Source organism: Pseudomonas sp. TE3910 (assembly GCF_056279025.1).
In genome coordinates this window covers 515,752-570,065 of sequence record NZ_JBWBQN010000001.1, presented here as the reverse complement: position 1 = coordinate 570,065, position 54,314 = coordinate 515,752, and the positions used below count along the sequence as shown (strand labels likewise).

Annotated in this window: 63 protein-coding genes, 1 tRNA gene and 1 pseudogene (2 of these 65 only partly in view); 17 read left to right on the top strand and 48 right to left on the bottom strand. The window is 60.3% G+C overall.

Translation table 11 applies throughout. The annotated features are described in order from the left end of the window. The 34 genes from ACZ9H3_RS02605 to ACZ9H3_RS02440 all read right to left on the bottom strand — a co-directional run. Positions 1–700, bottom strand: partial view of a DNA adenine methylase gene (locus ACZ9H3_RS02605; protein ID WP_476219440.1) — the 5' portion only. It extends 95 nt beyond the left edge of the window; 700 of the gene's 795 nt are visible here — the first part of the coding sequence; it begins with the start codon at positions 698–700; its stop codon lies off the left edge, out of view. 154 nt (positions 701–854) lie between these two features. Next, on the bottom strand, positions 855–1,388 hold the full coding sequence (locus ACZ9H3_RS02600; RefSeq protein ID WP_476219438.1) for a lysis system spanin subunit: 534 nt from the start codon (positions 1,386–1,388) through the stop codon (positions 855–857). Then, positions 1,385–1,936, bottom strand: a complete 552-nt coding sequence (locus ACZ9H3_RS02595; protein WP_476219436.1) for a glycoside hydrolase family 19 protein — start codon at positions 1,934–1,936, stop codon at positions 1,385–1,387. Before ACZ9H3_RS02595 ends, ACZ9H3_RS02600 begins: the two co-directional genes overlap by 4 nt. 41 nt (positions 1,937–1,977) lie before the next feature. Continuing rightward, positions 1,978–3,024, bottom strand: coding sequence for a phage late control D family protein (locus tag ACZ9H3_RS02590; RefSeq protein ID WP_476219434.1), 1,047 nt, complete (start codon positions 3,022–3,024; stop codon positions 1,978–1,980). Positions 3,025–3,089: 65 nt separating this feature from the next. Next, complete coding sequence (locus tag ACZ9H3_RS02585) at positions 3,090–3,296, bottom strand: tail protein X (protein WP_476219433.1); 207 nt, start codon at positions 3,294–3,296, stop codon at positions 3,090–3,092. Beyond that, complete coding sequence (locus ACZ9H3_RS02580) at positions 3,271–4,116, bottom strand: phage tail protein (RefSeq protein WP_476219431.1); 846 nt, start codon at positions 4,114–4,116, stop codon at positions 3,271–3,273. Before ACZ9H3_RS02580 ends, ACZ9H3_RS02585 begins: the two co-directional genes overlap by 26 nt. A 9-nt stretch (positions 4,117–4,125) precedes the next feature. Beyond that, positions 4,126–6,762 (bottom strand): phage tail tape measure protein, encoded by a 2,637-nt coding sequence (locus ACZ9H3_RS02575; RefSeq protein ID WP_476219429.1) that lies wholly within the window; start codon positions 6,760–6,762, stop codon positions 4,126–4,128. A gap of 141 nt (positions 6,763–6,903) precedes the next feature. After that, positions 6,904–7,206 carry a phage tail assembly protein gene (locus ACZ9H3_RS02570; protein WP_476219427.1) on the bottom strand — a complete coding sequence of 101 codons (303 nt, stop codon included), beginning with the start codon at positions 7,204–7,206 and terminating at the stop codon, positions 6,904–6,906. Positions 7,207–7,217: 11 nt separating this feature from the next. Next, positions 7,218–7,727 carry a phage major tail tube protein gene (locus ACZ9H3_RS02565; protein ID WP_476219425.1) on the bottom strand — a complete coding sequence of 170 codons (510 nt, stop codon included), beginning with the start codon at positions 7,725–7,727 and terminating at the stop codon, positions 7,218–7,220. Positions 7,728–7,739: 12 nt separating this feature from the next. After that, a complete protein-coding gene (locus tag ACZ9H3_RS02560; RefSeq protein WP_476219423.1) occupies positions 7,740–8,906 on the bottom strand; it encodes a phage tail sheath subtilisin-like domain-containing protein in 1,167 nt (388 codons plus the stop codon). 87 nt (positions 8,907–8,993) lie between these two features. After that, positions 8,994–9,431: a tail fiber assembly protein gene (locus ACZ9H3_RS02555; RefSeq protein WP_476219421.1), complete on the bottom strand. Its 438-nt coding sequence runs from the start codon at positions 9,429–9,431 to the stop codon at positions 8,994–8,996. Further along, the gene (locus ACZ9H3_RS02550; protein ID WP_476219419.1) at positions 9,428–11,509 is read right to left on the bottom strand and encodes a phage tail protein; all 2,082 of its coding nucleotides are present in this window, start codon (positions 11,507–11,509) and stop codon (positions 9,428–9,430) included. The genes ACZ9H3_RS02555 and ACZ9H3_RS02550 overlap by 4 nt, the downstream gene beginning before the upstream one ends. After that, positions 11,509–12,111, bottom strand: a complete 603-nt coding sequence (locus tag ACZ9H3_RS02545; protein WP_476219417.1) for a phage tail protein I — start codon at positions 12,109–12,111, stop codon at positions 11,509–11,511. The genes ACZ9H3_RS02550 and ACZ9H3_RS02545 overlap by 1 nt, the downstream gene beginning before the upstream one ends. A gap of 1 nt (position 12,112) precedes the next feature. After that, positions 12,113–12,994, bottom strand: coding sequence for a baseplate assembly protein (locus ACZ9H3_RS02540; RefSeq protein ID WP_476219415.1), 882 nt, complete (start codon positions 12,992–12,994; stop codon positions 12,113–12,115). After that, positions 12,991–13,317 carry a GPW/gp25 family protein gene (locus ACZ9H3_RS02535; RefSeq protein ID WP_476219413.1) on the bottom strand — a complete coding sequence of 109 codons (327 nt, stop codon included), beginning with the start codon at positions 13,315–13,317 and terminating at the stop codon, positions 12,991–12,993. Before ACZ9H3_RS02535 ends, ACZ9H3_RS02540 begins: the two co-directional genes overlap by 4 nt. 4 nt (positions 13,318–13,321) lie before the next feature. Next, on the bottom strand, positions 13,322–13,528 hold the full coding sequence (locus ACZ9H3_RS02530) for a hypothetical protein (protein ID WP_476219411.1): 207 nt from the start codon (positions 13,526–13,528) through the stop codon (positions 13,322–13,324). Positions 13,529–13,578: 50 nt separating this feature from the next. Next, positions 13,579–14,139, bottom strand: a complete 561-nt coding sequence (locus ACZ9H3_RS02525; RefSeq protein WP_476219409.1) for a phage baseplate assembly protein V — start codon at positions 14,137–14,139, stop codon at positions 13,579–13,581. Beyond that, positions 14,136–14,666, bottom strand: a complete 531-nt coding sequence (locus tag ACZ9H3_RS02520; RefSeq protein ID WP_476219407.1) for a hypothetical protein — start codon at positions 14,664–14,666, stop codon at positions 14,136–14,138. The genes ACZ9H3_RS02525 and ACZ9H3_RS02520 overlap by 4 nt, the downstream gene beginning before the upstream one ends. Further along, a complete protein-coding gene (locus tag ACZ9H3_RS02515; RefSeq protein ID WP_476219405.1) occupies positions 14,659–15,321 on the bottom strand; it encodes a hypothetical protein in 663 nt (220 codons plus the stop codon). Before ACZ9H3_RS02515 ends, ACZ9H3_RS02520 begins: the two co-directional genes overlap by 8 nt. Then, positions 15,318–15,638: a head-tail joining protein gene (locus ACZ9H3_RS02510; protein ID WP_476219403.1), complete on the bottom strand. Its 321-nt coding sequence runs from the start codon at positions 15,636–15,638 to the stop codon at positions 15,318–15,320. The genes ACZ9H3_RS02515 and ACZ9H3_RS02510 overlap by 4 nt, the downstream gene beginning before the upstream one ends. Before the next feature lie 2 nt (positions 15,639–15,640). Next, positions 15,641–15,823, bottom strand: a complete 183-nt coding sequence (locus tag ACZ9H3_RS02505) for a hypothetical protein (protein WP_476219401.1) — start codon at positions 15,821–15,823, stop codon at positions 15,641–15,643. 1 nt (position 15,824) lies between these two features. Then, a complete protein-coding gene (locus tag ACZ9H3_RS02500; RefSeq protein WP_476219399.1) occupies positions 15,825–16,856 on the bottom strand; it encodes a major capsid protein in 1,032 nt (343 codons plus the stop codon). A gap of 11 nt (positions 16,857–16,867) precedes the next feature. Then, positions 16,868–17,218 carry a head decoration protein gene (locus ACZ9H3_RS02495; protein WP_476219397.1) on the bottom strand — a complete coding sequence of 117 codons (351 nt, stop codon included), beginning with the start codon at positions 17,216–17,218 and terminating at the stop codon, positions 16,868–16,870. Positions 17,219–17,230: 12 nt separating this feature from the next. Continuing rightward, entirely contained in the window at positions 17,231–18,448 is a 1,218-nt protein-coding gene (locus tag ACZ9H3_RS02490) for a S49 family peptidase (RefSeq protein ID WP_476219395.1), read from the bottom strand. Between the two features lie 2 nt (positions 18,449–18,450). Further along, positions 18,451–20,055, bottom strand: coding sequence for a phage portal protein (locus tag ACZ9H3_RS02485; RefSeq protein ID WP_476219393.1), 1,605 nt, complete (start codon positions 20,053–20,055; stop codon positions 18,451–18,453). A gap of 2 nt (positions 20,056–20,057) precedes the next feature. Beyond that, positions 20,058–20,273, bottom strand: a complete 216-nt coding sequence (locus tag ACZ9H3_RS02480; RefSeq protein WP_036994575.1) for a hypothetical protein — start codon at positions 20,271–20,273, stop codon at positions 20,058–20,060. 12 nt (positions 20,274–20,285) lie between these two features. Further along, positions 20,286–22,172 (bottom strand): phage terminase large subunit family protein, encoded by a 1,887-nt coding sequence (locus ACZ9H3_RS02475; RefSeq protein WP_476219390.1) that lies wholly within the window; start codon positions 22,170–22,172, stop codon positions 20,286–20,288. A gap of 43 nt (positions 22,173–22,215) precedes the next feature. Further along, positions 22,216–22,740: a terminase small subunit gene (locus ACZ9H3_RS02470; protein WP_476219388.1), complete on the bottom strand. Its 525-nt coding sequence runs from the start codon at positions 22,738–22,740 to the stop codon at positions 22,216–22,218. 159 nt (positions 22,741–22,899) lie between these two features. Further along, positions 22,900–23,247 (bottom strand): phage holin family protein, encoded by a 348-nt coding sequence (locus ACZ9H3_RS02465; RefSeq protein WP_476219386.1) that lies wholly within the window; start codon positions 23,245–23,247, stop codon positions 22,900–22,902. A gap of 514 nt (positions 23,248–23,761) precedes the next feature. Continuing rightward, a complete protein-coding gene (locus ACZ9H3_RS02460) occupies positions 23,762–24,121 on the bottom strand; it encodes a PA0613 family protein (RefSeq protein ID WP_476219384.1) in 360 nt (119 codons plus the stop codon). Further along, positions 24,114–26,330: a virulence-associated E family protein gene (locus ACZ9H3_RS02455; RefSeq protein ID WP_476219382.1), complete on the bottom strand. Its 2,217-nt coding sequence runs from the start codon at positions 26,328–26,330 to the stop codon at positions 24,114–24,116. Before ACZ9H3_RS02455 ends, ACZ9H3_RS02460 begins: the two co-directional genes overlap by 8 nt. Next, on the bottom strand, positions 26,320–26,547 hold the full coding sequence (locus tag ACZ9H3_RS02450) for a TraR/DksA family transcriptional regulator (RefSeq protein ID WP_476219380.1): 228 nt from the start codon (positions 26,545–26,547) through the stop codon (positions 26,320–26,322). Before ACZ9H3_RS02450 ends, ACZ9H3_RS02455 begins: the two co-directional genes overlap by 11 nt. Next, complete coding sequence (locus tag ACZ9H3_RS02445; protein ID WP_476219378.1) at positions 26,540–27,058, bottom strand: phage regulatory CII family protein; 519 nt, start codon at positions 27,056–27,058, stop codon at positions 26,540–26,542. The genes ACZ9H3_RS02450 and ACZ9H3_RS02445 overlap by 8 nt, the downstream gene beginning before the upstream one ends. A 323-nt stretch (positions 27,059–27,381) precedes the next feature. Then, complete coding sequence (locus tag ACZ9H3_RS02440; protein WP_476219376.1) at positions 27,382–27,621, bottom strand: YdaS family helix-turn-helix protein; 240 nt, start codon at positions 27,619–27,621, stop codon at positions 27,382–27,384. A gap of 100 nt (positions 27,622–27,721) precedes the next feature. Here ACZ9H3_RS02440 and ACZ9H3_RS02435 point away from each other — a divergent pair, with 100 nt between their 5' ends. From ACZ9H3_RS02435 to ACZ9H3_RS02395, 9 genes are all read left to right on the top strand, one after another. Beyond that, complete coding sequence (locus ACZ9H3_RS02435; protein WP_476219374.1) at positions 27,722–28,483, top strand: XRE family transcriptional regulator; 762 nt, start codon at positions 27,722–27,724, stop codon at positions 28,481–28,483. 246 nt (positions 28,484–28,729) lie between these two features. After that, positions 28,730–29,041 carry a hypothetical protein gene (locus ACZ9H3_RS02430; protein WP_476219373.1) on the top strand — a complete coding sequence of 104 codons (312 nt, stop codon included), beginning with the start codon at positions 28,730–28,732 and terminating at the stop codon, positions 29,039–29,041. A 10-nt stretch (positions 29,042–29,051) separates the two neighbouring features. Beyond that, positions 29,052–29,336, top strand: coding sequence for a phage antirepressor KilAC domain-containing protein (locus tag ACZ9H3_RS02425; RefSeq protein WP_476219371.1), 285 nt, complete (start codon positions 29,052–29,054; stop codon positions 29,334–29,336). Positions 29,337–29,494: 158 nt separating this feature from the next. Continuing rightward, a complete protein-coding gene (locus tag ACZ9H3_RS02420; protein WP_476219369.1) occupies positions 29,495–29,818 on the top strand; it encodes a pyocin activator PrtN family protein in 324 nt (107 codons plus the stop codon). Positions 29,819–29,869: 51 nt separating this feature from the next. Next, positions 29,870–30,277, top strand: a complete 408-nt coding sequence (locus tag ACZ9H3_RS02415) for a hypothetical protein (protein WP_476219367.1) — start codon at positions 29,870–29,872, stop codon at positions 30,275–30,277. Further along, entirely contained in the window at positions 30,274–30,825 is a 552-nt protein-coding gene (locus ACZ9H3_RS02410) for a 3'-5' exonuclease (RefSeq protein ID WP_476219365.1), read from the top strand. The genes ACZ9H3_RS02415 and ACZ9H3_RS02410 overlap by 4 nt, the downstream gene beginning before the upstream one ends. After that, entirely contained in the window at positions 30,822–31,400 is a 579-nt protein-coding gene (locus ACZ9H3_RS02405; protein ID WP_476219363.1) for a hypothetical protein, read from the top strand. Before ACZ9H3_RS02410 ends, ACZ9H3_RS02405 begins: the two co-directional genes overlap by 4 nt. After that, complete coding sequence (locus tag ACZ9H3_RS02400) at positions 31,393–31,620, top strand: DUF4224 domain-containing protein (protein ID WP_476219361.1); 228 nt, start codon at positions 31,393–31,395, stop codon at positions 31,618–31,620. The genes ACZ9H3_RS02405 and ACZ9H3_RS02400 overlap by 8 nt, the downstream gene beginning before the upstream one ends. 3 nt (positions 31,621–31,623) lie before the next feature. Beyond that, positions 31,624–32,688: a tyrosine-type recombinase/integrase gene (locus ACZ9H3_RS02395; RefSeq protein ID WP_476219359.1), complete on the top strand. Its 1,065-nt coding sequence runs from the start codon at positions 31,624–31,626 to the stop codon at positions 32,686–32,688. Positions 32,689–32,788: 100 nt separating this feature from the next. Here the strand turns inward: ACZ9H3_RS02395 and ACZ9H3_RS02390 are convergent. The 5 genes and pseudogenes from ACZ9H3_RS02390 to ACZ9H3_RS02370 form a co-directional block, all read right to left on the bottom strand. Further along, positions 32,789–32,862 (bottom strand) — tRNA-Cys (locus ACZ9H3_RS02390). A gap of 152 nt (positions 32,863–33,014) precedes the next feature. Then, entirely contained in the window at positions 33,015–34,214 is a 1,200-nt protein-coding gene (locus ACZ9H3_RS02385; RefSeq protein WP_476219357.1) for a GGDEF domain-containing protein, read from the bottom strand. A 165-nt stretch (positions 34,215–34,379) separates the two neighbouring features. Continuing rightward, positions 34,380–35,723 carry a dihydroorotase gene (locus ACZ9H3_RS02380; RefSeq protein WP_476219355.1) on the bottom strand — a complete coding sequence of 448 codons (1,344 nt, stop codon included), beginning with the start codon at positions 35,721–35,723 and terminating at the stop codon, positions 34,380–34,382. After that, positions 35,720–36,133 carry a phosphoribosyl-AMP cyclohydrolase gene (gene hisI / locus ACZ9H3_RS02375; RefSeq protein ID WP_065757747.1) on the bottom strand — a complete coding sequence of 138 codons (414 nt, stop codon included), beginning with the start codon at positions 36,131–36,133 and terminating at the stop codon, positions 35,720–35,722. The genes ACZ9H3_RS02380 and hisI overlap by 4 nt, the downstream gene beginning before the upstream one ends. A 128-nt stretch (positions 36,134–36,261) precedes the next feature. Next, positions 36,262–37,050 (bottom strand): annotated as a pseudogene (locus ACZ9H3_RS02370) (methyl-accepting chemotaxis protein); the annotation flags it as partial. Between the two features lie 464 nt (positions 37,051–37,514). On the opposite strand from ACZ9H3_RS02370, the gene ACZ9H3_RS02365 reads away from it, so the two are divergent. Continuing rightward, entirely contained in the window at positions 37,515–38,882 is a 1,368-nt protein-coding gene (locus tag ACZ9H3_RS02365) for an NAD(P)-binding domain-containing protein (RefSeq protein ID WP_102052075.1), read from the top strand. A 34-nt stretch (positions 38,883–38,916) separates the two neighbouring features. Beyond that, complete coding sequence (locus ACZ9H3_RS02360) at positions 38,917–41,259, top strand: DUF1989 domain-containing protein (RefSeq protein ID WP_476219352.1); 2,343 nt, start codon at positions 38,917–38,919, stop codon at positions 41,257–41,259. A 53-nt stretch (positions 41,260–41,312) separates the two neighbouring features. Here ACZ9H3_RS02360 and ACZ9H3_RS02355 read toward each other — a convergent pair whose 3' ends face one another. From ACZ9H3_RS02355 to ACZ9H3_RS02345, 3 genes are read right to left on the bottom strand one after another with little or no spacing between them, the layout of a single operon-like run. Then, positions 41,313–42,053 (bottom strand): PAS domain-containing protein, encoded by a 741-nt coding sequence (locus ACZ9H3_RS02355; RefSeq protein WP_476219350.1) that lies wholly within the window; start codon positions 42,051–42,053, stop codon positions 41,313–41,315. Then, a complete protein-coding gene (locus ACZ9H3_RS02350; RefSeq protein WP_476219348.1) occupies positions 42,040–42,726 on the bottom strand; it encodes a response regulator in 687 nt (228 codons plus the stop codon). Before ACZ9H3_RS02350 ends, ACZ9H3_RS02355 begins: the two co-directional genes overlap by 14 nt. Continuing rightward, positions 42,723–43,703, bottom strand: coding sequence for an ATP-binding protein (locus ACZ9H3_RS02345; protein WP_476219346.1), 981 nt, complete (start codon positions 43,701–43,703; stop codon positions 42,723–42,725). Before ACZ9H3_RS02345 ends, ACZ9H3_RS02350 begins: the two co-directional genes overlap by 4 nt. Positions 43,704–44,065: 362 nt before the next feature. On the opposite strand from ACZ9H3_RS02345, the gene ACZ9H3_RS02340 reads away from it, so the two are divergent. The 5 genes from ACZ9H3_RS02340 to purU all read left to right on the top strand — a co-directional run bounded on the left by ACZ9H3_RS02340 (position 44,066) and on the right by purU (position 48,675). Then, a complete protein-coding gene (locus ACZ9H3_RS02340; RefSeq protein WP_476219344.1) occupies positions 44,066–44,614 on the top strand; it encodes a dimethylamine monooxygenase subunit DmmA family protein in 549 nt (182 codons plus the stop codon). Then, positions 44,611–45,549 carry a PDR/VanB family oxidoreductase gene (locus ACZ9H3_RS02335; RefSeq protein ID WP_454241324.1) on the top strand — a complete coding sequence of 313 codons (939 nt, stop codon included), beginning with the start codon at positions 44,611–44,613 and terminating at the stop codon, positions 45,547–45,549. The genes ACZ9H3_RS02340 and ACZ9H3_RS02335 overlap by 4 nt, the downstream gene beginning before the upstream one ends. Before the next feature lie 20 nt (positions 45,550–45,569). Then, positions 45,570–46,586: a heme-dependent oxidative N-demethylase family protein gene (locus ACZ9H3_RS02330; protein WP_099774305.1), complete on the top strand. Its 1,017-nt coding sequence runs from the start codon at positions 45,570–45,572 to the stop codon at positions 46,584–46,586. Positions 46,587–46,619: 33 nt separating this feature from the next. Continuing rightward, entirely contained in the window at positions 46,620–47,750 is a 1,131-nt protein-coding gene (locus ACZ9H3_RS02325; protein ID WP_065757738.1) for an aminomethyl transferase family protein, read from the top strand. A 70-nt stretch (positions 47,751–47,820) separates the two neighbouring features. Next, a complete protein-coding gene (gene purU, locus ACZ9H3_RS02320; RefSeq protein ID WP_065757737.1) occupies positions 47,821–48,675 on the top strand; it encodes a formyltetrahydrofolate deformylase in 855 nt (284 codons plus the stop codon). A 102-nt stretch (positions 48,676–48,777) separates the two neighbouring features. On the opposite strand, the gene ACZ9H3_RS02315 is transcribed toward purU, so the two are convergent. The 5 genes from ACZ9H3_RS02315 to ACZ9H3_RS02295 all read right to left on the bottom strand — a co-directional run bounded on the left by ACZ9H3_RS02315 (position 48,778) and on the right by ACZ9H3_RS02295 (position 52,956). Then, the gene (locus tag ACZ9H3_RS02315) at positions 48,778–49,071 is read right to left on the bottom strand and encodes a 2-amino-4-hydroxy-6-hydroxymethyldihydropteridine diphosphokinase (RefSeq protein ID WP_476219340.1); all 294 of its coding nucleotides are present in this window, start codon (positions 49,069–49,071) and stop codon (positions 48,778–48,780) included. Beyond that, positions 48,995–49,315: a 2-amino-4-hydroxy-6-hydroxymethyldihydropteridine diphosphokinase gene (locus tag ACZ9H3_RS02310; RefSeq protein WP_476219338.1), complete on the bottom strand. Its 321-nt coding sequence runs from the start codon at positions 49,313–49,315 to the stop codon at positions 48,995–48,997. Before ACZ9H3_RS02310 ends, ACZ9H3_RS02315 begins: the two co-directional genes overlap by 77 nt. A gap of 89 nt (positions 49,316–49,404) precedes the next feature. Next, positions 49,405–49,743, bottom strand: coding sequence for a P-II family nitrogen regulator (locus tag ACZ9H3_RS02305; protein ID WP_065757735.1), 339 nt, complete (start codon positions 49,741–49,743; stop codon positions 49,405–49,407). Positions 49,744–49,754: 11 nt separating this feature from the next. Further along, complete coding sequence (locus tag ACZ9H3_RS02300) at positions 49,755–51,074, bottom strand: ammonium transporter (RefSeq protein ID WP_102052069.1); 1,320 nt, start codon at positions 51,072–51,074, stop codon at positions 49,755–49,757. A gap of 310 nt (positions 51,075–51,384) precedes the next feature. After that, positions 51,385–52,956 (bottom strand): L,D-transpeptidase family protein, encoded by a 1,572-nt coding sequence (locus ACZ9H3_RS02295; RefSeq protein ID WP_476219335.1) that lies wholly within the window; start codon positions 52,954–52,956, stop codon positions 51,385–51,387. A 146-nt stretch (positions 52,957–53,102) separates the two neighbouring features. Here ACZ9H3_RS02295 and ACZ9H3_RS02290 point away from each other — a divergent pair, with 146 nt between their 5' ends. Then, positions 53,103–53,816 (top strand): murein L,D-transpeptidase catalytic domain family protein, encoded by a 714-nt coding sequence (locus ACZ9H3_RS02290; RefSeq protein WP_099774303.1) that lies wholly within the window; start codon positions 53,103–53,105, stop codon positions 53,814–53,816. 14 nt (positions 53,817–53,830) lie between these two features. Here ACZ9H3_RS02290 and ACZ9H3_RS02285 read toward each other — a convergent pair whose 3' ends face one another. After that, positions 53,831–54,314, bottom strand: partial view of a DUF2262 domain-containing protein gene (locus ACZ9H3_RS02285; protein WP_476219333.1) — the 3' portion only. The gene runs 278 nt beyond the window's last position; the window shows 484 of its 762 coding nt (coding positions 279–762); the start codon falls outside the window, past its right edge — the gene reads right to left on this strand; its stop codon occupies positions 53,831–53,833.

Here is a 54,314-nt window from a genome sequence, read left to right as displayed (position 1 = left end):
AGCGGATATCCAAAGTCTCGAAATGGAAGCCGTCGAAAACACGCCGGATGTCCGGGTGGTCGTTGATGCTGACCATCACCTTGCCCTTACAGCACCGCATGAACGCGGCCATACGCTCGTAGTTTTCAAAGGGAAAGTCGAGGCCATACCCTGCAGTCTGCCAGTACGGCGGATCCATGTAATGAAACGTGTGTGCCCGGTCGTAGCGCTCGGCGCATTCCAACCAGGGCAGGTTTTCGACGTAGGTACCGGCGAGGCGCTGCCAGGCAGTTGAAAGGTTTTCCTCGATACGCAGTAGGTTGATGGCCGGGCCGGTGGTCGCGGTACCGAACGTCTGTCCAGTGACCTTGCCGCCGAAAGCGTGCTGCTGCAGGTAAAAGAACCGGGCGGCACGCTGGATGTCCGTCAGCGTCTCGGGCCGGGCCATCTTCTGCCATTCAAAAATCTGCCGTGAGCTCAGCGCCCATTTGAACTGGCGGACGAATTCCTCCAGGTGGTTCTGCACCACCCGATAGAGCGTAACCAGGTCACCATTGAGATCGTTGAGCACCTCCACCGGCGCGGGCTGCGGACGCATGAAGAACAGCGCAGCACCACCGGCGAAGACCTCGACGTAGCATTCATGAGGGGGAAAGAGAGGGATCAAGCGGTCGGCCAGGCGGCGTTTACCACCCATCCAGGGAATGATTGGAGTCGTCATTTGAGAGCAAGTCTTTACTGTATGGATAAACAGGTGTTAGGCTCGCCGCGCTTTGTGCACGGAGCAGGAGCCTCGGCTGGACTTGCAGGAAGGGTCTGCGGGTTCGGCGGGCCGGCTGGATGTTGACGCATCCACTCGGCTCGCTCCTTTCATTTCAATGTACGAGCTCGCGCACGTAGGCCTGACAGGCCTGCAGGGCGATCAATCCTTGGTCGCCGTCTCCGGTGATGGCGACAATTCGTTGAGCATGCGCTGGGTCAAGTTCGGCTCGCGTGCTTCCATGAACCACGCCGCTGGGGCCGGAGGCTTCTCGCACCCCACTGCCACTACTCGGGGCGGTGGCGGGAGCGGCGAGTAAGACTGACAGCCGCAAATCAGCAGTAGCGAGGCGGTCACGCAAGCGATCCTGAAGTTTTTGCGCATCGAGCAGTTCCTTGTAGTGGGTTTCATCATTTGCCTGTAGACGGTCTTCAAGCGCTCGGCGCTTTACCTGTTCGTCCCGCTGCCAGTCGAGCATGGCCACAGAGGCTTCGTTGCGCTCTCGTTGGAAGTCTTCGCCCTGCTTAGCCAATTGCTTGTCGTAGCTATTGGCCTGCCATTTCCACGCGGCTAAACCACCCAGCGCAAGCCCCAGTAACAAGGCCAGCAGAGTGATGGACAGCACGACACTCAGCCCCAGCGACTTCATGGCAGCACCTTTAGCGCAGTGGCATACAAGGCTTCGCGGTCAGCCAGGCCGTTGGTACCGCCATTGATACGTTTGGTGATCAGCAGAAAGTCGCCCTTATCAGCCAAGGTGTTCAGGCCTGCCCGATGCCAGAACCAGCCAGCCGACAAAGCCGCGTAAACCGGGTGTTCCAGCATCTCCGGCGTATTGAGCAAACGGCTATCGCCAAACAACGCCTCGCTGCAGGCCTCATAGTTGTCATGCCCTGTGATCTGAATCAGCCCCCTGCCCCGGTACTTTTGACCATCACCATCGGGCGCAGGTGTGTTGCCCAAGGCCTTGGCCAGCTTGCCGGTGTCGTACTTGGCCAGGTAGCTGTCGCCACCCAGTTCGCGCACATAGCGCAGTTGCCCAGATTCGTGACCGATCTGCGCCACGAAGGCCGCGATCCGTAGCCGGGTGACGATGCCGTACTTGCCCATGGCGGCGTTGAGGGCAGGAACAAAAACGCCGGCTTTTGCGCCGGCGTTGGGGAGGATCTGCAGCAGTTGCTGCGCAGTGATAGGCATACGGTGTTCTCCAATGATGGCCGCGCTGCGGCCGATAGGGGTTAGAGCTGCACAACCTTGAGCGGCTTGGTCTCTTTCTTTTTCTTCCCGCCCTTCGCCTTGGCCTTGCCCTGTTTGCCGCCGTTGCATTCGACGGTGGTGGACCAGCCGGACTGGGTAAACACCTGCTCGACCGAATCGACCAGGTACTCACCATCAAGCCCGGGCTTGAACTCCTGGGCGTTGATCATCCGTTCAGCGAACAGATCGAGGCGCCCCGCCATCTCCAGGCGCACACCTGCAGTGCTGCGGTTGAACGCGGCCAGGCGCGCCTTGGCGGCCTGTTCGGCGGCGGACTTGTTCGGGTAGATATGCCGGTCGGTATGCACGGGTGGCAGGCCGTCGGGCGATTCATCGTTGCCGAGGTCGACCACCTGCAGCTTTCCGCTTTTCTTGTCCTGATGCTTGGTCTGCACGGCCTTGTGCGTGGTCTTGTCACCGAGGCGGAACTGCCAGCGGCTGACGTCGCTACGCTTGATGACAACAACACCCAGCGTCTTGCCGCTTGCGCTCTGGCCACCCTGTCGAGGCATCACCATCAACTTGCCATCAGCGACCTTGGCCGTGCAGTCGTATTGCCTGGCCAGCCGGGTGATGAAGTTAAAGTCCGACTCATTGAGCTGGTCGACGCGGGGGACTTTGGTTTGCACCGAGCACACCGGCTGCCAGCCATTGCGCGCTGCAATGTCCCGCACGATCTGCTGCAGCGGCACGCCTTCCCAACTTCCGCTACGGGTGGTCTTGCCGCTGCCGCGCATGTCACCGGCTTTGCCGCGAATGACGATGCTGTCAGGTGGGCCTGAAAGCTCGATCTCATCGACGGTGTAACGCCCCAGGCGCGCAAGTGACTGACCGGCATACCCCATGTAAACCTCAATGCTCGCGCCGCGTTTGGGCAGCGCCACCGCGCCGTCGCGGTCATCAATGCGCAGCTCAAACTCGTCCGACTCCATACCGGGCTTGTCCGAGGTGCGCAGCAGCAACAGCCGGTCGTTGATCAGCGAGGTGATGTCCTTGCTGTCAGCAACGATGCGGAAAACAGGTTGCATTGTTCAGGCTCCAGAAATGAAAAACCCCACACTGGGGCGGGGCTCCGTTACGCGTAACGCCGTGGCTAATCCCACAGCTGAATGGCTTCCTCGGTCACCGCCTGCAGCTCAGGCAGGCGGATCAGCACCCCAGCCCGAAACGGTTGGGGTTCATCCGCCAGACCCTGGTTGGCATCAAGCACCGCCTCGACAGAGCCGTTGAGGTGCCCGTAATAGTTCTGGCACAGGGTGTCGAGCAGATCCCCGTCAGACGTTCTGCATATCGTCGCCATAGGCTACAAACTCCAGGGAGAACCCTTGTTTACGCGGGATGCCACCCGCGAGCAGTGCGCTCTGGTCTTCGGCGACACTGAGCAGGCACCAGTTACCCAGCACCTCGCCGTAACCCGTGGTCAGGGTCAGCGGCTGCAGTTGCCGGCCAATGCTGCGCAGCGTGTCCAATTGCCTGATCCCACCCTTGAACAGCGGATAAATAGCACCCTTGAGGCTCAGCTTGTCCTCGCCCTGTCCCACCGCCTGCTGGGCGATACTGCGCGTCAGGCGCTCCTGACCCGCCCAGCGGAACGCGGTCTGCCGGCGCAGCTCATCAAAGGCCGCCGTGTCCAGGTTGAAGTAGTACGGCTGCGCCTCGGGCTTGAGCGACTGAATGATCAGCAGGTGCGGGAACGGCTTCACCGCCTCAGCGGCCGGGGTCAACTCGGTGGCAAAACTGCCGGTCGGCAGGATGTTGGCCAGGGACGGGCTGACCTTGCCGGCTATGCGGTTGATCGCCGCGCCAGCTCGGGCTGCCTGCTCCTTCATCGCCCCCATGCGCTCCTGAATCTGCGACATGGCGGTGGTGGCCCGCGAGTAGGTGGCCACCACCTGCCCGACCTTGGCTTGCGCGGCGTTGATACCGCGCATGGTCCGCTGCAATTTCTCGCCCAGCGCTGGCCCCACAAACGGCACGTTCTCCAGCTCCGAGGCCGCGCCGGTCATGTCGCTGATGGCACCGTTCATGGGGCCCAGCATGTCGTCCATATTGCGGCGCCCTGCTTCACCCGCTGCCACCAGCGACTTGAGCGCCGACTGCATCTGCTCGGCATAGGCCATAACACCTCCTTAGCCCACATGCGGGGCATCAAACATTTGACGGGCTGCAGCCTGACGACTGAAGTCATCGAACAGGCGTTGCAGGTGCGGCGACAGATCCCGAGCCAATTGCGCCGGGTCTTTCACATCGCCCTGAACCGTCACAGACAGCGACGGGGAGAACGTGAACTGCTGGTCGATCTTGGGCGGCTCCGGCTTCGGCTCGGGCTTGCTCGCCTCCGGCGCCTTGAGGATCGCCGGTACCGCCTCGGCAGCAGGCTTGGCCACCGCCATCGAGCGCACCACATCCCCCATGTTTGGCGGCGGTGGCAGCGCATCGGGCCGCACCGGCGCGGCGCCCGGAAACCTGACCTTGTTGGTCAGCGCGGGCAGCACGAACGGGTCTTTTGAGCCAGGGTCGCGCGGGTCATAGGACACCGGCGTTGAGGCCACGACGGGCTGCGACACGGGCCCTACCGCATGAGCTGCAATCGGCCCGGCCTTCGGGGCAAAGGCTTGCGCTGTCGCGCCAAGGCTTGGCACCGCAGGCCCAACCTGAACCGGCTTGAGCAGCGAGATCGGTGCAGCAGCAGGTGTTTCAGCAGGTGCCTCAGCAACCGGATCATCCTCACCCCCGAACAGCTTTTTACCCAACCAGCCGCCGAGGTCCGTCCCGCCCATCGAGCCAAGGATGCCGCCAACCACACCGCCCACGGCGGTACCGATAACCGGCACCAAGGAACCGACCGCAGCACCGGCAGCAGCACCCGCCAGAGTGCCTGCCAGGCCGCCTGCCGCCTCGCCGTAACCCTCGGCTTTCTCGTCTCGGGTTTCGGCGTTCTGGTAGGTGTCGACGGCCTTCATGCCTGCGTCAACGACCGCGATGGCGGCTGCACCTTTGACCACACTGCCGACGCTCAGACCGCCACCGGAGCGCCCCTTGCCGCCCTTGCTGCGCTTGTCACGCTTGCCATCCGCATCGCCAAGGTCACCCGCGCCGCCGCTGCCCCCGCCAGATGCCGGGGCGTTGGTGACGAACACGCGCTGCACGACCTTTGGGTCGCCCATCATCGAGCCACGGGCGACGTTGAGCATGCCCTTGCCGATCTTGAGCACGGCCATCGCGTTTTTCAGGGCGATGAATCCGGCACCGAGTGCAGTAACCCCCAGTACCAGTGGCGAGGCCGTTTCAGTAACGCGGGTCAGCGAACGGGCCACCCACGTCAGGCCTTGCGCAGCCATGTCCGTTGCCGGGCGGATGGCATCACCGATGGCACGCATGCTGTCGTCCACCGCATGCCCCATCTCCGCCCACATCTGCGCCGAGGTTTCCCGGCGCTCGGCCAGGTTCTTGTCGAGAATGCCGGTGGCGTCTTTGGCGTCGTTTTTCAGCTTCTCGTACAAGCCTCGGTTGGCTGAGTAGGCAGTCAGCGCCGCCTTGACCTGCATGTCAGCGAAGATATCGCCAGTACGCAGGGCTTTGCCCAGCGCGTCGAGCATGGCCTGGGCCTTGGCCGGATCAGTCTCCTTGCTGATCTTGGCCGTCTCCTCGGCCATTTTCTTGGCCTGCTCGGGATTGGTCGCCTCGACGTAGCGTTGCGCCAGGGCAAAGCTCGACTCCAGCGTCGACATACCGTTCTGTATGCCGGTGTTCAGCGACCCGTTGTAGTCAATGCCAGCATCCTTGTAGGCCTTGACCACATCGCCCGAACCGATTTTCTCCATCCAGTTCTTCAGGTTGTTGGCCGCCTCATCCGAACTGCCGGCCGTCTTCATCTGCACCTGCAGCATCGAACCCAGTTGAGCAACCGAGTCCGGGCCACTGATGCCCAGCTTCTCCATGCCGGCGAGCAGTTGCGGAAACCACTTGGCCATGTCGGCCGCTTCAAAGCTACCGGCCTGCCCCTGCAGCGCAATGCCCTCCAGGGCTTTCTCCATGACCTTGGGGTCGCTGATCTTGGCGTTCTGCTGCAGCGCCTGAATCATGTTGGCCGTGTCGACGCCGCTTGCCCCCTGGCCTACGGCGAACTTCGCCGCCACCGGCGCATAGGCCAGCGCCTTGTCCAGCTCCATACCGGCGCCGACCAGTTGGTTCACCAGGTCGGCAACGTCATTGCGCCCCATCCCCGTATCCTGCGAGGTCTGGATAATGGCGCGGGTCATTTCCTGTTCTTGTGGCTTGTTGGCCACGTCGGCCTTGATCGCAATGTCACGGATGATCGCCTGATAGCCCGCGCTGATCGTGGTCGGTACCGCTGCCGCACCGACACCAGCAACGGCCTGGCCGATCCCCGACTTGAGGCTGGCCTTGCCCTGCTCGATCTGCTGATGGCCTTTCATCTGCAGATCAACGCCCTTGGCTACCCGGCCGAGGGCTTGGTACTCCTTGGCCAGTCGCCCGACTTCCACGCCCTGCTTGCGCAGGCTATCCAGATTGGACTCCAGCTTGCGCAGCAGGCCACTGGCCGAGGCCGAGCCGCTGTCATGCGCTTTCTTCCACTCGTCGCGCAAGCGCATGGTTTCGCCGATGGTGTTCTTCAACACCTTGGCGTTGTTGCCCTGCTGCTCCAGTTTTTTGATACGGCCTTCGACCGTGCTGAAGGCGGCGCCCACCGTCGCACTGACTGCGCCGCCGATCACCAGCCCTAACGCCAGCTTGTTCGCCATCGGAAACCCCTATGCGTGCGAAAGCAGGCTCAATCCGTGAGCCACCAGACCATGTCGGAAAACGACATGGTCATGAGTTCAGCGGCGGAAAAGTTCAGCTCCTTGGCGAGCCGCTTTGCCACAATCTTTTGCACGGTCGGATCAAAGTTCGTCGTCTTGCACCAGGCGAAAGTAGGCGGTCTGCAGGCGGCTGTAGTCCTTCAGCGCCACCCCCTCCAGATCCTTTGGACTGACTTCGGCCAGGGACGCGAACAGGTTCAGTTCGCGCTGCTCTTCGTCACTGCCTGCAGTCAACTGCGCGTTACGAATGTCACGCACTGTCGGCGCTCGCAGGGACAAGCTATCAACCTGCACGCCGTTGGCCTCAACGGGGCGGGAGAGCTTTACCACCACGCGGTCAGCACTCAGGGTCAGCCAGCTAGGGGTTTTCTTTGCTTGAGTCATCGGGTTTTTCCTTACAGGCCAAGGGCCGAACGTTGGGCGGCGAGCTGATCGACACCATTGATGACGCGCTTCATGCCAAGCGGGTCGATTTCGTACATCACGCGGCCTTCGATCTCCAGCTTGTAGTAGGTGACCGCCACGTTGTGCTTGATCTCGGCCTTGTCGCCGGCCTTCCAGTCGCCCATATCGACTTCTTTGAGCATGCCGCGCAGGGTGACCACGACCTCGGTGATCTTGCCCTTTTGGCCTTTGAAGGCCCCCCGGAACGTACCGTTGAACGCCGTGCCATCCGCCAGGCCGAAGAACTTCAGCGACTCACGCCGCACGCCGGTGGTAACAAACCCGGCCTCCATCTTCTCCATGCCCTGGTCAAGCTCGATCCCCATATCCATGCCTCCGGCACGGTGCTCCTCGGTCTTGAGGGTCAGTTTGGGCAGGGTGAGGCTGGGCACATCGCCTTGGAAGCTGATGCCGTCGGCGAACAGGTTCATGTTCGCCAGGGTTTGAGGAATCATTGCCATGGGGTGCGCTCCTTAAGCGGCGGCATCGAGGACTTCGGTCAGCCATTGATTGGTGACCTCGACCCGGAAGGTTGGGTTTTCTGCAGGCGGCACGTCGGTGAAACGAATGTTCCAGTACACCTTGCCCTGCTCCAGCTGACTGGCGGTGTTCAACTCGGTGTCCGCGAAGACCTCGAAATTGATGATCGCGCCTAGGTTCTTCAGGTCGCGCATGAAGTTCTGCAGGCCTTCGGTCACATCCTTGACGTAGGTCGCGGTGATCGAGCGGTCGACCGCCCACTTGTGGCCGTAGAGGATCGCGTCCATGACGATGTCCATCGTCCGCACGCGGGTGACGAACGCCCATTTCGGATCACTGGACAGGGTGCGGTTGCCCCACAGGCGGTAGCCGTCATCCCGAATGATGGTGGTGATATTCGCGTTGTTGAGCAGGTTGGCCCGGCAGGTTTGGTCGCCGTCCAGAAACTCGACCGGGCGCGTGGTGCCGGTGATACCGACGAACTCCTTGTTCGATGGCGAAGCCCAGAAGCCGTACTCGGTATCGGTCCAGGCGAACAGGCCCGCCACCCAGGCCGAACCCGGTGCATCGACCGTTGCGTTTTTCGTGGTATCCCAATACTGCACACCGGGGTCGACCAGATAGGCACGCTTCGCGCCGAAGTTCTCGGCGTATTCCATCGCCGCTTCATCGGTAGTGTTCGGGCCGTCGAGGATGGCCAGGCCGCGCAGCTTGTCAGCCAGCGCCACCAGCGCGGTACCAACCGCCAGGGTCGAACTGTGTTTCGGGGTGACCAGCAACCGCGGCTGTGCGTTGAAACGGCTTTTACCATCGAGCAACGCCTGCAGGCCGGTACGCTTGCCATCGGCCAAAACGCCGCCAATGATCGCCGAGGTTTGCTCGGCAGCGTCCTCAAGCTTGGCCACGCCGCACGCGACAATGACCGCCTTGGCGCGGGTGTAGATCGCCTGGCACGCCTTGGTGATCGCCGAGCCTTCACCAAACGCCGCGATGGCTTCGCGCTCGCTGGTGATCAGCACCAGGTCATTGACCTTAGCGCTGAAGGCAGGAGCCTCGGTGAAGGTGTCGACCAGGCCGATGATCGAGGACGACGGCAGCGCGATGGTGCGCGCCCCGGTGTCCACGGTCGTTACGGTAACGCCGTGAAAGAATCCACTCATGGATGTACTCCAGATACGAAAAAGCCCTGCAATGCAGGGCTGTAAGGGGTGAAGCCAGGAATAAAAACGCCCCGACAGTGCGGGGCGTTATTGGGTTTGCTCGGTGATCCAGGGCGGTGCTACAGGACGCCCGGCCGGACTGGGGAACTGGAGCGCTAGCGGCCAGTCGCGTAACTCCTGCCGATAGGTCAACAGTTGGGCGAGCTGCTCAGTTGTCAGCGTGGTCGGCCGCTGCATGTCCAACTCGTCGCGGTGGCGCGTTACCAGCCACTCGGTGGTGCTGACCTGGCCATCACGCCACAGGCGCTCAGCGGCAGCCAATTCATCAACCGTCAGAACATGAACCGGGGGATCGATGAGAATGGGCAAGCCCTCAGCATCATGACCACGAACCTTGCCTGGAGCCGGCTCGGCAATCACCGCCAGAAAACGCTCATCACTGATTGGTACCGCGTCCGGTGGGGGTGCCAGCGGTCCATCGACCAGATAGCAGTTCCCTGTTGTTTGGCTGTAGAGACGTGTCATTTACCCACTCCAATTACCTGAACGTTTCCGTTCATGCGAGAACCAGATGCGTTGTAAGTGTCAGCATTTCCACCGTTAGGCGTAACGCCATTCAGGTTGCCAATGGTCGGTGCAGATGAATGAGCAATGCCCACCGAACGCACAAACGACGAGAACGCCAGTGGCCAGGTAAATGCCGCCGTTGCTGTTGTGGTTGTGCTGACCGATACCCACTGAATCAGGAAGCTGCCCAGCCAGGTGGGGAATAGAATGTAGCCGTTTTGGGTGAAGGAAGCCGCCCAGCCCCAGCGCATTTTCTTAGGGGTAACGATTGTCGCGTCGTCAACACCTTCGTCAACCTGTACCTGAGTTGCAATCTGGTCAAAGGTCATCAGACGCGACCAGAAAACCGTCCCGATATTATCGTTCCATTGACCTACCCAATAACGCCGGGACGCCACCGTTGGACCGTTCTCAAACGCGAAGTAGTACGTGGCGTCGTTACGGACGTTAACAGCAACAATACCCAGCAGGTTTTTAGCGCTTTCAGGTGGGCATCCAGGCGTTGCGTTAGGCGCCGTCGCACCGTAACCCACATAGAACCCCGTCTTGGTGTTTCCGTTGAACGTTGTTAAGGCAGGCGGATTATCGGTGCCAATCCCCCAGCTATTGAGCATCTTCAATGCGAGCTGAGCGACCCTTAGCGGGGGCATGATCTTCGTATTTTCGGTGCCTGTTTCAGCGTCTTGCTGAGTCGCCAGCTTCGCCCAGCCAAGCTTAGTTTCTGTCGCCTGAGTGACCACCTTGGCAATGGCCTGGAAAACCCGTAACGGCGTCATCCACTTGGTATCATTCGTACCGGTTTCAGCATCCTGCTGCGTGGCCTTGTCGCTGAGAGCAACCTTGCCGGCCAACGAATTGGTTACCGTAGTAGCGAAATTCTCATCACCACCCAGTGCGCCGGCCAATTCGCTCAATGTATCAAGCGCTGCAGGCGCAGAGCCAACCAGTGCAGCAACCTCTGTACGCACGAACTCAGCATTCGCCACCTGCTTTGAACTGCTGCCTGGAGCAGGTGTTGGGGTGGTTGGAGTGCCGGTAAGTGCAGGGCTCAGTAAATTGGCCTTGAGCAACAGTGCTTGATCGATCTGCGTCTTGGTGTAGACGTCGGTCAGGCCATATCCCGCCACTGTAGTCGGATTGGTCGCCCCCACCACACGGCCGTACTTGTCGACTGTAACGCTGCGATAGGTGCCCTCCGCTACCCCTGTTCGCCCGAACGCCATTTCAAAGGCCAACGCCGATACGCCCAAGGAAATTGGACCGTCGGTGACCAGTTGCCAAGCGCTGTCGCCGTTGAGCGTGCCCTTTTCTACCAGCACCAATAACCCCGGCGTCACCTTGGCGCTAGTGTTCGCATCGGTACAACGTGTCCAGGCGCCAGGCGCAACGACATACAGTCCATTGTCCTTGGCGGCAGCCTGATGTTTCACCAACACACGCACCCCTGCCGTCAGGGCAATGCCGTCAATGGTCTGCTGGCCACTGAGCATGATGGGCCCGGTGGTTGCAACCAACACTGAGTGCTTGAAGTCCTGCTTCGCCAGCTCTTCAGCGACAAACTCGCGGGTTGCCAGCACGACACTCGGGTCAATCTTGAGCTGGATGTTGCTGGAACTGCTCACCACCAGGTTCATGCGCACAACCTGAGTGCGGCCAGAGCCCTGACTGAGCATAGGCTTGTAAGTCGGAGGACAGTTGGCCACCGCAACCAAGTCACCATCTGCGTCGTACAGGGAAATTTCTCGAATCCAGCGACCGCCGACCTCGGCCGGGATCACCTGCTCAGCGATGATAATGGCACTGTCTTTGTCGTCGACCTTGAGCTGGTTCAGCGGCGCCCGACGCCACTCATTGAGCAGGCTGGTCCAACTGCCGTCAGGCATGGGTAGCGCCGGGCTCTCCAGCCCCGTTGGGTTTGCATCACCAATGCCCATGTGGGTGAGTACCCAGGGGATGCCCAAGGCATCGGCATTGGCCTGTTTCGCGGCGCCCACATTCGTGAGGATCGCGTAGAACTGAGAGTTCTGGTCAATCATTAGTAGATATCCAGATAGTCAATAGTGTGCTCTCGCCCACCGCGCCCGATGATGCCAGTGACATCGATGTCGCTCGCTGCAGGCGGGTAGATATCAAGCTCGTCGCCGTCGTAGACCGAAGCACCCAGAAAAATTGAACCGACGGTTTCCAGACTGATGGCCAGCCCGGTCATGTGCCGGCTGACCGGCCTCGCGTCATCAATCAGCCAGGTCAGTTCCTGATAGGTTTCTTCGCTGATCCCCTCGTCAGACACACCGATCTTGAGCGCGAAGGTGCCGGGCACACCCTCGGGCACCGTGTTGAACCACTCGATCACCTCGATCAGGTAGCCGAACGGCTCCACCACCCGGCGCAGCGCGCCGATGGTGCCCTTGTGTGCATGGATGTAGAACGACGAGCGAATCACCGAACGCTTGATCGACTCCGGCCAGGTGTCGTCCCAGCGGTCCACCGACCAGGCCCAGGCCAGCTGATACAGCAGGTGTGCCGGGCAGGTATCGGGGTTGTACAAGGTGCGCAGGTTGACCTTCAGGTCTTCGACTGATGCGGCCTCAACAGCCAGCTCTAGCGGCGTGCTGTTGAGCGGTAAGAGGCTCTGCATGTCAGCCTCCCCGCGTCAGTTCAAAACCGGTACACCAGGCAGCCTGGGCCTTGGTGGGTTGAATATCCGCCCAGCCCGCCAGATCCACCCGCTTAACGCCACTGATGTGCAACTGCGCATCAATAGCCGAGCGCGAGACCTCGACACCCAGTCGGCGCCGTGGGTTGATCCAGGCCTGCAGGCGACGTTTGCACTCGGCCAGTGTCGCCTCGTTCTCCGGCCCGGTACCGGTCAGGTACAACACGGCATCAATCCGATAGCGAAGCACCTCGGCGCTACGCACATTTAACCGATCCCCCACTGGCCGCACGTCGTCATCGTTGAGCTGATAGGCCACCTCGGCCAACAGCTCGGGACTGGCTTCGCCCTCGCCGTCCAAGCTCAGCACCGTCACATCCACAACTGCAGGTGAGGGGCTTTCGGCGGTGGCGTCGGCCACCAGGCCCGAGGCATTGCGTGCATGCAGGATGTAGCTGTTCCGTGGCCCGGCCGTGGTCAGGCCTTCATAGACCATTTGCACCCGCTCGCGCAGGGCGTCGTCTTCCTCGAGGACTTCGGCAACCGGTGGGACAGCATTCAAATCCTCGGCCTGTACCACCAGCCGCTTGAGTTCAACGTTGGCGGCCAACTGATCAAGGTCGCCTCGCTTGGCATGAGCCAGCATCAGCGCCTTGGCGGCATCGTTGACGCGTGCCCGGTAACCAAGCTTCCGGTAGGCGCCGACTTCCAGCAGCTTGGTTACCGGATCGCTTTCCAACGCAGCGTTCCAGTTATCACCCATGTGCAACCGAAAGGTCGAAAGGTCTTCCTGATAGACCTCTTCAAAGTTAAGGTCTTCCAGCACCTGAGGCGCGGGCAGCGCCGACAAATCCACGACACTCATGCCGTCACCTCCAAAATTGCACTGTCGCCCCGGTACTGCCCAGTCAGCTGGAACGTGATCTTGCCGCCCACTACTGCAATCACCCGAACGCGCTCCAGCTTCAGGCGCGGCTCCCAGCGACCCAACGCACGCGCCACCTCAGCCTGTACCGCGCTTTTCCAACCGTCGTTTACCGGCAGGTCGACAAAACGCCGTAGCTTGCTGCCGTACTCCGGGCGCATGCGCCGACTGCCGAGCGGCGTACTAAGAATGTCTTCGATGGACTGCCGCAGATGCTCGATGCCAGACAGCGGTTGGCCTGTGCGTCGGTCCACTCCGATCATGGGATTACTCCTGCAGCGGCTTCAGGTCTGGGTGCTTGCCGAGGTATTCGAGGGCGACGGCGTCGTCAGGCTGCACCGACACCCGGCCACGGGCGACCGCCAACTGGCGACCGTCCGGCAGGATCAGCACACGGGAGGTGTAGACCGTGTCTCGGAACACCAACATTCCGGCGTCAGCAGGTTGTGCTTCGGCCTTCTTCGGGGTAGCCATATCTTTTCTCCAGGCATTAAAAAACCCGCACTTGGCGGGCTTGGGTTGATCTAGTGCTTGTGGTTCGGGGTGTTGCCGCCGGTATCAATGATCTTGCCGCCACCATTGATATCGCCCGTCACCCGTAACGCGCCATTGATCTGCACGGCACCGGTCAACGTGATGTTGGCGGCTGCAGCATCAATCGCGTTATCCGTAACGACCGCACTGCTACCACCGACTTTGATGGTCACTGTGCCGCTGGGCAGATTGATGCTGTAGCTCTTGGCTTGCCAGTCGTAGACCAGCGAACCGCCATCGTCGAAGCGCCACACTTCGACGTGGTCGCGGTTGTCCGGTTGGGCACCGGCGTTGCCATACAGCCCCGGCACGAATGTGCCCTGCGCAGGTTCGCCACTCGGACTGATCAAAGCGCCCTGCTCGCCCATGCTTGGGGCTCGCCAATGGCGCGCTTTGCCAGCAGCCTGGCTGTGCCAACGCACCCAGGCGCTGGTCCAGCCAGCACCGTCAGAAACCCGCACCATCGCCGCAGCCAGATCAACACCGACCACGCTGCACGGAATGATCAGGCCCGCGATCATGCGGTCATGGACTGCGCCTGCGTAGCTCACTCCATCTGCTCCGGCGACTGATAGTTGCCTTCACTGCCTGGGCCAGTTTCAGGACTGAAGCCGAACACCAGCGAACCAGGCGGCTGATCAGGCCACGGCCATTCCTCTTGGCCGAGCCAGATCGGCTGAGTCCACTCGACGACCCACACGGCATAGCTATCCAGCTCCGGGCGAGTCCAATCCTGAACCGCACGGACGAACTCGGCATGCCCGACTTCCAGCCCCCAAGTCTGCATACGCAGCAGCACAGCAAGCTGCGAAGCCGAGAAGGCAGCCTGCTGATGGCACTGCTCACGCTCTGACTCGACGATCACCCGGGCCTCGAAACGAGCGATCAGTGCTGTTTCACCCGTGCCCTGATCCTCACCAGGCTCCAGCTCAGTCAACTCCAGCACCACTGCTGGAACAGCCACACGCTGGAGCATGTCCGGCATGGTCCCCACGTACTCCAGCCCCGCGATGGCATCGCGAATATGCTGTTCAATGGCGCCATACAGGACATCCAAACTAAACGGCTCATCAGACACGTTTTATCCCTCCGAGGTACTTCTGAAGCTCATAGTTCAGTTCCTGCCGGAGCACATCCAGCAAGCGCTGATCAGCTCGCTTAACCCATTCGTCAAAGTGAGGCCGCACGTCATCCAGGGACACCTTGGCTTTAGCGAGAGGGTAACGACTGTCGTTTTCAGACTCTGAGATCCAGCCCGTCCGCCCACCCTTGCCGACCTCACTATGGGGATAGTCAGCCGCATCAAAGTGTTTGCTATGCGTGCGAATCCAGATGTCCGCGCGACTGCCATATACGCGCTTGAAAAAAGCACCCTGATACCGTCGCCCCGCCACCGAAACACCCGTGCGAGTTTGGCGCGGTCGCCCAATTCGGCTGGCCTCGATAGGGTTGATACCAAACCAAAGCTTGCCTCCTTCGCTACCTTTAGTGGGGTAAGCTCTCAGGCGTTGCCGAACGGCCGAAACGGCAATGCGCTCCTGTCGACCTACAGCGCCAGCAATCTCCTTGCGCAGCCAACGCAAGGTTTTATTGATCGCCCGGCGCTGGGCGGCTGCAGCTGCTTTTGGCACTACATTTGCGAAGTCTTTGAACGCCTGCAGATCGGTAGCCGACGGCTGCAAGGTGATCATGCCTTCACGGGCTGACTGCTTGTAATAGCTGCCTACACTCATCGGACCTCCCTGAGCACCAGATGGACCCAGCCGGTGCCGTCCGGCTCCAGCTTGACGATGATGTACTTGCCTCCACCATCCTCTGGGGGCAGATCACTGATCAGGCTTTGACCGGACGTGATGCCGACTGAGTCGGTGATGCGCACCGCAAACACCGGCTCTCTTATGCCGGTGTTGATCTTGCCAAACTTGGGCTGCAGCCAAGGTGCCGATAAAAATCCCGGTACAGGCTCGTCGCGACCCTCAATGAAGGCTTCATCGCCCAGGACCTCCAGCAGTTGCTCGTCCATCACTGCCACGTGGTCACGGAAGGCCATGGTCAGTCACCATCGTCCTGTTCATCTTTGGCGGGAAGCTTGCCGCGAGGAGCGATCTTGCCTTCTTCGATCAGCTCTTCGGCGAGCTCCTTGCTGGCTGGCACATAAATTTCGCCCTTGCGGACGACCTTGGCACCATCCTGGATGCAGCCATCAATCACGACGTATTCGATTTTCGCGGCCATGTCACACCACCTTGGCATAGAGGAAAGCGTTTGGTTCGAGCATGCCGGCCAGTGCGGCGCTCTGCAGCTTCAACCAACGAGCGCTTGGGTCTTTGGTGACCCAGCTTTTCGGGAAGCGCACAGCTTCCACCAAGCCGCTCTCAATGGCTTCGATGTCCTGAATTGCGCCGTACAACATCGCGTTACGCGTCGAAGTCGAGCCGAGGATCAGCCCGCCTGTAGGCACCATCTGCTGTTCATCACCCTCATCATCCAGGTACCACTCGTCATACACGTACAGATCGATGCCTGGATCATTCAGGTAACCAAGGTAAGTCACGCCATCCGGCAGCAGCTCTGGCTTGATCAAGCCCATGTCCACACGGCGAGAGTTGAGCTGCTTCAGCACGGCGTCATTGCTCTGAAACGCGTCTTGGGCCTCACCGCTGAGCACCGCAACGTTGCCGGTACGGCCCGAGTCTTTAGCGATCAGGCGCTTCCACTGCCGCAGGTTAGCGATGGGGTCGGAGTCCGAGGTGTTCCAGCGGCCGGCGGCCAAGGTGACTTTGTGGCTGTCTTCCATCAGAAAGTCGATGGTGTCATCAACGCCATCACCCAACACGCGAACTCGACCTGTGCTGAGTGCCTGAGCACACATCCACTCCTCACGGCGGGTGATCTCGTCGTCAAGCTCGACCAGGTCGCGCCCCAGTTGCTCACCTGCACGCTCCAACGGGGTACGCGAAGAGTACGGGTTGTCACCGGCAGCTCGCTTGAGGATCTGTTCGGCACGAGTCTCGCGCTTCGGTTGGATGTATGGTGGCTTATACGTGTCCGAACTGAAGCCATTGCGCAGCGAGATACTGCCAGGCAGGGACGGGTGAACGAACGGAGCCATCTTGCGCTGCCCCTTGATGATGTCGATGGTCACCGCTTCGGTACCAAAGGTCACCGGGTTGGCGGCATTGAAGAAGGTATTCATCAGAAAGCGCCGCGGCGTTGCCATCTGCTCGACGGCTTCCAGCATGGTCAGGGTGTCGAAAATATCGGTCATGGGTGCTCCGGTCAGCGAATGAAGAGGCAGAGAGGTCGCAACGCGGCCTTCGCAGCGGCCAGGGTCAAACCCTCGCCAAGGGTGAGTTGGCTGCCCAGCACTTGGCCGGTCAGGCGGATCGGGGCGCTTTTCGCCCCCCCGCTGGTGTCGACGTCCTGGTCAAGGATGGCGAGCGGTACTTGCGAGCCATCCTCGGCAGCGGCCTTGCACAGCAGGTACTCTTTCGAGGCCGTGACCTGACCAAGTACCGCGCCACGCGGCAGCTCCTGGCCAGCCGCGATCACGCCGGTATCCATGGCGATGGGAAAGTCACCAGCAGACAGCTGGCTCGGCAGATAAGATTTACGTTCGGGGTTGCTCATGGGGATCTCCTGTCAGCGGCGCGAGGCGCCTGCAACGATTGCACTGACGGCGGCCTTACGTTCGCCTTGTTTGCCGTCGCCGGTCGGGGTAGTTCCAGTAGCGCCCTGCGCATCGTTCTTGATGGCGGACAGCGAAATACCGCGATCTTGGGCAGCCTTGAACAGCTGAAGCGCGGTGGCCTCAACAGACGAGCCGTCATCGATAGCGGCCTCGATTTCCTTCTCGAAGCCTTTGCTGGCCAAGGCATTGATGCCCTTGATGCGTTCACGCTCGGCTGCCGCCGCTTCAGTTCGGATCGCAGCGGTGTCAGGCTGATCGGCCTGGGCAATCTCAATGGTGTTGGGGTCGGTGCCAGCTGCAATTGCCGCACGCAGTTCTGCCGTGGTCTTGACGGTGGTCATGGTGTGTATCCTTGGTGAGTTGATGGCTGGCTTGGCCAGTTCGGTGATCAGGGATTCGAGCGAGCCCACCCGATGGGCCAGGCCGGACTTGACGGCGTCGACGCCGACACGCAGCCCGCCGTGGTCGCCCATCTCGGGCACTTTCTCGGCGTCGACGCCAAGGTTGCGAGCGACCTTGCCCACGAAGACATCGCCCAGCGCGTCGATGGTCTCGCCGATCTTGGCGCGCCCTTCCTCGGTGGAGAGGTCAGGTCGCTTGTTCGGGGCGTTGCGGCTGACGATCTGGTAACGCTTGCGCCCATTGGCAGCGTCACTCTCCACAACCGCCTCGACGACGACGCCGATGCTCCCGGCAAGACTTGCTTCATCGATGACGATTTCGCCGGCTGCCGACGCGATCCAGTAGGCAGCACTCGCTCCAATGCCACCGATGTACGCGACGATGCGCTTGCGGGAGCGACCGGCAAAGATCATCTCTGCCAATTCGTTGATGCCGGAGGCCACGCCGCCAGGGCTGTCGATGTTGAGCACGATGGCTCTGACCTTCGGGTCATCCAGCGCTCGCTGAATGTCTGTGGCCAAGACCTGGGTGCTGGTTGCACCACTGATCTCGGTAAACAGGTTGGCGTAGCGGAAGATCGGGCCAACAACTGGAACCACCGCAACACCGTTGCGCAGGGTAACTTTGCGGGTGTCTTCTAGACGCTCGCCGCGCTTGGTCGCCAGCGCCATCGGATCGCCCATGCGATCTGAAATGGTCAGCAGATTATCAAGGGCGTCGGGCAGCATCAGCCAAGGCTGCGAAGCAGCCAGCTCAAATGCTCGCATGCTTATTCCTCTTCAGATTTGGAATCAGACGGATTTTCCAGCCCGCTCTTGGGAAGGGCCTGCAGGTTGTGCTTACGGCGCTGCTCGACCTCACGCACACGCTGACGGAACACCTGCTGCCAGGGTTCGCCAGTCATCGCGGCGGTCTCCAGAGTCTCGTTGCTAACCCCAATTTCGATTCGCTTGCCGGCGGCATTGGCCTCCTTGAGCTCGTCGATGGCACCCCGTGCGGGACCGATCCAGATGGCCTGGCAATAGGCCTTGCGCTTGGCTGGGTCGCTGTAGCCAGGCAAATCAATCAGGCCCCTGGCCACGGCTTCGTCGATAATCAACTCGCGGCTGGGTTGGCAGAAGTCGCAGGCAAGCCACCAGCGACGCAAGCTGTAGAAGCGCCAGGCCTGCAGCATCGCCGCTCGGGCAGCGCTGTAGCTGCTGCTGTAGTGAAGCAGCAGCTCTTCCAGCGGCAGTTCCAGGGCAGCGCCGATTTCCTTCACTACAGCGGTGAAAAACGGGTCGAACTGGGCATTGGGTCGACCGGGGTTGGCAACTACCGGTTCCTCGCCTACCCCGAGGTCAACCACGGCGCCCTCGCCCAAGGCGAGCTCGCCGTCGGTGGTGTCGTCCCCGCCTGGGGTTTCTTCAGCCAAGGCACTCATTGGTAGGTTGCCTGCCTGGAAGTCGCCGGTTTTCTTGATGAACACTGTAAACATGGCCGAGATCACGGCCGCCATTAACTCAGCACTGGCGTAACGTTCAAGCTTCTGCAGGGGTTCGAGTACCGGTGCCAGGTAAGGCATGCCCCGCTTCTGGCCGGGTCGCTCCTTGTCTGCTAGAACATGCAGCACGCGGCGGCGGCCAGTCTCGGCACCGAACACCGTCAGCCGTTCCCAGCTCAGGGGCTTACCGGCCAGATGCTCGCCGACATAACCGGTGCACACGTGGTAAGCCACTGGCGAACCCAGCCCATCGAACTCGACGCCATCGACCAGGTCGAACCGATCCAGGCCGGCATTCGGGTTGCTGACCCGGTCGGATTCGATCAACTGCAGGCGCGTGCTGAAGATGCAACCGGGACGCTCTTGATCCGGGCTGGCCACGAACACATCGCCTGCGACCATTGACGACACCAGCACCAACGCTTGGAGTTGGTAATGGTTGAGCGTGGCCTCGGCATCACACTCCCGTGGGTCATCGGCATACAAAGACCACAGGCGGTCAAGCGCGCCGTTCAAGTCGTCCGCCGCCGCTTCGCTAATGCCAAGCGCCTCATGGTCAACCTGAGCACGACAGACCAGGCCGGTGCCGACGACGTTGGTACGCAGCCGCGTGATTGCCGCTCGGGCGATCAGATGGTTGCGCATGGCGTCACGGGAGCGAGCCACCAGCATCCGCCGCTCGTTCTGATTGAAGTCGCGGCGCGGGCTTCCCAAGCCTGGGATCCAGCTAGCCATGCTACGGAGCATCCGCGAGGCACCGCGCCAACGGGTTTCAACCCCACCGCCGCCGCCCTGGGCAACGATCTGCTGGCCGCCCACCGTAGCCTTGGCAAGTTTCAGGGCTTCGCGCATCAGCTGATCGGCTGCGCTTTCACGCTTCCAGAAGGCCATGCTTAAACCCTCACGTACGAAACGCGGTTACGGCCACGCCGCTGGAGCGCTGCTGCTTCAGCGGCAACCTGCTCGGCATACTGCTTCTCCAGCAGACGCAGGCTGTTGAGTTCGGCCATCTGTACCTCACGATCCGCCCGGCGCAGGCGCTGGCCGTTTTTCAGGACAGCCGAGATCGCCGCCCGAACTTCCGCAAGGCGCTGTTGTGCTTCTGTCATGGTGAACCTCGATTAGCTGACGCGGCTCCGAGTACCACGCCCGCGAGTAACTGCGCGGCGAGGCACCGGCGCTACCGCCTGCTCAGTGTTGAAGAGGGTAGGCTGAAGCTGTTGTTGCTCCAGCTGGTCCCATTCGTGATCGCGCAGCAGGTGGGTCTTAAGGCTGCGCGCCGCGTGCAGGGCATACACCTCGCAGTCCAAAGCTTCGTTACGGCGCCCGGCCTTTTTCTGCCAGACCATCTTGCTTGGCTGTCGAGGGTGCGGCGCCAGCACCTCATTGGTCACCTGCTCGTAGTAGTCAGCACGGATCTCGCTGTACCAGTGCATGCGGCCGGGCCCGCTGCCCGAGAGTCGCATGCGGCCGTCGATCAACGTCTTGGCCTTGTGGGTGCCAACGATGTAGACCCGCAGACCGTACTTGGCGGCCTTGGTGTTGTCCTGGCTGGTGTCCGCCGACTGGGCCGGTTTAGTGAAAATCTCCCGGTCTCGGCTGTCGATCGATGCGCCCTTGATCGCCATGATGTTGAAGCGCTGTCGGTCCCGCACGTAGGTGTAGACCGCATCGCTGGTGTTACCGTCGGAGCTGTCGACACTGACCGCCGAAACGGCAAGCTGAGCGCCGCCCTCGGCGGTGATGGGGGTGGCGATGATCTTGTCGAGTTCGGTCCACACTGGATCGTGTGGGTCAATCGGATTGCCCTCCAACTCGCCCCAATACAACCGCCAAGACTCTTCACCCCTGCCCCAGCCCACGATCACCAGGGCCAGGCGGTCGCCTTGAACGTCCACACCGACAGTGACCAAAAGGACACCTTTCGGTGCGGTCAACTCGGCGTAAGGTTCGGCGCGTTTCTCCAGCTCATCGGTCTTGGGCGCATTGCTCTTGTACTCGTAGCACTCGCCCATCTGGCTGTTGGTGAACGCGATCATCGGCCCGTGGTTACCGTTCGACGCTGCGTGTTCGGCCTGGAGTTTCTTCTCCATGAGCACTTCAAAGCGAGAGCCATGGAACGTGGCATACAGCTCATTCAGGATGTAGCCCGCAATCCCCCGGAACTCTGCGGTGGCCTCCCAGCGGCCGTTCTGGAGGTTGGCATTCTTCTGGTGGTCATCCCAGATCTCGCCGCAATGAGGGCAGGCGTAGTACGCCGTTTCCGGCCGACGCTTGCCGTAAACCTCATGGAAGTAGCTGGGATCCTCGTCGCAATGCAGGTGCTCGAAGCTCAGTGCATGCGACTGGCCGCAACCATGGCATGGCACCAGGCCAATGCGCTTGTCCGACAGCTCCAGCTCAGCGTCAATCGCTGACAGCCCCTTGATGGTAGGGGTACCGCCGATGATGATCTTGGACCGCCGGAACGTTTTGAGGCGTTCCTTGGCCAGCTTGATACTGTCCCCCTGCCCCCGCAGGTTAAGGTTGCAGTCGTCCGGCTCCTCTACTGCGACCCGAGGTACCGGAGTGGATTTCACACTGGACGGGCTGTTTGAGCCGACCATCTTGAGGAAACCGCCAGGGAACCGTTTGAAGTCCTGGCGTTGCTGCAGCTTTCGGCTGCGGAGATCGACCTTTTTGCGCAAGCGCTTAGTCGCCGCGATCATCGGCTCCAGCTTTTCCGCGACGTACTGCTTGGCCGCTTCAGCCTTGGGAAACAGAATCAGGATCGGAGATGGATCAAGGTCGATCCACTTGCCGATGGCGTTACCCATCACACCCGATGTCCAGGCAACCTGAGCGGACTTGCGACCAACGATCTCAAACACATTCGGATCGTCCAAGGCCTCCAGCGGCCCACCCGGCCAGACCAAGTGAGGCGTGACATCGAAGCGGTACTTACCAGGCTTGCCCGCCTCTTCGGTTGAGAGATAACGGTACTTGGTGGCCCATTCAATGATGCTCATACGTGGTGGCGGCGCCCATTTTCGGCAAGCCCGGCTGATGCCCTTACTCGCCGTCTTCTTCAGAGCCCTCCTCATCGTCCGGCTCGTCAGGATCCCATTCGGGATCATCGTCATCCTCGTCATACGCGGACAACCTCCTGAGTATTAGTTCGATGGGCTCGCGAATCAGTTGGTCGTCGACTTCGACGCCGTACTGAGCGGACAAGGTTGCTGCCAACTCATCCGGCAGGGTATTCAGCAACTCAATCTTGGCGGCAGTGATGACTGCCTCGAAACGGGAAACCATCTCTGCCTCGATCACAACCTCGCCTAGGTCCTTTGCCAGCGCCAGCTCTTCGCGGTCGCCGCGCAGCCGGTCTAGCCGATCCCGTGTACTTTCTTTCTTGCCGTTCAACGCAGCCTGGCGCATGAGCCACTCGATCACCGCCTGGGTGTCGTACTGGTTTTCGTTGCCGCGCCCTACGCCAAACTCGATCACCGGCATTCCGTCTTTCTGCCAGCGGCTGAGGGTGCGCTCATCTCGACCGACGATCTCACCGAGTTCGGCCTTGCTGACTGTCCTGCCCATTGCTAAGTCCTTGAAAAGACGGACATCCCTGCGCACACCTCAGCTGCAGAGATTCCGCGAGTCTGCGTACCCGTGTAGGGGGCGGGCCGGAGGGAGGACCCAAAAATCACTAATCCCCACCCCCGCCCACTGGCTCGGCAGCGCGGGTTGCCGCCCGGCTCACTGGCCAACCCCGCCGTTCGATGGAGGCACATCGCAAACGCCCAGCCGCTTGGCAGCCCAGCGTTCGTAAAGCCCGATGGCGACATCGGCACCGGCCATTGCCGTCAGACACCCCACCGCCCCCGCTGCCCAGATCGATACGCCCAACGAGTACAGCAGCATGATGGTCGACAGCCCGCAGACAATGCAGGCCCCCGACCGCAAGACGATTCGCCGCATTAGCCCCCAGCCGCGCACACCAGCCTTGTCGGCCCGCCACATCTCGCCCGACACCCCGCCGACCAGGGACAGTACGATGACCATCCAGATCGGCATCTCAATCAGCGTTTGCTGCTCGTTCGTCATCGCTTCCCCCAGAATGCAAAAAACCCGGCGCGGTGGCCGGGTTTGGTGTGTTGCGCATGCCGCTATCTGCGGTCGCACGTATCGAAGATAGGTACTTTTTACAGGTCGATTCCGGTGGCAGCAAGCCTGTTTTAATGCCACCCGGTGAATGTCTGGGTTATGTCTGGCGAATGTCGGTGAATATCCCTATTACGGCCTTCGCTCTGATGTGCTGTCCTACTTGTCTCACTGCATTCAGGTCAGGCAGGACAGCTACAGGCGCCTAAATACAAGGCTTTGACCTACTGTCCTACCTTTATTGCTTCTTTCTCGCGTAAAGAGGAAAACTTAAAAGCACGCGTGCGCGCCCGTGGCGCGTATGCACTCCCGCTACGCACACATGTGTGTGACGTGCAGGAAGGTCGGACAGTAGGACAGCCCAATAAAGACAAGGCCCGCGCTTGTCCTGCTGATTGAAAATGCAGCCGGACAAGGCGGGACAGTTGGACACCAGCAGACGGAGCCAGGGCAGAGATCAAGCGGCCCGCCCCATCAAGGTCTGGTAGATGAACAGGTGTGCATCGTGCAGCCGCTGATAATAGGTATCGCGCCCACAACCACAGTGTGCGTATCTGAGCCGCATGTTCGAGTCAAAACTGCAGTAGTGCTCGCGCACAACCGTAGCCAACTGCTCATCAAGGTGTTTGGTCACGATCAGCTCGATATCGAGCGAACTCTCCAGCGGCGCTTTGCTGGCTCGTTTGCCACGGATCAACTGGCCGTTGCTCTCCATCATCATCGCGACGATGTTGCCGCCCGCAAGCCCTACACTGGAAAGGTCGCTGTGCAACTCCTGAGCCCATACCCTCAGCTGCGCATCGATCTCCTTAATCAAAACAAGGCTCCTCGACTTCATTGACGACCAAAGCCGACGACCTGCCCCATTCAGCGGGCTTCTTGTAGGCCCAAGGGCGGATACCGCTCTTGGCCAGCGCTGGCTGACGCACCTTGCGCCATCCAAGACGGTGCATGATGGCACCAACACGCATCTGCTCAGGCTTGCCCCAGTGACCGAAGTCCAACTTAAGCGCCCCAGACAGGATCTCGCTGCCGGTAGCGGTTTCACCGATCTGCGATTCCTCAAGCCAGGTGAGGATCGGGCCTTCCCACTCATCGACAACAAACCGCTCCTCCTGCGCCTCGGCGAACAGCGGCGCTTCATCCCGGTTGACCCACCAAATATCGCCGGACTGATAACAGAACATCGCCTCAGCCCAGAGCTGGTCACGCACCGCCCGTAACTGCTCCAGGTCGACCTTGGTACACGCCACGGGCCAGTACCGCCGGTTACCTGTGGCGTCTTTGAGGTATTCATCCTGGTTGGTCGTACCCACGAAAACACACTGGCGTGGCACGTCCATTGTTCTGCGGCCATAGCTCTCGCGGTATGTGTCCGTCGAGGCAGAGAAGAACTGCTTGGCTTTGGTCGACTCAGCCTTGTTGAAGCTGTCCAGCTCACCGAGTTCGACAATCCACTTGCCGCGAATCGCCTGAAAGCCGTCCTTGTCGCCCAAAGCAAACGGGGTGTCCATGAACCAGTCACCACCGAGCACGCTCATCGCGGTCGACTTACCAGCCCCTTGGGCACCTTCAAGGATCATCACCGAGTCAGCCTTGCAGCCTGGCTGCATGACCCGCCCCACCGCCGACACCATCCAACGCTTGCCGACTTTTGAACTGTAATCAGTCGGTGCAACGCCCATGATGTCCGTCAACCAACTGTCGAGCCGAGGAACGCGGTCCCACTCCAAGCTGTTGAGGTAGTTCCTCACCGGGTGGAACGCATGGTCATGCGCGACCACGCTGACCGCCTCGATCACGTGGCTCGCCTTGACTCGTAGGTTGTATTGCTGCGCTAGCCACTTCATTACCAGCATGTCGTCGATATCAGCCCAGTCACCCAACCCACCGCCATAAGGCGCGACCCGAAGCTTCACAATTTTCGAGCTGAAGGAGCTGAAACCAATCACCCCAGCCCAGCGCTCGTCGTTGGCAAGGATCAGCTCGACGTTCTGCATATGTGCGATCAGCATGCCGCTCTCGGTACGAGCCAATTGGTCTTTCCAACCACCCGCTGCCGGTGGCTTGACCACCGCCAATACCTGGCGACGGACTGCCTCCAACCCTTCGGCACAGTGCAGGTCATTGAAGTCGGTCCACTTAGGGTCACGCTCACCGGAGAAGATCGGCCCGACCACCTGCCCGCCAACGACCGTGGCGGCGTTTTCAGCCCGCTCCTTCCCTGGGTTCCAAGGGTCGCCGTTGGGGCGCCTTGTCTTCCAGTCATCATCACGGCAGAGAATCACCGGCCGACCCGGGAAACGCTCGCGCATGGCCTTGGACACCACCATGAGGTTACCCGCATCAAACGCAATGGCGACCGTCAGTGAGGTCGCCATATGCAGGCTTGCGCCGGTCGCGTAGCCCTCACAAACCAGCACAGGCTCGCCCGGCTCCGGGTGTGGCCCAATCAGGTGAAAGGCGCCCTCCTTCGACATGCCGTAAGGCCAGTAGGACTTGTCCCGCTCGGTGTCTGCTTGCTTATTGGGAAAGATCACCTGCAGCCCGACAATCTGATCCCGCACGTTACACATCGGCACCAACACCGCCCCAGAGCGCGGTGCATAGCGAACACCAAAGCCGACGATCTGCTTGCGATCCAGGTAGGCACTGCGTCCTTTTACCGGCATGCGCGCAAACATTCCGGCAGCACGCTTGGCCGCTCGACGCGCTGCGTTGGCCGCGATATCAGCCGCCTTGCGCTTCGCCTCCTCCTGCCGTGCGCGCATGACTTCGCGCTCTTCCTGCGTCATGCGCCCAGCTTTGACCTTGATCTTCTGCGTCTCACCCGAGCGCCAATCGCCGAAGCTACCGAAGATCAACGTCGCGCCCTTCTCGGTGTGGTGCTCATGCACCACATACCACCCGTTCTTTTCCTTGCCCTTGTCCTGCGACGTCTTGCAACGGGTGAGCTTGCCGAATGTCAGTGGCTGCTCAGGTTCCAGGCCGTGATCGGCAAACTGGCTGAGTACTTCATCGAGCATGGCGGGCCTCCTTGGCTTCCTCTACGGACTGACAGCTAACGCATTGAGTGCAGCCTGGAATGGCGATGCGACGTGCCTCGGGGATTGGGTCGTCGCAGGCCTCACAGAACAGGAATGAATGTGCGGCCGTACTTGGCTTGCACATGCCACGGATGGCCAGTGCCCGGTCAATACGCTCTTGGACCAGGTCATTGGCGAAGTCAGCAATATCAGCCACGGCCTGCCCCCGGAGTAGTCTGGTTGACGTAGCGGGCACGGTTGTACATCCCCAGCAACCCCTGAATGCCTCGGAACACGAGTTGCTGAATCTCAGCCAGCTCATGGTCGTCGACCTTGCCATCACCGATGTTGCGCGCCCACGCTTCCGACAGATCAGCTACTTGCCGGAAAAACACAGCGATACCCATGGTTAGGGTCTCGGGCATGTCTTCGGTATAGGCACCCGACAGCTCCTGCCAAATCGTGTCGCCAACCAAAGCATGCACGGCATCAAGTATGCGGCGGTCCTTGGTCAGCTCCAGGATCTCGCTAAACTCCTGAATGTTGACGATGTGGCTGGGATGCGTGGGTGAAAGCTTGTGCTGCAGGGTGGTGGGATTTCGGCCGGTGGTGGCGGCAATGGCGGCAGCACCGCCAGGGTATTCACGCACAGCGTGATAAAGCGCGAGATCTAGCGGCAAGATTTCCTTCTTGGCGCGCTCGACACAACTCAGAGCGGTTCGGCTCATGGCATTAATCCTTATAGGTTGCCAGTGCCAGCGGCATGCAGTGGTGATACATTTGCCGCGTGGCTTGAAAGGGCCCAAACGCCGGAGAGGTTCCAAAGACCAAACCGGCACCGTGCCGAGGCGAACGATCCGTCGCTCACCTCTGGCGCAACAGCCGCCCTATCTGTGGTGGAGAAAGGCGGCAACACCCAGGCATCCGTGCCTGGATCACGCGGTCAAGGAAAGCGGTTGCATGTGGTGTGCCCGCCTACCTATCACGCGGCCCGGTAGTACTGTGGTGGTACTACCGGGGGAAACTGGGCGGCCCTTGGGTCGCCTTTTTTCTATGCTGCTTGAACTGGTGCGACGGAATCACGCAGGTACTGCCAATCGATGTCCGGACGCAGGTCCTCACAGGGCACTCGTCCAGATGTGGCCTTATCAATTGCAATTGCGAGTTGTGCGTTAGCACGCCTATTACCATATGCGACCTGCCTTATTTGACCTGCAGACGTACCGCACCGCTTCGCCAGATCCTCAACCCCTAGCGAGTCCAGGATCTTGATGTACTCAAGAAGATTCATATTCACCTCCAATGCGCGACCAAGATTAGCAAATGCTAACTCGACCGACAATAGCAAAACGTAATTTACAATTTGCTAATAGGAGCGACATGATTCAGCGATGGATATCTATGAAAAACGACTGACCATCCTCAGAGCCCTGATCGGCGAGAACCAGCTCAAAGACTTCGCCGGAGCGCACGCCGACGTTGACGCATCTCATTTGTCACAAATGCTGAACGGTCATCGTCGCATTGGAGATCGTGCCGCCACGAACCTCGCAAAGAAGCTGGAGATTCCTTCCGACCTATTGATTACCGGGAGCTACAGCACCGAAGATCAAGATTTTGTTACCCGGAGATGGCTGCATCTCGGGCTGAAGCCGCCAACCCTTCCCCATCCAGCCTTTTTTAACGCAACAATTAACGAAACCGCTCAGCGTGTTGCGGTAGATCGTGAGAGCGCCAAATACCAGCGCCCTGCCCCCGTACCAGTTGTAGGAAAAGCGATGCTTGGAACAGATGGGTACTTTGATGCCCTTGACTACCCTGCAGGCCATGGAGATGGCTATATCGATATAGTGAGCTCCGACCCTAACGCCTACGGGCTGAAGGTGGTGGGCAACAGCATGCACCCACGGATCAAAAATGGTGAGTTTGTACTGATCGAACCCAACCATCCTTATCGGACAGGGGATGAAGTACTGATCAGAACAACTGACGGGCGCTCAATGGTGAAGGAGTTCATCTACCACCGTGACGGCCAGTACCGCCTGGATAGCATTAGCGATGGCTATCCCCCACTCTTCCTGGATGAGCAGTTGATCGAGAACATCCACTACGTAGCAGCGATTCTCAAACCATCCAAGTATCTGGACATCTAAATTTAGCATTTGCTATTGCAATAAAATTTAGCTGTTGCTAATTTTGCCTCACTCTTCCACCACAGAGTGAGGCAAAACCATGCACACCACAGCATCACTGCACGTCCATCCGGCCGCTGCCAATCCCGTCCTGATCTTTGAAATTCGCCGCCTTGCGCGGCAAAGCGGCTGTGCGTTTGTCACCACCAAACGCACCTCGCAAGCCTATCCGCGCCCGATTGGTCCAAACGACGGAGGGCACGCGGCATGACCTTCACACTCAGCCAGCCCTCCTTCATTCGCCTGAAAGCACAGATGAACCTCACCGGGCACTTCAACCATACGCTCTACAACAAGGCGACCGGCAACTCGGTGCAAGCCACCATTGATACCGAGCGCGGAGCCGGCGAGATACACATTGTCATCCGCATGGGCTCGACACTGAACAGCATTGCCCTGCCCCTCAACGCCAAGTCGAATGCAAACCGCGTGGCCGACCATCTTGAAGCCATCGCCAATGGCTGGCTCGACACCGCAGGTATCGCCCTCACCCGCGACCAGATCAGCGCAGCAGCGTAGGGAGTGAGCCATGGAACGGAACCTTGCCCAGACGGCGAAATACTTCGGAATCAGCCGACCAACGCTCATCAAGCTCATGCGCGATAAGCAACTGCTCGATGCCCGCAACCTGCCCCGCTATCCAACACGCGACCGTGAATACCTGCGAGCCAAAGAAGGTCACTGGTTCCACCCCGAGGCGGGCATGCAGTACAGCCAGTCCACACGGGTGAAGCAGGCAGGCATTGCATGGCTGGCTGAACACTTAGATCTGAAGCTGCCACCAACACCAGAGAACAGCCGCCATGCGGCCTAGGCAGTACGCGGCCCAGATTCTTGCCCTACGGACCCGAGAGGAGCGCAACGCTGCGCTCCTTGAGGTTCCCGAAGAGTGGCGTGATCTAGTGAAGAAGCACTGTGAAATTGCCTGGAATCATCCGTCCCGACACAAGCGCAGGGAGAGCCCGAAGCCGAATGAGCACTAACAACCAATCCCCATTACGCCTCATGCCGGCCCCCGAGCCGGCCACCATGGAAATGCTCTACCGCACCTTTGGGGACGTACTGATACCCCTCGACAAGCTGCGGGTGCAGTACTTCCGCAACCTGAATGAGCAGTCATTTGCCGAGCAGTTGAGCAACGGAAGAATCCCCCTTCCCGTTACTACTCTGGACCCCAGCCGCAAGGCACAGAAGTACGTCCACATACGCCATATCGCAGCCCTGATCGACATTCGCGCTTACCAGGCCGATGAAGAGCAGGCGCGATTACCAGCTGAGATCGAACCACAGCAGTAACCACAGCAATGGCCGCCACCACCGGCCAGCACACCACAAGGAGTAAGACCCATGACCACCCAACAGGTCATCGCCCTCGCCGCCATCAGCGCGTTCGTTATCGGGCTGTTCGCCTACGCCTACTGGCTTGGTCGCCAAGAAGGCCGCAAGCGAGGCACGCTCGAAAGCAACCGCGCTCACCAAGCCACCCACAGAGACCTAAAGGCGGCTCTGGAGTTCTTGCGCAAAGACCACCAACACCTCGCCGCCCACGCCAAGACACTCAAGGACGCAAGTGCGCTGCAGGAGCAGCACCGTCGCTCGATGCTGGAGATCGCCGAGACACTACGCATAGCCGCCGAAACCTGGAGTGCTTTCAAGACAGGCAAAAAGCTCGAGCGCGACGCACGCCGCCTGCGCGAAGAAACCCTCGCCATCGCTCATTTGCTGAAGCCCGCCGAGCAGGAGGTCGCTGCATGATCAACTCGACCCATTACGTACTCGACCTTGAAACAATGGGCAAAGGTCCGCGTGCCGCTATCGTGGCAATTGCGTGCGTGCGCATCGAGCAAGGCACCATCACAGACAGCCTCTATCGGCGTGTATGCCTGGAGTCTTCGCTGCAGGCCGGCCTGCTTATGGATGCCAGCACAGTGACATGGTGGCTGAAGCAGGATGCCGCCGCCCGCGCCGAGGTGGACGGTAGTCAGAATTCGGTGCTGCTTGCCGTGGGAATGACCGCGCTGGAGAGATTCATCACAGAAGACAAAGCTCTGGTGTGGGGCAACGGTAGCAGCTTCGACAACGTCATCGTGCGCAGCGCCCTTGAAGCCTGCGGCATGGGCAACCTATGGCACTTCTGGAACGACCGCGACCTTCGCACTTTGCTGGCTCTCTACCCCGAAGCCAAGGCGATAGCGTTTGAGGGCACCAAACACTACGCCCTCGACGATGCCCTCCATGAGGCCAAGCAACTGCTTGTGGCGTTGAAGTTACATCAAACACTGCAGGTGGGAGCAATAGAATGAACCAGGCCCACCACCACACCGGCTTGCTCTTCGACTCTTCGCCTTGCGCAGGACATGCACGCGCCATCGCACCGAGACAGACACCGATCCAGACCTCGGTGGAAAGCGGGCACGCGTTCGCCCAGGTAAACTCCACCCGCGCCCCCGCTTTTCTCCGTGAAGCAGCATGCGTCGACGCGCAAAAAACAAAGAGCCTCTGCTGCGCAGCAGCAGGCATTATTTCCCCTCCCATCAGCACCGCGAAGGCACCTATACCCCACGAAACGCTGCGCGAGGCGGGGCCTGCAGAGCCAACGCTGATCGCTTCAAATTGCCCGCCCGCGCAGCTTGCTAAGGGGTATAAGCAGTCAGCAACAGATGGGAACAGCCTCTCACCCCTGCAGGCGACCGTCATCAAGGCCTGCATTTCCAACGCAATTGATAGAACGCTGAGCACCCCATCAGGCTCATTTGCCACTACCGAGCAAATGGCTCAGGGCATCTATGGTGCGCTTCAAGCAGCAGGGTTCTTGCCACTACAAGCCGCTGCGCGACCTCTCAGTCTCGCCATTGATAACCGGAGGCCCTATGAATGAGACCCTGGACGAAGAAGAAGTGGCCGCAATTACTGGGTACCAGAAGCCTTCAAAACAGATCACCTGGCTAACAAACAACGGCTGGCAGTACGCGCTGAACAGAGCGAGACGCCCGATTGTAGGCAGGGTCTATGCCCGCCTGAAGCTTGCTGGTGTAAAGCCTTCAGCAGCCAATGCTGTGGCGGACACCTGGACATTAGATCTGTCGCGGGTGGGGTAACGAATGCGCAAGAGGAAAAAGGAAAATCGAGACCTGCCGGAGCGAATGATCCGGCGGGCCAGAAAGAGAAAGAGCGGGAAGCTCTGGGTGGCTTACTACTACTGCGGCCGAGATGCAGAAGGCAGGCGTGTCGAAATACCTCTGGGACAGGACTTGGCTGAGGCCAAGCTTGAGTGGGCAAGGCTCGAGCAGAAAGCCATGCCGAAGGTAATGAGCTTGATGCGAGAGCTGTTTGATCGCTACGAGCGAGAAATCATTCCGACCAAGAAGCCCCGCACCCAGAAAGACAATGGCTACGAACTGAAGAACCTAAGAAAGGCGTTTGATGAGGCCCCAATCGAGTCGATTACGCCACCAGTGGTTGCCCAGTATCGCGATGCCCGCTCTGCCAAGACAAGGGCGAACCGAGAGATCGCACTGCTTTCGCACGTCTTTACGATTGCCGTTGAATGGGGTTTTGCAGACAGGAACCCCTGCCTTAAGGTCCGTCGAAACAAGGAAAAGGTGCGCGACTACTACGCTACCGACCAGGTATGGGACGCCGTTTACAGTGAAGCCGCTCAAGAGCTGAAGGACGCCATGGACCTTGCCTACCTGACAGGTCAACGCCCCGCCGACACGCTCAAGGTATCGACTGCCGACCTGACCGACGAGTACTTGTTCGTCGGACAAAACAAAACAGACAAGCGGCTTCGTATTCGGTTAACCGACGGGGACCAACCTTCCGGCCTGGGACGGTTCATCGACGATCTGCTGGAGCGGCGAGCACTGGCCGGCATCAAGAGTTCGCGCCTGATCACCAACCAGTCAGGCTTGCGCATGAGCTGGGAAATGCTGAGAAACCGATTCAGTGAGGCCCGTGAACGCGCAGCAGCACAGATCGAACACGCCGGAGATCGAGAGCTAGCCGACCGGATCCGCAAGTTCATGTTCAAGGACATACGCCCGAAAGCGGCTTCTGAAATTGAGGACATCAGCCATGCCAGCAGGCTGCTGGGGCACTCGAAAGAGAAGATCACAAAAGACGTTTACAGGCGCGTCGGAGAGATCGTCAGCCCTACTCGGTAGGGCTGAGTTGCGGAACACATGGCAAAAGTTGCGGAACACTTTGCGTTCCAGCCCACAACGAAAAAGCCCCGCAGACGTTAATCTGCGGGGCTTTCAAATATGGAGGCCGAGGTCGGAATCGAACCGGCGTAGACGGATTTGCAATCCGGAGCATAACCACTTTGCTACTCGGCCTCAAATGTCCGAAGCTGCTATCGCTGCTTCAAACTCGCTTCAACTCTTTGTTATCTAAAGAGTTTTTGCTGACTCCCTGTGGAGTGAGCGGGATTATGTACTCGTTTTTTGACCTTGGCAACCCCTTGTTCACATTTTTTCTTCTAAGCGCGCTAACCGGGTGCCTGAACACTGTCGCGGGCATAGCCTGCCGAGGCTTCTAGTACAACAGGTGCCAACCGCACCGTGTTTCGACCGGAGGCTTTGGCCTCATAGAGGGCGACATCGGCCCTGGCAATCAGGTTCGCCGTGCTGTCTCCTGGCTCGGGAGTGCCGCACCACACGCCGGCACTGAAGCACACCGGGATACTCAGCCCATCGACCACCGCCGGTGCCCTCGCCAATGACATACGCAGTGCGTCGAGAACGGCCAGCGCGCCCTCGGCATCGGTGGACGGCAGCAGCACGAGGAATTCCTCGCCGCCGTAACGGCCAATGATGTCCGCATGACGCAGACGTTTCTTCAAGTGCCGCGCACAATGGACAAGCACCGAGTCACCAACAAGGTGACCGTGAATGTCATTGATCTGCTTGAAGTGGTCGATGTCGATCATCGCCACCGCCAGGCTGGCCCGGGCCAGATACGCGCGCTCCAGTTCGTCCGCAAACCGCTCCAGGATCGCCCGTCGATTGAGCATGCCGGTCAAGACATCACGATGGGCCATGTGCTGCAGCTTCGACTCGCTGCGCTCCTTCGACAGCAACACCAGGCCGAGTGAGTACATCATCACCGTCGCCGTCCCGATACTCACGGAAATGGTTTGCGTCAGGTTGCTGACGTTATATTGCATCTCGGCTGCGCCACCGAGCAGGATCGCCACCACACGCATGCCCAGGCCGATCAGGCTGATGCTCCCGCCGATAATCAGCAAGACCTGCGCCCTGCCCCCGGGCTCGCTGTACCGGTAAGCCAGACAAACAATCAACAGGCATTGCAGGATCAGCACCAGCGATGCCGCCAACATGCGCAGTTCCAGGGTGTCGATCAGCAGCGCCATCGACACCAGCATGACTAGCGGCAGGCTGAACACGCGAAGCCAGGGCACCGTCAGGTCACGAATCCGGAAGATGCTGATGGCGTAGTAACCCAGTGCAATCGACAACAAGGTGTTGGCCGCGCCATAGGTGAGCCACAAAGGGCCGTGCCCGTAGAGGGTGTAGCAGACATAGGCAGCCGCATGGGCAAGCAAGCCGACCCCGGTGGTCAATACACCGTCACGCTGGTTGTACTGGGCCACGAGAATCAAGCAGAACGCCATGATGGTTGCCACAAGGGCAACGGAGGCAAACAACGTTGGCGTATGCGCGACCATGGCAGTTCACTGCGTCCTTGAGGTGGGGATACCGCATAAGCGCCAGAGCTTGCGCTTACACCGCCATGCTGGCAAGTCTTGCCGGCGTCATGCTACTCAGGGTCGAAGGCTGGCCGCCAGTGACTAGCCTCAAGCACAGCCTCTATCCACGCCTCTCAGGGGCATTTACCGGCGAGGGGTGAAAGACAGCGGCAGGCCCTGGCAATCATCGAACAGGCGGCCCTGGTGCCAGGCCAACTGTCCCGAAACCAGGGTGGTGGCCACACGGTGATGAAACGCTCGACCGCTGAACGGCGTCCATTGGCAATGGGCAAGCAACGGATCGAGGTCGACCGCGCGCGGCTGCGCCAGGCGCTCGATCAGCACCAAGTCCGCCCAGTAACCTTCGCGCAGGTAACCCCGCTCCGAAATCGCGAACAACTCAGCGACGGCATGGCTGGTCTTTTCCACCAGACGCGTCAGCGGCAGTAAGCCTTGCTCAACCAGTTCCAGCAGCGCTGGCAACGCGTGCTGCACCAAAGGCAGGCCGGACGGTGCCTGACTGTAAGGCACGCTTTTCTCCTCAAGGGTGTGCGGGGCATGGTCAGTGCCGATCACGTCCAGGCGATTGCCCAACAAGGCCTGGCGCAAGGCATCGCGGTCCGCCTGTGACTTGATCGCGGGGTTGCACTTGATGCGGTTGCCCAACGCTGGATAGTCACGGTCGTCGAACACCAGGTGATGCACACAGACTTCGGCGCTGATGTGCTTTTCAGCCAGCGGCTTGTCCTCGAACAGTGCCAGCTCACGGGCGCTGCTCAGGTGCAGCACGTGCAGCCGCGTACCAAAACGCCGCGCCAGCTCCACCGCCAGGCTTGATGAGCGAAAACAGGCCTCGACATTGCGAATCTGCGGGTGCAGCGCGGGGCTGATAAGGTCACCGTAGCGCGCGCGAAACTGTGCTTCATTGGCAAGAATCGACGGCGTGTGCTCGCAATGGGCCAACAACACGGTCGGCACACAGGCGAACAGCCGCTCCAGCAGCAACGGGTCATCGACCAGCATGTCGCCGGTAGACGCGCCCATGAACACCTTCACCCCCGCCACCTCACGCGGGTCAAGGCGGGCTACCGTCTCAAGGTTGTCCTTGCTGACGCCAAAGTGAAAGCCGTAGTTGGCCACCGAACTGCGCGCAGCGCGGGACTTCTTGTCGGCCAGCGCGTTCAGGTCCAGCGTTGCCGGGCGGGTATTGGGCATGTCCATGTAGCTGGTGATACCACCGGCCACGGCGGCGCGTGACTCGCTGGCGATGCTGGCCTTGTGCGGTGCGCCAGGTTCGCGAAAATGCACTTGGTCGTCGATCATGCCGGGCAGCAACCATTGCCCGGCGGCGTCGATTTCCACACTGGCGTTGCGCCCCTGAATGCTGCCCGCGATCTTTTCGATACGGCCATGGGCAACCAGCAGGTCAGCGTCGATGATGCGCCCTTCATTGACCAAGCGAGCATTACGGATCAGCACACTGCTCACGGCTGACCTCCCGGCGCACCCTGTACTTCGATCTGCTGACCGCAAATCACATTGTAAAAACAGCTTGGGCGCCCGGTATGGCAGGCAGGCCCGTGCTGCTCCACCTGCAGCAGGATGGCATCGCCATCGCAGTCCAGACGCGCTTCGATCAATTGCTGGACATGCCCGGACGTATCGCCCTTGCGCCACAGCTGATGACGACTACGCGACCAGTAACTCACCCGCCCGGTGGCCAGGGTTTGCTCCAATGCCGTACGGTTCATCCAGGCCAGCATCAGCACCTGGCCCGTGTCATGCTGCTGTGCAATGGCCGCAATCAAGCCCTGCTCATTCCAGGGAAGGGCATCGAGTGCTTGTGAAAGGGGGTAACGAAAGCCCGCCGGGGCCTTCTCCAACGCGAGAAGCGACATGCTGAGGCACCTGATTCCGGAAACAAATGTTATCTTATAACATTAACATTCCAAGTGCCTCTACACCGCATCACTGCGTATGACGACTGTCTAGCCCACGCGCAGGTGATGGTGGTTCACTCGTCTCGTTTGAGCATCGTCTGAATCTGCTGCACCGACTCCTGGGTACGCTTGGCCAGGTTGCGAACCTCATCGGCCACCACAGAAAAACCGCGCCCCTGCTCACCAGCACGGGCGGCTTCGATGGCCGCGTTCAGTGCCAACAGGTTGGTCTGTTCGGCAATCCCCTTGATCGCACCTGCCACCTTGGCGATTTCTCCATAGGTGTTCCTTATCGTGTCTTGCTCACGGGTACGCAGTGCTTCAGCAGCCTTCTCGTCACTGATGTCACGTACCGCACCCACCACCCTGAGCAACACACCTTGAGCATCGCGCAGGCAACAACCACGCTCGCGGTACCAGGTTTCACCGCGGGTTTTGTGACGCATGCGGTATTCAACGGTGTAGGTAGACTGAGCCGAGTTTTTGGCCGTGCACTCAGCAAACACCCGCATGACATTTTTCAGGTCCTGCGGCTGCGCAACGGCAAAAAAACTGTCCCAACCATCTGCGAACTCTTCAGGGCTGTAGCCGATAAGCTGGCGAAACTGGTCAGACCACCGGATTATGTTCTTCGGATGATCAGCATCACCATTAACGACCGTGAGGTCCCAACACCCCTCTGTCAGCGCCTGCCTGGTGAGCGCCCACGCCTGCTCATCTTCTACCCGACGATTTTGCACCTCGGCCGTTGCCGCCCGTTCTTCGCGGCAATGCGCCAACTCGGCCTCAAGATCAAGACGCTGATGCTCGACATCGGCCAATTGCCCGAGCAAACGCTGATAGTCTTCAGCGCTGCAAGGCGCCGTCGGCACCATGGCAGCCTGACGCTGCCACTGCAGATGAGCGTGCCATTGCTCGCTCAATGCCTGAAAAACGGCAAGCAATTCAGGTTGACGCTTCAACCCCACGGCCTGATTGATATCTGCCGGTTGTTCGACCAACAGGCACTTCATCATGCGGGTAAGTTCAACGGCCAGCGCGGTTGCGGAATGTCTGAACCACATGGCGACTTCTCCTGACAGTGAACACTACGCTCGCGTTGTTCTGGCGAGTGCGCGGGTGAGCAAACGCCTGTCGGACTATAACAAGGGGCTTCGCGCCACACAGATACCTCTTTGTGGGTATATCGCCAGTGGTTTCTATCAAGCTACCTCTTTAGGCATACCTCTTTTTCCGGATTGAGCAGAGATTCCTTTTGGGCAAGTATTTTTCCGGACAGGAATTATCGCATCACTGATGCGGAACACGCTGATGTCAATTCGGACTAAGAGGCACACCCATGAACTCACGCGTTGCAATTATTGGTGCAGGCCCTTGCGGCATGGCACAACTTCGGGCGTTTCAATCGGCTCGGGACAAAGGCGCTGCCATTCCCGAACTGGTCTGCTTCGAAAAGCAACAAGACTGGGGCGGCATGTGGAACTACACCTGGCGCACCGGCCTGGATGAAAACGGCGAGCCGGTCCACGGCAGCATGTACCGCTACCTCTGGTCGAACGGGCCGAAAGAGTGCCTGGAGTTTGCCGACTACACCTTTGAAGAGCATTTTGGCCGACCAATCGCCTCTTACCCTCCCCGTGAAGTCCTATGGGACTACATCAAGGGCCGCGTCGAGAAAGCCGGCGTACGCGATTACATCCGCTTCAACACGGTGGTGCGTCAGGTCAGCTTCGATGAGCACACTCAGCGCTTCTCCGTTCTGGCCCATGACTACCAGAACGATACCGAGACCCTGGAAGAATTTGATTACGTGATCAATGCCTGTGGGCACTTCTCGACGCCAATAGTCCCCTACTTCCCAGGTTTTGAACATTTTGCCGGGCGTATTCTGCATGCCCATGACTTCCGCGAAGCACTGGAATTCAAAGACAAGAACCTCTTGATTGTCGGTAGCAGCTACTCTGCCGAGGACATTGGGTCGCAGTGCTACAAGTATGGCGCCCGCAGTATCACCAGTTGCTATCGTACGTCGCCCATGGGCTACAACTGGCCATCGAACTGGGAAGAAAAGCCCCTGCTGCAACGCCTGGAGAACGACCGGGCCTACTTTATCGACGGCACCAGCAAGCCGATCGACGCGGTGATTCTGTGCACCGGGTACAAGCACCACTTCCCGTTCCTGCCTGAATCGCTGAGTCTGAAAACTGACAACCGCCTTTGGCCGCGCAATCTCTACAAGGGGATCTTCTGGGAACCCAACCCGAAGCTGATCTACCTCGGGATGCAGGACCAGTGGTACTCCTTCAACATGTTTGATGCTCAAGCCTGGTATGCGCGCGATGTGATCCTGCAGCGTATCGCCTTGCCTGACGCAGCCACCCGCAACGCCGACTGCCTGCAATGGCAAGCACGCGAAGCCGAGCTGCAAACCAACCAGCAAATGTTCGAGTACCAGGGGGCGTACATCCAGCAACTGGTGGACGCAACGGACTACCCAAGCTTCGATATCCCGGCAGTGAACGAAACCTTCCTGCAATGGAAGCACGACAAAGCGACCAACATCATGGGCTACCGTGATAAGTCCTATCGCTCGCTGATGACCGGCACCCAGTCACCACCCCACCATACCCCCTGGCTCGAGGCGCTGGACGACTCAATGGAGGCCTACCTCAGCGAGCCACACGTTACCGTCAAATCCGCCAGCTAAGCCGCTCAGGTACTCAGGACACAGGAGAAGCGGCATGCAAGCACCGCGTATTTCACGACCATGGGAACCCGGGCTGCTCACACAGACAGCGGCGACCGAGCACTACCGGGTCAACGGCGGCGGCCTGACACTGGTCGAGCTGGGCCCGGGCGATACCCTGCAGATAACTGATGTCGAGGGCCTCCAGTCCTGCGAGGTCATGGCCTTCAGCACCAGGATCAACCCAGCGTTGGCGAGCCTGGGGCTGATCGCTGGCAGCGGTTTCGGCTTTATCCAACAGGCGCTGGCAGGCAATAGCCGACAGGTACAGCGCATACTGCAGGCACTCACCAAACGTGGCTTCGACACCCAGCGCCTGCCTGGCGCAGGGATGCTGTGGAGCATCGACTCGGCGGCAGGCTACAGTCGCCAGTTCACCCTTGGCGAGCCACTGCTGCTGATCATTGCCGCGCCGGCTCACGCAACGTCAGTGGACGCCCAGCAAACGCCCAGTGAACTGCGGATACGGGTGCATCGTGCCAATCCCTCGTTGGTCCATGTGCCCACGCTGCCAGAACCGCTGGCCGACCTGGTGGACGAATTCACCTTGCCTGCCGGTAGCGCCCGCAGCTATGCCGTGAGCAAGGGGCAGTACATCCAGGTCATTGATGTCGCCGGGCGCCAGTCCTCGGACTTCGTTGCCCTGAACCGTCGAGACTTGGACAAGGGCCTGGAATTCGCCCTCGACCAGACCGTTACCCGCACCCTGAACGGCAATGCCTATCCAGCCCCTGGGTTGTTCGCCAAGTTCTTCGACCGGCAGATGCGGCCCATGCTTGAGGTTGTGCGCGATACGGTCGGCCGTCACGACGCCTTTGCCCTGGCCTGCACCGCACGCTACTACGAAAGCCATGGCTATTTTGCTCATGACAACTGCAGCGACAACCTCAGCCGTGCCCTGCAGGCTCATGGTGTACAGGCTCGCAGCGGCTGGCCGGCGATCAACTTCTTTTTCAATACGGCCATCGACGCCCATCAACAGATGGTCATGGATGAGCCTTGGTCGCGGCCGGGTGACTACGTCCTGATGCGGGCCATGAACGACCTGATCTGTGCCAGTTCCTCCTGCCCCGATGACATCGACCCGGCCAACGGCTGGAACCCGACCGATATCCATATTCGTGTATACGCCGACAAGGAACGATTCTCTATCGCCATGGCCAATCGAAAAACGGCGGATGCCGACCCGGTGCTGACCCAAGAGACAGCATTCCACTCCCGCACCAGCGCCTTGACCGGCAGCTTTACCAATTACCGCAACTGTTGGCTGCCGCTGCGCTTCGATGGTTTTGGGGCAATCGACGAGTACTACGGCTGCCGTGAGCGCGTTGCCGTCATGGACCTGACTGCACTGCGTAAATTCGAGATCCTGGGCCCCGACGCCGAGGCGTTGCTGCAGTACTGCCTGACCCGCGACATCAGGCGCCTGGCGGTGGGCCAAGTGGTCTACTCGGCCATGTGCCATGAGCATGGCGGCATGCTCGACGACGGCACATTGCTGCGCCTTGGCCCGGACAATTTCCGCTGGATCTGCGGCGAAGAGTACGCCGGGGTATGGCTACGCGAACAGGCGCAAAAGCTCGGCATGAAAGTCTGGGTCAAGTCCGCCAGCGAGAAGATCCACAACCTGTCGGTGCAAGGCCCGCTGAGCCGTGAGCTGCTTAAACAGATGATCTGGACACCCGCCACTCAACCCGGGCTGGACGCTTTGGGCTGGTTCCGCTTTCTGGTCGGACGCCTGGACGGTTTCGACGGCTGCCCGGTCATGGTTTCCCGTACCGGCTACACCGGCGAACTGGGCTACGAAGTATGGTGCGCACCGCAGGATGCGGAACAGATCTGGGACCGTATCTGGGCCCTGGGCCAACCCCTGGGGATCGTGCCCCTGGGGCTGGAGGCCCTGGACATGTTGCGCATCGAGGCCGGGCTGATTTTTGCGGGCTACGAGTTCACCGACCAAACCGATCCGTTCGAGGCCGGTATCGGTTTCAGTGTGCCACTCAAGAGCAAGACCGATGACTTTATTGGCCGTGAGGCCTTGCTGCGGCGCAGTGCGCATCCCACGCACAAACTGGTCGGGCTGACACTGCAAGGCAATGAAGTGGCTCATCATGGTGATGGCGTGTACCACGGGCGCGCGCAGGTCGGTGTTATCACCAGCGCCTGTCGCTCGCCATTGCTGGCCAGCAACATTGCCCTGTGTCGGGTGGATGTGGCCTACGCGGAGCCTGGCCAAGCGCTGCAGGTGGGTAAAGTCGATGGTTTGCAAAAACGCATCGACGCTACGGTCTGTGCGCCGATCTTCTATGACCCGGACAAGAGCCGCGTGCGCGCCTGACCCGGCACGCTCACCGGAACACCTACCGACGCCACAAGGTCCATCGCCGCTGGCTAGCCAGCGGCGACTGGCCGCACCTCAAAAATCGCGCCTTCGATACCCAGCACCTCGCCGCCATCGGTGAAAATGCCCGTGCCCTCTTCCTGCACCCACTTGACCGTGCCATCGGCGCAACGGATCTGATACGTCAGCGAATACGGTTCGCGCCGGAGCAATGCGGTTTGTACGCCATACCAGATGTAATCAGCGTACTCCGGCAAGATCAGCCGACCATAGCCGCCGGCGTCCCGGTCCTCGATAGCTTGCGCGCTGAAACCGGTGAGTTGCTCACACCCTCGACTGACGAACTCCATGCTCCACTCACGATTGATCCGGCCGCGATAAATCATGAACGGCAAGTTGTGCAACAGGTCGCTGGCACTGCGATGACTGGCCAGCAATTGAATTTCCTGCTGACGCCGAGAGGTGCGGTCTTGAAACGACAACAGGGCACAGCCGGCCTTGAACCGGCAAGACACCTCACACCAGAGCAACCCGTTGCCCTGATCGATCAGCCGCAGCTCAAGGGATTGCGCTACGGGTTCTGGCGTTTGCCAACGGGCGATGAAGGCCTGCCACAGCCCTTGGTCTTCATGGTGAACCGCATCGCTGAGCAGGCTGCCGACCGTCGGCGTCATGCGCTGTGACCAGTGGGCGTTGTGCCCGATGATCCGTGCCTCGCCATCGAGCACCACCAGCGCGACAGGAAAGTCATCCAGCAGGTTGGCCACGCTCGCGAACTCAGTGAACGGCATTCGTCCTCCCTCCGACAAACTGGGTGGCACAGTTCTGGTGAACCCAGGCCGCCAATTCAAGGCGTGAGCGCATCTGCAATTTGCGCATCAGGTTCTTCACGTACACCTTCACCGTCCCCTCGCTGATCCGCAGGTCACGGGCAATGAGTTTGTTGCTCAACCCATGGGCAAGCAGGTTGAGGGTTTGCTTCTCCCGCTCGGTGAGGCCCGCGAACTGGCCATGGGCCGCGCTTGCCGCATCGCTGACGGCTGTGCCGGAAGCATCCGCGAGCAAGGCCACCAGGCTCTCGTTAAGCACCGCCGAGCCTCGGCCACAACAGCGGACATAGTCGAGCAACACCTCGGGATCGGTGTCTTTAAGCAAGAAGCCCTGAGCCCCGAGGCGCAACGCGGTGACCAGTTCCACCCGGTCAAGCGAGGCCGTCAGCACGATCACCTGACATTCACACTTGAGCCGGTTCAACTCCTCAAGCACCTGCAGCCCCGTCATGCCAGGCATGTGCAGGTCGAGCAAGACGCAATCGGGCTTGAGCCCCAGCACCAGGTCGATCCCCAGCAGCCCTTCCGCCGCCTGCCCGACCACTTCATGGTCGTCGCTGTCGGCGAACATTTCCGAAAGGCCACGGCGGAACAAGGGATGGTCATCAATCAAGACGATCGATGTGTGATTCATGGGTGACTCCTCAAGGAAAATGCCTCAGCTGGGAGCACCAGCACCAGGCGAGTGCCTCCACCCTGGCGTGCCCCGACCTCAAACCCGGCGCCGATCAGCGCCGCCCGTTCCTGCATGATGGACATGCCAAAATGCCCAACCTCACGTGAAGCCGGTTGCAGCCCGATGCCGTCATCCTCGACATGCATCAACACCCCGGCGGCATTGTCACGGACAAGGCTGATCCAGACATTGCGCGCCCGCGCATGGCGCAGCGCGTTGACCAGTGCCTCGCGAACAATTTGCAGCAGTTGCAGTTCGACGTCGCCCGACAACAGCCCATCGGGCAATCGGTTGTCCAGATGAAACACCATGTTGCTGCGCCGTGAGAGCTCCTCGACGGCTTCGCCGAGAGACTCACGCAGGGTTTTGCCGTTCATGGTCAGCCGCGCTTCACTGATCAGTTCGCGGACTTGCCGCTGTAACCTCGACAGCCCGCCCTTGAGCACCTCGACAATGGCCAAGGCCTTGTCTGGCTGCTGTATACGACGCTGCAGCCGAGCGGTCTGCAGTGACAGATAGGCCAGCTCCTGAGCGACCCCATCGTGCAATTCCCGGGCAATCATCGACTGCGGTACTGCACGTTGGCCGGGTGATAGCAGGGAGCCTTTGAATGCATGCAGCAACACGCGCTCAATAAAGCGGGCAAGCTCCAGCAGCAGCGTCCGCGCGCCCTCGGGAGCAACCTCCACGACACTCATCGTCAACCGTCCATGCCCCTCTTGGCCGGGCACGTGAACGTTGACCGCACGTTCGTCTTCGGGCGCGGCCGGCATGTGCAGGTCCAGGTGCAGGCTCGCGCCCACAAGCAGGCTGGAGGCTTGGGCAACAAAGCCCTCGAGCAGCAGATTGACGTCCTCTTCACCCAGCAGGGCAAACAGCAACTCGGTTTGCAGTAACGCCAACGCCTTCTGGTCGATAGCCGCGTACTCGCTCATTGGACAATCCGTCAAAGACCCTCCTCCTGCATGCCGACAGCGGTGTCATTGCAGGATGAATCAATGAGCAAGTTCCGTACCCCTTTGCATTACCCCTTAAGAGGTACTCCCAATGAGCGAATTGCCAGGTAATTCCCTGTAGGAAACTATATCCACCAACAGGAAAGAGCGCCCTGAGCCATCCGTGCAAGGCGCAGGCGCTGCCCGAGGCGAAACAGCGCGCACCAACAGAAGGCCTGAAGGCCTCGATTGCATCAAAGCGTTGCACGCGACCTTACGACTTGACCCTGCCACTGATGAGCCTATCCCGCCTGGCCAGTCCTTCAGGCTTGCCAGGGTGATCCACCCAGCAGAGAGCGCACATGGCCAACTCAACGGCAAGCCCCCATGCTCCATTCAAAAGCGTCCCTTACTACCCGCCCATGGCAATCAATCCCGATGCCCAGTGCCACCTTGTGATCAGCGACGGCAGTGACTTGCCGCGCACACAGGCACTGGTCAGCCGCCTGGCGCAAACCCGACAGGTCGACTGCCTGGTTCTGGGAGCCGCGGACAGCCCTTCGCTGCAGAGCCTGCAGCAGGTCCTGGAGCAGCGCTTTGCACGCCTGCATGTGGGTGTGCAACTGCATGTGCTCGGCAGCGAAGCCTTCATCTGGGCGATCCATGCACAGGCCATCACGCACGGTTTGTCGGACGACGAAATCAGCCTCTGCGCCCCAACCGAAACCGTGCAACGCCTTGTTTACTGTGTGCACTGCTCCAGCGTGCACAGCCACCCGCTGGCCGACGCGGTGAAATGCCCGGCCTGCGCTGTTGCCTTGGAGGTGCGTGGGCATTTCTCACGACGCTTGGGTGCCTACCTGGGCGTTTGCCTGAATGCAGACGCCCCCTACTCGGAGCTGCCAGCATGAATGACGTTATCCAGGTACGCGTGCAGGCTGCCATCAACATCACCCCGGTGATTCGCGAGATCACCTTTGAAGCCGTCGACACCGCCCTGCCCCCTTACTCGGCGGGCAGCCATATCCAGGTACATGTTCCGCTGGCACAACGCACCCTGCGCAATGCCTACTCACTGCTGAACGCACCTGCAGGCCGCACGGCCTATCGCATTGCCGTGCGCTTGCAGGAACACTCACGCGGCGGTTCAAGGTACCTGCACGAAACCCTGAAGGTGGGCGACGTGCTGAACGTCTCTCGCCCCGCCAACCTGTTCCCCATTCATACCCTGGGTCGCCATCACATCCTGATCGCCGGGGGAATCGGCATCACACCGTTTCTGGCCTACAGCGAGCACCTGTTACGCGAAGGCGCCTCATTTGAGCTGCACTACGCCTATCGCAGCGGCCTCACCGATGCCTATGTACAGCCGCTGGCCGCGCGCCTGGGCGACAGGCTGCATGCCTACGACAGCCTTGAGCGGCCACTGAACCTGGCACCGATCCTGAGCAACCAACCGCTGGGCAGCCACCTGTACATCTGCGGGCCGCAGCGACTGCTGGCCAGCGTCCGGGAACAGGCCAGTGCCTTGGGCTGGCCGGACGGACGTATTCACTGGGAAGCCTTCAGCAGCGCCGAACCCGGCGTACCGTTCAGCGTTGAATTGGCACAGAGCGGACGGCGTATCGAGGTCGGCGCTGACGAAAGCCTGCTCGAAGCCCTCGAGGCCAATGCTGTCGAAATTCCCAACCTCTGCCGTGGCGGGGTTTGCGGGCAATGCGTGACCCGCTACGTGAAGGGCGATGTAACCCACCGCGACCACTTCCTTGCCGCTACCGAGCGCGCTGACCGCCTGATGCCGTGTGTGTCCCGCGGCTGTGGCAGCTCGCTGGTGCTCGACCTCTGACTTTTGCCTGGAGCCTGGCCATGACACCGACCCTCAAACCCATCGAGACGTACCGCGACGACTTCACCTTTAGCAACAGTGCCCAAGCGATCGCACGTTTTCCGTTCCCATTCCCGGAAGACCAGTACATGTACTCGGTCAACATCGAACCGGCCACGCCCCGCGAGCCGGGCTCGGTGTTCGAGCACTGGTTCGACATTGACGAGCACTACCGTTCCGAGATGGCCGAGCGGGCGCGGGTAGTGCAGCAAGACCCGCGCCGCTATCTGGTCATGCCACATATGCAGACGGCTTCCTGGGACGCGCTGCAGATGTTCATGGAACACCTGAGCAATGACTACCCGACGCTGTTCAGCCTCACCCGCACCGGTGACCAATGGCATTGGCAGAACCACGTTCTGGGTATCGATCAGCACTTTACCTTTGGTGATCCCGACACACTGCCCTGCGAACCACTGGAGTTCATTACCCGCCAGGTCCAGGGGGATATCGCCCTGCTCGACCAGCGCGACAACGACCTGTTCATGGATGCGGGCATGGTCACCAGCCCCGCGGACTGGTCACTGGCCTTCGACGCCGGCATGAGTTTCAAGCAATGGCACACCCCAGTGCCTATGGCGCATGAACTGGGCGTGTTTGACCGTGCCTTGAAATACCTGCTGAACATTCAAGTGGACAAGCCGGTACGCCGCTTGAACTGGACGCTGACGATCAATCCGCGCATGGACACCTCGCCGGAAACCTTCCATGAATGGGGCCACGACCGCAGCACCGTCACCGCAGAAAACGCCGGGGCCTTGGTGCACCTGCGGGTCGAGCTGCAATTCATGGCGCGCCTGCCGCGCAGCAACGGGCTGATGTTCAGTATTCGTACCTACCTGATCAGCCTCAACGAACTCGTCACCAACCCCGCCTGGGCCAAACGCCTGCATCGCGTGCTACGCGACTTGCCCGCCCCCATCGCCGACTACAAGGGCATGACCCGCTACCGCCAGCCATTGCTGGAGTGGCTCAGCCAGTTCGACCCACACGCCTGACTCTCTCAACGACCCGTTAGAAGGAAACGATCAATGGCTCATTCATGGCGCATCAGCGCACTGCGCGACCGACACCTGGCCCTGGGCTCCGCGCTCGAAGACTGGAACGGCATGGGCACCGCCTGGACCTATGCCTCGGACCTGGCCGACCATCACGAGGCGATCCGTACCAAGGCTGGCCTGATGGATGTCTCGGGACTGAAGAAAGTCCACTACGTCGGGCCTCACGCCGAAAGCCTGCTCAGCTACGCCACCACTCGGGATATCAGCAAGGTCTACCCGGGCAAGTCGGTGTATGCCTGCATGCTCAACGAAGACGGGAAGTTCGCCGATGACTGCGTGATCTATCGCACAGGCCCTAACGCCTTCATGGTCGTGCACGGGGCAGGCAATGGCCATGAGATGCTGGTTCGCCAGGCGGCGGGGCGCCAGGTCGCCGTGCTGTTCGATGACGACCTCCACGACCTCTCGCTGCAAGGCCCCTTGGCGGTGGACTTCCTTGCCGAACACGTGCCGGGCATTCGCGACCTGCCCTACTTCCACCATGTCCAGACCACACTCTTCGGTCGCCCGGTGATGATATCGCGCACCGGCTACACCGGCGAACGCGGCTATGAGATCTTCTGCAAGGCCGCCGATGCCCCCTTGATCTGGGACACCATTCTGGAGAAAGGCCATCCTCTGGGCATCATCCCCTGTGCGTTCCTCGCCCTGGATTGGCTGCGCACCGAAAGCTACCTGCTGTTCTTCCCCTATGACAATTCCGAGATGTACCCGTTTGCGCAGGAAAAAGCCGGGGACACGCTCTGGGAGCTGGGCCTGGACTTCACCGTCTCGCCAGGCAAGCAGGACTTTCGCGGCGCCCACGAGCACTACCGCCTGCAAGGTCAGGAGCGTTTCAAGATCTTCGGCGTACTGATAGACGCCCCACTCGCCGCCGAACCAGGCGATACCTTATGGCAGGACGGCAAGCAGGTCGGCGTTATCACCTGCCCTATGTACTCACGCCTGACACAACGTTCCCTGGCCATCGCCCGAATGGACACCGCCATCGCCGTGCATGGCACGCCACTGGTGGTCAAAGGCAGCCTGGAAGCCAGCGCCATCGCCCATGAAATGCCGTTCGACGACCCCGAGAAGAAAAAACGTACCGCCAAAGGCTAACCCGACACACGGGGCCGCACCCGCGCGCCCCGTGTGCTGTCACCCATTCCCTCCATCGGATCACCCCGCCATGAACCAGTTCGTCTTGAAAATCAGTTGCCCGGCACGCTCGGGTATCGTCGCCGCCGTCACCACCTTCCTTGCGAACCAACAGTGCTACATCAGCGAACTCTCGCAGTTTGACGACGAAGTCACCTCGCGCTTTTTCATGCGCGCGGTGTTCCGCTTCAACGACGGTTGCGAGCCCGACATCGACCGTGTGCGCAGCGGTTTCGTTGACGTTGCCACGCCACTGGAGATGCAGTGGGAACTGTTTTCCTCCAGCCAGCCGCCCAAAGTGCTGATCATGGTCAGCAAGTTCGACCATTGCCTGGTGGACCTGCTGTACCGCCATCACAAAGGCGAACTCCACATGGAGATCACCGCTGTTGTCTCCAACCACCTCGACCTGCGGCACATGGCCGAACGCGAGGGTATTCGCTTCATCTACCTGCCGGTGAACAAAGACAACAAGGCCCAGCAGGAAGCCGAACTGATGAAAATCGTCGAGGAGACTGGAACCGACCTGGTGGTGCTTGCGCGCTACATGCAAATTCTGTCCGACGACCTTTGCCGCAAGCTGTCTGGCCGCGCAATCAACATCCACCACTCCTTCCTGCCCGGCTTCAAGGGTGCCAAACCCTACCACCAGGCCTACGCACGTGGCGTTAAACTGATCGGCGCCACCGCCCACTACGTGACCAGCGACCTCGACGAGGGCCCGATCATCGAGCAGGAAGTACAGCGTGTTGACCACGCCCACCAGGCCGAGCAGTTGGTGGCAATCGGCCGGGATACCGAGACCATTGCACTCTCCAAAGCACTGAAGTACCACTTGCAGCACCGGGTGTTCATTAACGGCGACAAGACCGTCATCTTCAGCTGAGCCCCACTCGCCAGCCATTGCCACAGACGCGGGCCACCGGCAGAAATGTCGGTGGCTCTTGCGCAGCAGGCGCCCTCACCTGCCCCTTCACGGATACCGCCCTCAGCCCAGCGACGGCAAACTCAGCTCAACCGCGGTCAGCGGTGCGTTTACGACAAAGCCGTTCCACAACTCGCTGAACGTCTGCCCATTGCGCGGATGCCGGCAGGTTGGCGCCAGCTGGGCCAGGGGTTTAAGCACAAAGGCCTGCTCCAGGATCTCTGGCCGTGGCAACTCAAGGTCACCGAACTGTCCAACCTGCTCGCCATACATCAACAGATCAATGTCCAGGCTGACCTGTTCCGGCGTCTGCCGGCAGCGGCCGAAATACGCCTCCAGCGCCTTTGAGCTCAGCAACCAGGGAGGCCAGGGAACGGGTGGTCTGCGCCTGCACGACCATATTGAAAAAGGCCGGTGCTTCTAGCCCGACCGCGCTGCTTTCAAAGACCGGAGAACAACGCAATGGCCCCAGCGACGCCCGCAACGCGATGCACGCCTGACTCAAATGCCATTGCCGGCGCAGGTTGCTACCCAGGCCCAGGTAGATGTCATGGACCTGGATGTCCGTGACCCCGACGGTGCGAATCTGTAGAGCGGTCATAACAACACCCTGAAAAACACCGACCATCAACCGTGATGCAAAGGGGCGACCTGCATCCACAGGTCGCCCCTTTCGCCCACCCTCGAGGCTCAGACCGCGTCGGCGCCAACCTCTGCAGTACGAATCCGGACAACCTGTGACGCCTCGGTGACGAACAGCTTGCCATCCCCGATCTTGCCCGTGCGTGCAGCGTTGATGATGGCCTCCAGCGCTGCCTCGCACAGCGCATCGGTGACAATCGCTTCAAGCTTGATCTTGGGAATCAGGTCGACAACGTATTCAGAGCCCCGATAGATTTCGGAGTGCCCCTTCTGCCGACCGAAGCCCTTGACCTCGGTCACCGTCAACCCTGTCACTCCCACTTCAGCCAAGGCCTCACGTACATCGTCGAGCTTGAAAGGCCTGATGATCGCAGTGATCACTTTCATGAGTGCGCTCCTTAATTCGAGTACTTGTAGCCCACTTCACCGTGAGACGACAGATCCAGACCGTCCACTTCATGTTCTTCGTCGACACGAAGGCCACGGCATAGCACGGCGGCCACCTTGAAGGCGATAAAGCTAGATACCGCCGAGAACAGGATGCTGAACGCCAAGACGCCACCATTGACCAACAACTGATCCAGCACGCCGCGCTCCCCGCTGAAACCCAGCCCGCCAAGAGAGGTCATGGCAAATACCGGGGTCAGCAAACCGCCGACGATACCGCCAACGCCATGCACGCCAAACACATCGAATGCGTCATCCAGCCCCAGGATCGGCTTGAGTTTTTCCACGGCCCACAAGCAGATCGGCGCAACGATCAAACCCAGCAGGATAGACCCCATTGGGCCTACGAAACCGCAGGCCGGGGTGATCGCGACAAGGCCGGCAATAGCCCCGGACAACGCCCCCAGCATGCTCGGCTTGCCACGATGCTTCCACTCGACGAACAACCACGCCAACGCCCCTGCCGCGCTGGCGAGCATGGTGTTGACCATCACCAGCATGGCAAAACCATTGGCCACCAATGCACAACCGCCACAGAAACCCAGCCAGCCCACCCACAGCATCGAGCCACCGGTCATGGTCATGGTCATGTTATGCGGCGCCAGCGCCGAGGTTCCGTAGCCGCGACGGCGCCCCAGCAGGAAGGCGCCGATCAGCGACGCAATGCCGACATTGACGTGCACCACATTACCGCCCGCGAAGTCCTGAACACCCAGGTCGAACACCCAGCCGCCTCCCCAAGCCATATGCGCCATGGGGAGGTAATTGATCGTCAACCAGATGGCCATGAACACCATGACCGCCGAAAATTTCATCCGCTCAGCGAAACCGCCGCAGATGATGGCCGGGGTAATGGCCGCGAACAGCAGCATGAACAAGAAGTACAGCAACTCAGGAATGGTGCCTTGAAGTGAGTCAGGGCCTACGCCCTTGAGAAACAGTTTATCGAGCCCACCAATAACCGCTTGCCATTCGCCACCTGACGTGAACGTCAGGGAATAGCCGTAAATGGCAAATAGCACCGACATCAACGATGCAACTGAAAACACCTGCATCAGAATCGAGAGCACATTCTTGCTACGTGCCAGGCCACCATAGAACAACGCCAAGCCAGGCAAGGTCATCAACAACACCACCAACGCGCACGTCGTCACAAAGGCGGTGTCACCGCTGTTAAGCGCAAGCGGCTGATCCGCCGCCCACGTAGGGAGCGTCACTGACGTGAGCGCAGCGACCGCCGCCAATCGGCCACCTCTGAAAGAACCGTTCATGTGTATTCCTCAACAGTGATGCAGCATTGCTCTCATAAGTGGCGTGCGATCAATCGCCCGCCCCTAGCCTCAGGTTCGTCAACAAAATTTCCCGAAAAGAAAATTTCATTCCCAAAGGTAAAAGCAATCTATCTGCCAAACTGCCTGCCGTTACCTCCAAGGAGGTAACAAAAACCCGCATGGATCGACAGGAACACCGAAGGAATCGAGGTACAGGGATGAGAACGCGCGTAGCGGAAGGTACTCGCCGCTACGCGCTGGTGCATCACGGCTGTGAACAGAACAAAATCGGGCGTTTTGCCCGACCGCGTCAGCGCTTCACCGCCAGCGCGGCCAACAATGCGCCATCACGCCCGTAAATATCCGGAGCGTAGGACACCTTGCCCTGGCGGTCGGCCTGAGCCGTCCAGTAGCTGAGCACAATCGGTACTGGCGTTGCCAGGCGGAACTCATGGGTAAGCCCGGTGCTCAACAGCTGGTCCGTGCGGGCACGCTCGGGCGGGCTCAACAACAGATCGCGCAACTGCAACGCGTGCTCGACCCGCACACAACCCGAGCTGAACGCGCGAGGCCCTTTGTTGAACAGCGCCTGGCTGGGCGTGTCGTGCAGGTACACCGAAAACGGGTTGGGGAAACGAATCGCCATCTGCCCGAGCGGGTTCCTCGGCCCCGCACCCTGACGCAAGAGGATGTTGCCGGGATTCTCCCAATCGATATCCTCCGGCGCCAATGGCTGCCCATCGCTGTCCAGCACCTGAAGGTTCTGCCGGCTCAGGAAGGCCTGATCCCGACGGATTTCCGGGAGCTTGTCTTCACGCAGAATGGTTGGCGGCACCGTCCAGGTCGGGTTCAGGGTGAGGCGCGTTACCTGGGACTTCAGCAGCGGGGTCTGGCGCTCGGCACGGCCCACCTGCGTGCGCGTCTGCCATACCGGTAACCCGTTCTGATAGACGATCAACTGGGCCGCCGCGACATTGACCAACAGGCTGGTAGGCTCCATTTCCTGGGCCAGCCAGCGAAAGCGTTCAAGGTTGATGCGCAACTGCTCGCGCCGCGCCGCCGGGCTGACGTTCAACTCGTTCAAGGTTCCCGGCCCGATCACCCCGTCCGCTTGCAGCGAATGGCTCAGCTGGAAATTTTTCACTGCATTAACCAGCGTGGCACTGTAGTGCGAATCGACGGTAACCGGAAGGCTGCTCAAATAGCCCTCGTTCAACAACCGCTGTGCAAGCTGCGGCACCCGCTCATCCTGCATGTCCGGGCGCAGCAACGGGCCGCTGGCGAGCGACTGCCAGAGGGGCAACGGCTGCTGGCGCTGCTGGGCATACACATGACGCAGGTATTGATACTGCTCCAGGCTCGGGCGGGCCTGGGTAAAGGCCCCGGCAATGTTCTGCAGCCCCGGACCGGCGAGCGCCAGCACCTCGGCCTGTCGGTCGCGTTGTACCTCATTGGCATGCCACAGGGGCTCGAAACGCGCTTGCTGCAAACGACCATAGTGCAGATCCTGTAAAGCCTGCAGGTACTGTTGGCTGATCTGGATATCAGCACACAGCGCGTCGCCCGCCCCATTGCCAGCCGGCAACGCGTAGTTGGCCGGGTCCAGGCCATCGTCGGCCAGGTGCTGCAACTCAGCCTGCAAGGCCGCCACACGCCCGTTGACCGACCACACCGCAAGGCCCTGTTGCTGCTGATAGAAGGCCTGCAGCAGCGCCTGCGTCGGCGTGTCCACGTGCTTGGCCAGGCCCGGGCACGCGACCGCCAATTGGGTGAGCGCTAATTGCAGCGGGCTTTGATTCTCGGCAGGCGCCACTTCGGCAAACGCGACCAATGGCGCAGCGAGCAAGCAAATGCTCAAGTAACATGCGGACTTTTTGAACAACTGCTTTACTCCAATCCATGGCCGTCACGGTTGACGGTCAACCTTTGCAGCAGATACGACAAACAATCGGGCCAGTGTACAAGCTAGGCTGCCGAGGGGGACGACACGATGTCAGGAGTCAAAGTGGCAAGGGAGACTCTTCACACATGCTGACCTTTTTGTGCCGACTTTTTCTGGCAACAGCAACCTTGGGCGTGATCTGCACGCCAACGTTCGCCGCCAACACAAACAACCCTGCTTTGTATGACAGCCTCTCGCAGGCCGCTCCAGAACTCAATCCCCAAGCGCTAAAAGGCGCCCTGAGCGCCATGCAATGTGCCGTCAACAATGGCGCCCGGCAAGCACGGCACCTGGCCGTGATCGACTACTCGCAACCCTCCACGGCACGCCGGCTCTGGATCTTCGACCTGAACAAGAAGACCGTAGTGCTGCGCGACCTGGTCGCCCATGGACAAAAGTCCGGGGAAAATTTCGCCACCCAGTTTTCCAATCGCCTAGGCAGCTACCAGTCCAGCCTAGGGCTGTTCCGCACCCAGGAAAGCTATGAGGGCACCCACGGTTACTCGCTACGCATGGACGGCCTGGAGCCGGGCTTCAACGACCAGGCGCGGGACCGTGCCATCGTGATTCATGCCGCCGACTATGTGAACCCCTTGTGGAGCAAGCGCCAGGGCCGTATCGGCCGCAGCCAGGGCTGCCCGGCTGTTCGACCACAAGTGGCGCGCCAGGTTATCGACAAACTCAAGGGCGGCCAGTTCATGTTCTCCTGGTACCCCGACCAACGCTGGCTGAAATCCTCGGCCTACCTCAACTGCCAACCACGGCAGGTGGCAAGCATCCTGACCGCCAGCGGGGGCTGAAACGCAGCGGCACACTAGCCAGGAATATCGGCGTCCGTCGGCCCATCGACCAGATTGCCGCGCACCTCGATGGCATGGCCGAAGAACAACTCACCGTCCTCATGCCAAAAGGTGAAATCTCCGGCGTCGTCGATCTCGATGGTCAGCAGCTTCATGCGTGACAGGAAGTCCGCAGCAGTGCATTGCGCTTCATCCTCGCCAAGCCAGTGTTCGTTCTTCAGCGGCAACAATTGGCTCAACGCAAAATCGCTGATACGACGATGCCACTGCTGCTGTGCCTGAAACAGGCCCGCCGCCAGCGAGATGACAGCCTGAGGGCTCTCGGGATCGGCGCAACGCAACAGCAGGTTGATCTCTGAACCATTCCAGAGCGCCGTCCCCTCAAACTGATCGGAGCACTTTTCCCGCTCAAGCACGCCAAATTCCGGGGTATCCAACCGCACAGGGATTTGCAGATCGTCTGCAACGCGCTTCAGCTCGGCATCGGCGGCCTGACAA

What these genes read in the sequence shown, in the direction of transcription:
- ACZ9H3_RS02550 (WP_476219419.1), bottom strand. Translation starts at nt 11,509, where the DNA reads ATGATTGACCAGAACTCTCAGTTCTACGCGATCCTCACGAATGTGGGC.
- ACZ9H3_RS02355 (WP_476219350.1), bottom strand. Translation starts at nt 42,053, where the DNA reads ATGCCGTTCACTGAGTTCGCGAGCGTGGCCAACCTGCTGGATGACTTT.
- ACZ9H3_RS02365 (WP_102052075.1), top strand. Translation starts at nt 37,515, where the DNA reads ATGAACTCACGCGTTGCAATTATTGGTGCAGGCCCTTGCGGCATGGCA.
- ACZ9H3_RS02565 (WP_476219425.1), bottom strand. Translation starts at nt 7,727, where the DNA reads ATGGCAATGATTCCTCAAACCCTGGCGAACATGAACCTGTTCGCCGAC.
- ACZ9H3_RS02500 (WP_476219399.1), bottom strand. Translation starts at nt 16,856, where the DNA reads ATGACCGATATTTTCGACACCCTGACCATGCTGGAAGCCGTCGAGCAG.
- ACZ9H3_RS02345 (WP_476219346.1), bottom strand. Translation starts at nt 43,703, where the DNA reads ATGAGCGAGTACGCGGCTATCGACCAGAAGGCGTTGGCGTTACTGCAA.
- ACZ9H3_RS02310 (WP_476219338.1), bottom strand. Translation starts at nt 49,315, where the DNA reads ATGACCGCTCTACAGATTCGCACCGTCGGGGTCACGGACATCCAGGTC.
- ACZ9H3_RS02430 (WP_476219373.1), top strand. Translation starts at nt 28,730, where the DNA reads ATGACCTTCACACTCAGCCAGCCCTCCTTCATTCGCCTGAAAGCACAG.
- ACZ9H3_RS02425 (WP_476219371.1), top strand. Translation starts at nt 29,052, where the DNA reads ATGGAACGGAACCTTGCCCAGACGGCGAAATACTTCGGAATCAGCCGA.
- ACZ9H3_RS02400 (WP_476219361.1), top strand. Translation starts at nt 31,393, where the DNA reads ATGAATGAGACCCTGGACGAAGAAGAAGTGGCCGCAATTACTGGGTAC.
- ACZ9H3_RS02340 (WP_476219344.1), top strand. Translation starts at nt 44,066, where the DNA reads ATGGCCAACTCAACGGCAAGCCCCCATGCTCCATTCAAAAGCGTCCCT.
- ACZ9H3_RS02410 (WP_476219365.1), top strand. Translation starts at nt 30,274, where the DNA reads ATGATCAACTCGACCCATTACGTACTCGACCTTGAAACAATGGGCAAA.
- ACZ9H3_RS02440 (WP_476219376.1), bottom strand. Translation starts at nt 27,621, where the DNA reads ATGAATCTTCTTGAGTACATCAAGATCCTGGACTCGCTAGGGGTTGAG.
- ACZ9H3_RS02350 (WP_476219348.1), bottom strand. Translation starts at nt 42,726, where the DNA reads ATGAATCACACATCGATCGTCTTGATTGATGACCATCCCTTGTTCCGC.
- ACZ9H3_RS02485 (WP_476219393.1), bottom strand. Translation starts at nt 20,055, where the DNA reads ATGGCCTTCTGGAAGCGTGAAAGCGCAGCCGATCAGCTGATGCGCGAA.
- purU (WP_065757737.1), top strand. Translation starts at nt 47,821, where the DNA reads ATGAACCAGTTCGTCTTGAAAATCAGTTGCCCGGCACGCTCGGGTATC.
- ACZ9H3_RS02530 (WP_476219411.1), bottom strand. Translation starts at nt 13,528, where the DNA reads ATGGCTACCCCGAAGAAGGCCGAAGCACAACCTGCTGACGCCGGAATG.
- ACZ9H3_RS02595 (WP_476219436.1), bottom strand. Translation starts at nt 1,936, where the DNA reads ATGCCTATCACTGCGCAGCAACTGCTGCAGATCCTCCCCAACGCCGGC.
- ACZ9H3_RS02385 (WP_476219357.1), bottom strand. Translation starts at nt 34,214, where the DNA reads ATGGTCGCGCATACGCCAACGTTGTTTGCCTCCGTTGCCCTTGTGGCA.
- hisI (WP_065757747.1), bottom strand. Translation starts at nt 36,133, where the DNA reads ATGTCGCTTCTCGCGTTGGAGAAGGCCCCGGCGGGCTTTCGTTACCCC.
- ACZ9H3_RS02535 (WP_476219413.1), bottom strand. Translation starts at nt 13,317, where the DNA reads ATGATCGGAGTGGACCGACGCACAGGCCAACCGCTGTCTGGCATCGAG.
- ACZ9H3_RS02480 (WP_036994575.1), bottom strand. Translation starts at nt 20,273, where the DNA reads ATGACAGAAGCACAACAGCGCCTTGCGGAAGTTCGGGCGGCGATCTCG.
- ACZ9H3_RS02305 (WP_065757735.1), bottom strand. Translation starts at nt 49,743, where the DNA reads ATGAAAGTGATCACTGCGATCATCAGGCCTTTCAAGCTCGACGATGTA.
- ACZ9H3_RS02405 (WP_476219363.1), top strand. Translation starts at nt 30,822, where the DNA reads ATGAACCAGGCCCACCACCACACCGGCTTGCTCTTCGACTCTTCGCCT.
- ACZ9H3_RS02490 (WP_476219395.1), bottom strand. Translation starts at nt 18,448, where the DNA reads ATGCGAGCATTTGAGCTGGCTGCTTCGCAGCCTTGGCTGATGCTGCCC.
- ACZ9H3_RS02300 (WP_102052069.1), bottom strand. Translation starts at nt 51,074, where the DNA reads ATGAACGGTTCTTTCAGAGGTGGCCGATTGGCGGCGGTCGCTGCGCTC.
- ACZ9H3_RS02585 (WP_476219433.1), bottom strand. Translation starts at nt 3,296, where the DNA reads ATGGCGACGATATGCAGAACGTCTGACGGGGATCTGCTCGACACCCTG.
- ACZ9H3_RS02435 (WP_476219374.1), top strand. Translation starts at nt 27,722, where the DNA reads ATGGATATCTATGAAAAACGACTGACCATCCTCAGAGCCCTGATCGGC.
- ACZ9H3_RS02445 (WP_476219378.1), bottom strand. Translation starts at nt 27,058, where the DNA reads ATGAGCCGAACCGCTCTGAGTTGTGTCGAGCGCGCCAAGAAGGAAATC.
- ACZ9H3_RS02545 (WP_476219417.1), bottom strand. Translation starts at nt 12,111, where the DNA reads ATGCAGAGCCTCTTACCGCTCAACAGCACGCCGCTAGAGCTGGCTGTT.
- ACZ9H3_RS02560 (WP_476219423.1), bottom strand. Translation starts at nt 8,906, where the DNA reads ATGAGTGGATTCTTTCACGGCGTTACCGTAACGACCGTGGACACCGGG.
- ACZ9H3_RS02325 (WP_065757738.1), top strand. Translation starts at nt 46,620, where the DNA reads ATGGCTCATTCATGGCGCATCAGCGCACTGCGCGACCGACACCTGGCC.
- ACZ9H3_RS02335 (WP_454241324.1), top strand. Translation starts at nt 44,611, where the DNA reads ATGAATGACGTTATCCAGGTACGCGTGCAGGCTGCCATCAACATCACC.
- ACZ9H3_RS02330 (WP_099774305.1), top strand. Translation starts at nt 45,570, where the DNA reads ATGACACCGACCCTCAAACCCATCGAGACGTACCGCGACGACTTCACC.
- ACZ9H3_RS02290 (WP_099774303.1), top strand. Translation starts at nt 53,103, where the DNA reads ATGCTGACCTTTTTGTGCCGACTTTTTCTGGCAACAGCAACCTTGGGC.
- ACZ9H3_RS02465 (WP_476219386.1), bottom strand. Translation starts at nt 23,247, where the DNA reads ATGACGAACGAGCAGCAAACGCTGATTGAGATGCCGATCTGGATGGTC.
- ACZ9H3_RS02540 (WP_476219415.1), bottom strand. Translation starts at nt 12,994, where the DNA reads ATGAGTGTCGTGGATTTGTCGGCGCTGCCCGCGCCTCAGGTGCTGGAA.
- ACZ9H3_RS02575 (WP_476219429.1), bottom strand. Translation starts at nt 6,762, where the DNA reads ATGGCGAACAAGCTGGCGTTAGGGCTGGTGATCGGCGGCGCAGTCAGT.
- ACZ9H3_RS02505 (WP_476219401.1), bottom strand. Translation starts at nt 15,823, where the DNA reads ATGGCCGCGAAAATCGAATACGTCGTGATTGATGGCTGCATCCAGGAT.
- ACZ9H3_RS02570 (WP_476219427.1), bottom strand. Translation starts at nt 7,206, where the DNA reads ATGACTCAAGCAAAGAAAACCCCTAGCTGGCTGACCCTGAGTGCTGAC.
- ACZ9H3_RS02495 (WP_476219397.1), bottom strand. Translation starts at nt 17,218, where the DNA reads ATGAGCAACCCCGAACGTAAATCTTATCTGCCGAGCCAGCTGTCTGCT.
- ACZ9H3_RS02470 (WP_476219388.1), bottom strand. Translation starts at nt 22,740, where the DNA reads ATGGGCAGGACAGTCAGCAAGGCCGAACTCGGTGAGATCGTCGGTCGA.
- ACZ9H3_RS02420 (WP_476219369.1), top strand. Translation starts at nt 29,495, where the DNA reads ATGAGCACTAACAACCAATCCCCATTACGCCTCATGCCGGCCCCCGAG.
- ACZ9H3_RS02580 (WP_476219431.1), bottom strand. Translation starts at nt 4,116, where the DNA reads ATGGCCTATGCCGAGCAGATGCAGTCGGCGCTCAAGTCGCTGGTGGCA.
- ACZ9H3_RS02510 (WP_476219403.1), bottom strand. Translation starts at nt 15,638, where the DNA reads ATGGCCTTCCGTGACCACGTGGCAGTGATGGACGAGCAACTGCTGGAG.
- ACZ9H3_RS02600 (WP_476219438.1), bottom strand. Translation starts at nt 1,388, where the DNA reads ATGAAGTCGCTGGGGCTGAGTGTCGTGCTGTCCATCACTCTGCTGGCC.
- ACZ9H3_RS02475 (WP_476219390.1), bottom strand. Translation starts at nt 22,172, where the DNA reads ATGAGCATCATTGAATGGGCCACCAAGTACCGTTATCTCTCAACCGAA.
- ACZ9H3_RS02360 (WP_476219352.1), top strand. Translation starts at nt 38,917, where the DNA reads ATGCAAGCACCGCGTATTTCACGACCATGGGAACCCGGGCTGCTCACA.
- ACZ9H3_RS02455 (WP_476219382.1), bottom strand. Translation starts at nt 26,330, where the DNA reads ATGCTCGATGAAGTACTCAGCCAGTTTGCCGATCACGGCCTGGAACCT.
- ACZ9H3_RS02515 (WP_476219405.1), bottom strand. Translation starts at nt 15,321, where the DNA reads ATGAGTGTAGGCAGCTATTACAAGCAGTCAGCCCGTGAAGGCATGATC.
- ACZ9H3_RS02590 (WP_476219434.1), bottom strand. Translation starts at nt 3,024, where the DNA reads ATGCAACCTGTTTTCCGCATCGTTGCTGACAGCAAGGACATCACCTCG.
- ACZ9H3_RS02395 (WP_476219359.1), top strand. Translation starts at nt 31,624, where the DNA reads ATGCGCAAGAGGAAAAAGGAAAATCGAGACCTGCCGGAGCGAATGATC.
- ACZ9H3_RS02555 (WP_476219421.1), bottom strand. Translation starts at nt 9,431, where the DNA reads ATGACACGTCTCTACAGCCAAACAACAGGGAACTGCTATCTGGTCGAT.
- ACZ9H3_RS02415 (WP_476219367.1), top strand. Translation starts at nt 29,870, where the DNA reads ATGACCACCCAACAGGTCATCGCCCTCGCCGCCATCAGCGCGTTCGTT.